The 57,671-nt window shown below is 71.7% G+C and carries 50 protein-coding genes and 2 riboswitches (2 of these 52 cut by a window edge); of the genes, 20 read left to right on the top strand and 30 right to left on the bottom strand.

Translation table 11 applies throughout. The annotated features are described in order from the left end of the window. Positions 1-282 carry the start of a tyrosine-type recombinase/integrase gene (locus ACFFRH_RS09475; protein ID WP_386155679.1) on the bottom strand. It extends 672 nt beyond the left edge of the window, so only the first 282 of its 954 coding nucleotides appear in the window; its start codon is at positions 280-282; its stop codon lies beyond the left edge, outside the window. Between the two features lie 124 nt (positions 283-406). Next, positions 407-538 carry a hypothetical protein gene (locus ACFFRH_RS09470; RefSeq protein ID WP_386155677.1) on the bottom strand — a complete coding sequence of 44 codons (132 nt, stop codon included), beginning with the start codon at positions 536-538 and terminating at the stop codon, positions 407-409. A 348-nt stretch (positions 539-886) separates the two neighbouring features. Between ACFFRH_RS09470 and ACFFRH_RS09465 the strand changes: the two genes are divergently transcribed. The 4 genes from ACFFRH_RS09465 (at position 887) to ACFFRH_RS09450 (ending at position 4,869) form a co-directional block, all read left to right on the top strand. Then, on the top strand, positions 887-1,273 hold the full coding sequence (locus ACFFRH_RS09465; protein WP_386155675.1) for a VOC family protein: 387 nt from the start codon (positions 887-889) through the stop codon (positions 1,271-1,273). Positions 1,274-1,371: 98 nt separating this feature from the next. Continuing rightward, the gene (locus ACFFRH_RS09460; RefSeq protein ID WP_386155673.1) at positions 1,372-2,922 is read left to right on the top strand and encodes an FAD-dependent monooxygenase; all 1,551 of its coding nucleotides are present in this window, start codon (positions 1,372-1,374) and stop codon (positions 2,920-2,922) included. Then, positions 2,922-3,575: a CatB-related O-acetyltransferase gene (locus tag ACFFRH_RS09455; RefSeq protein ID WP_386155671.1), complete on the top strand. Its 654-nt coding sequence runs from the start codon at positions 2,922-2,924 to the stop codon at positions 3,573-3,575. The genes ACFFRH_RS09460 and ACFFRH_RS09455 overlap by 1 nt, the downstream gene beginning before the upstream one ends. Before the next feature lie 28 nt (positions 3,576-3,603). Continuing rightward, positions 3,604-4,869 (top strand): erythromycin esterase family protein, encoded by a 1,266-nt coding sequence (locus ACFFRH_RS09450; protein ID WP_386155669.1) that lies wholly within the window; start codon positions 3,604-3,606, stop codon positions 4,867-4,869. Positions 4,870-5,111: 242 nt separating this feature from the next. On the opposite strand, the gene ACFFRH_RS09445 is transcribed toward ACFFRH_RS09450, so the two are convergent. Genes ACFFRH_RS09445 through ACFFRH_RS09435 form a run of 3 tightly spaced genes read right to left on the bottom strand, consistent with a single transcriptional unit; the run spans position 5,112 to position 9,167 of the window. Continuing rightward, the gene (locus ACFFRH_RS09445) at positions 5,112-5,519 is read right to left on the bottom strand and encodes a DUF4158 domain-containing protein (RefSeq protein WP_386155667.1); all 408 of its coding nucleotides are present in this window, start codon (positions 5,517-5,519) and stop codon (positions 5,112-5,114) included. A 29-nt stretch (positions 5,520-5,548) separates the two neighbouring features. Next, on the bottom strand, positions 5,549-6,145 hold the full coding sequence (locus ACFFRH_RS09440) for a DUF742 domain-containing protein (RefSeq protein ID WP_386155665.1): 597 nt from the start codon (positions 6,143-6,145) through the stop codon (positions 5,549-5,551). Position 6,146: 1 nt separating this feature from the next. Further along, positions 6,147-9,167, bottom strand: coding sequence for a sensor histidine kinase (locus ACFFRH_RS09435; protein WP_386155663.1), 3,021 nt, complete (start codon positions 9,165-9,167; stop codon positions 6,147-6,149). A gap of 389 nt (positions 9,168-9,556) precedes the next feature. Between ACFFRH_RS09435 and ACFFRH_RS09430 the strand changes: the two genes are divergently transcribed. Continuing rightward, complete coding sequence (locus tag ACFFRH_RS09430) at positions 9,557-10,675, top strand: ABC transporter substrate-binding protein (protein WP_386155661.1); 1,119 nt, start codon at positions 9,557-9,559, stop codon at positions 10,673-10,675. A 90-nt stretch (positions 10,676-10,765) separates the two neighbouring features. Here the strand turns inward: ACFFRH_RS09430 and ACFFRH_RS09425 are convergent, their stop codons facing one another. The 7 genes from ACFFRH_RS09425 to ACFFRH_RS09395 all read right to left on the bottom strand — a co-directional run bounded on the left by ACFFRH_RS09425 (position 10,766) and on the right by ACFFRH_RS09395 (position 19,182). Beyond that, entirely contained in the window at positions 10,766-11,353 is a 588-nt protein-coding gene (locus tag ACFFRH_RS09425; RefSeq protein ID WP_386155659.1) for a GTP-binding protein, read from the bottom strand. Beyond that, on the bottom strand, positions 11,334-11,696 hold the full coding sequence (locus ACFFRH_RS09420) for a DUF742 domain-containing protein (RefSeq protein ID WP_386155657.1): 363 nt from the start codon (positions 11,694-11,696) through the stop codon (positions 11,334-11,336). The genes ACFFRH_RS09425 and ACFFRH_RS09420 overlap by 20 nt, the downstream gene beginning before the upstream one ends. 39 nt (positions 11,697-11,735) lie before the next feature. After that, positions 11,736-12,158: a roadblock/LC7 domain-containing protein gene (locus ACFFRH_RS09415; protein ID WP_386155655.1), complete on the bottom strand. Its 423-nt coding sequence runs from the start codon at positions 12,156-12,158 to the stop codon at positions 11,736-11,738. Further along, positions 12,155-15,049 (bottom strand): sensor histidine kinase, encoded by a 2,895-nt coding sequence (locus tag ACFFRH_RS09410; protein WP_386155653.1) that lies wholly within the window; start codon positions 15,047-15,049, stop codon positions 12,155-12,157. Before ACFFRH_RS09410 ends, ACFFRH_RS09415 begins: the two co-directional genes overlap by 4 nt. Before the next feature lie 204 nt (positions 15,050-15,253). Continuing rightward, positions 15,254-17,530 carry a [protein-PII] uridylyltransferase gene (locus ACFFRH_RS09405; RefSeq protein WP_386155651.1) on the bottom strand — a complete coding sequence of 759 codons (2,277 nt, stop codon included), beginning with the start codon at positions 17,528-17,530 and terminating at the stop codon, positions 15,254-15,256. Positions 17,531-17,533: 3 nt separating this feature from the next. Continuing rightward, entirely contained in the window at positions 17,534-17,872 is a 339-nt protein-coding gene (locus ACFFRH_RS09400; RefSeq protein WP_329091194.1) for a P-II family nitrogen regulator, read from the bottom strand. Then, a complete protein-coding gene (locus ACFFRH_RS09395) occupies positions 17,869-19,182 on the bottom strand; it encodes an ammonium transporter (RefSeq protein ID WP_386155648.1) in 1,314 nt (437 codons plus the stop codon). The genes ACFFRH_RS09400 and ACFFRH_RS09395 overlap by 4 nt, the downstream gene beginning before the upstream one ends. A gap of 1,100 nt (positions 19,183-20,282) precedes the next feature. Here ACFFRH_RS09395 and ACFFRH_RS09390 point away from each other — a divergent pair. After that, positions 20,283-21,026, top strand: coding sequence for an MBL fold metallo-hydrolase (locus ACFFRH_RS09390; RefSeq protein ID WP_386155646.1), 744 nt, complete (start codon positions 20,283-20,285; stop codon positions 21,024-21,026). A gap of 718 nt (positions 21,027-21,744) precedes the next feature. On the opposite strand, the gene ACFFRH_RS09385 is transcribed toward ACFFRH_RS09390, so the two are convergent. The 6 genes from ACFFRH_RS09385 to ACFFRH_RS09360 form a co-directional block, all read right to left on the bottom strand. Then, positions 21,745-22,692, bottom strand: coding sequence for a sigma-70 family RNA polymerase sigma factor (locus tag ACFFRH_RS09385; protein WP_386155644.1), 948 nt, complete (start codon positions 22,690-22,692; stop codon positions 21,745-21,747). Positions 22,693-22,902: 210 nt separating this feature from the next. Beyond that, entirely contained in the window at positions 22,903-24,075 is a 1,173-nt protein-coding gene (gene hutI, locus ACFFRH_RS09380; protein ID WP_386155642.1) for an imidazolonepropionase, read from the bottom strand. Beyond that, positions 24,072-25,433 carry a formimidoylglutamate deiminase gene (locus ACFFRH_RS09375; RefSeq protein ID WP_386155640.1) on the bottom strand — a complete coding sequence of 454 codons (1,362 nt, stop codon included), beginning with the start codon at positions 25,431-25,433 and terminating at the stop codon, positions 24,072-24,074. The genes hutI and ACFFRH_RS09375 overlap by 4 nt, the downstream gene beginning before the upstream one ends. Next, positions 25,421-26,626, bottom strand: coding sequence for an allantoate amidohydrolase (locus tag ACFFRH_RS09370; protein WP_386155721.1), 1,206 nt, complete (start codon positions 26,624-26,626; stop codon positions 25,421-25,423). Before ACFFRH_RS09370 ends, ACFFRH_RS09375 begins: the two co-directional genes overlap by 13 nt. Before the next feature lie 99 nt (positions 26,627-26,725). Further along, positions 26,726-27,421: an SDR family oxidoreductase gene (locus tag ACFFRH_RS09365; protein ID WP_386155638.1), complete on the bottom strand. Its 696-nt coding sequence runs from the start codon at positions 27,419-27,421 to the stop codon at positions 26,726-26,728. Positions 27,422-27,451: 30 nt separating this feature from the next. Beyond that, positions 27,452-27,781 (bottom strand): hypothetical protein, encoded by a 330-nt coding sequence (locus ACFFRH_RS09360; RefSeq protein WP_386155636.1) that lies wholly within the window; start codon positions 27,779-27,781, stop codon positions 27,452-27,454. Positions 27,782-27,819: 38 nt separating this feature from the next. On the opposite strand from ACFFRH_RS09360, the gene ACFFRH_RS09355 reads away from it, so the two are divergent. From ACFFRH_RS09355 to ACFFRH_RS09345, 3 genes are all read left to right on the top strand, one after another. Then, positions 27,820-28,350: a PadR family transcriptional regulator gene (locus ACFFRH_RS09355; RefSeq protein ID WP_386155634.1), complete on the top strand. Its 531-nt coding sequence runs from the start codon at positions 27,820-27,822 to the stop codon at positions 28,348-28,350. Between the two features lie 248 nt (positions 28,351-28,598). Next, complete coding sequence (locus ACFFRH_RS09350) at positions 28,599-29,558, top strand: ATP-binding cassette domain-containing protein (RefSeq protein ID WP_386155632.1); 960 nt, start codon at positions 28,599-28,601, stop codon at positions 29,556-29,558. A 16-nt stretch (positions 29,559-29,574) separates the two neighbouring features. Further along, positions 29,575-30,324 (top strand): ABC transporter permease, encoded by a 750-nt coding sequence (locus tag ACFFRH_RS09345; RefSeq protein ID WP_386155630.1) that lies wholly within the window; start codon positions 29,575-29,577, stop codon positions 30,322-30,324. A gap of 94 nt (positions 30,325-30,418) precedes the next feature. Here the strand turns inward: ACFFRH_RS09345 and ACFFRH_RS09340 are convergent, their stop codons facing one another. The 3 genes from ACFFRH_RS09340 to ACFFRH_RS09330 form a co-directional block, all read right to left on the bottom strand. Beyond that, positions 30,419-31,243 carry a MurR/RpiR family transcriptional regulator gene (locus ACFFRH_RS09340; protein WP_386155628.1) on the bottom strand — a complete coding sequence of 275 codons (825 nt, stop codon included), beginning with the start codon at positions 31,241-31,243 and terminating at the stop codon, positions 30,419-30,421. 272 nt (positions 31,244-31,515) lie between these two features. Beyond that, on the bottom strand, positions 31,516-33,171 hold the full coding sequence (gene hutU / locus ACFFRH_RS09335) for a urocanate hydratase (RefSeq protein ID WP_386155626.1): 1,656 nt from the start codon (positions 33,169-33,171) through the stop codon (positions 31,516-31,518). A gap of 460 nt (positions 33,172-33,631) precedes the next feature. Continuing rightward, positions 33,632-35,347, bottom strand: a complete 1,716-nt coding sequence (locus ACFFRH_RS09330) for an ABC transporter ATP-binding protein (protein ID WP_386155624.1) — start codon at positions 35,345-35,347, stop codon at positions 33,632-33,634. 528 nt (positions 35,348-35,875) lie between these two features. On the opposite strand from ACFFRH_RS09330, the gene ACFFRH_RS09325 reads away from it, so the two are divergent. From ACFFRH_RS09325 to ACFFRH_RS09315, 3 genes are all read left to right on the top strand, one after another. Further along, positions 35,876-37,267, top strand: coding sequence for a DUF4331 domain-containing protein (locus ACFFRH_RS09325; RefSeq protein WP_386155622.1), 1,392 nt, complete (start codon positions 35,876-35,878; stop codon positions 37,265-37,267). 222 nt (positions 37,268-37,489) lie between these two features. Continuing rightward, entirely contained in the window at positions 37,490-38,797 is a 1,308-nt protein-coding gene (locus tag ACFFRH_RS09320) for a tetratricopeptide repeat protein (RefSeq protein WP_386155620.1), read from the top strand. Beyond that, complete coding sequence (locus ACFFRH_RS09315; RefSeq protein ID WP_386155618.1) at positions 38,794-40,704, top strand: nickel/cobalt transporter; 1,911 nt, start codon at positions 38,794-38,796, stop codon at positions 40,702-40,704. The genes ACFFRH_RS09320 and ACFFRH_RS09315 overlap by 4 nt, the downstream gene beginning before the upstream one ends. A gap of 122 nt (positions 40,705-40,826) precedes the next feature. Here the strand turns inward: ACFFRH_RS09315 and ACFFRH_RS09310 are convergent, their stop codons facing one another. From ACFFRH_RS09310 to ACFFRH_RS09285, 6 genes are all read right to left on the bottom strand, one after another. Then, complete coding sequence (locus ACFFRH_RS09310; protein WP_386155616.1) at positions 40,827-41,015, bottom strand: hypothetical protein; 189 nt, start codon at positions 41,013-41,015, stop codon at positions 40,827-40,829. An 11-nt stretch (positions 41,016-41,026) separates the two neighbouring features. Continuing rightward, positions 41,027-41,509, bottom strand: coding sequence for a hypothetical protein (locus ACFFRH_RS09305; RefSeq protein WP_386155614.1), 483 nt, complete (start codon positions 41,507-41,509; stop codon positions 41,027-41,029). Between the two features lie 47 nt (positions 41,510-41,556). Beyond that, positions 41,557-42,243, bottom strand: a complete 687-nt coding sequence (locus ACFFRH_RS09300; RefSeq protein ID WP_386155612.1) for a nucleotidyl transferase AbiEii/AbiGii toxin family protein — start codon at positions 42,241-42,243, stop codon at positions 41,557-41,559. Further along, on the bottom strand, positions 42,240-42,680 hold the full coding sequence (locus ACFFRH_RS09295) for a hypothetical protein (RefSeq protein ID WP_344746192.1): 441 nt from the start codon (positions 42,678-42,680) through the stop codon (positions 42,240-42,242). The genes ACFFRH_RS09300 and ACFFRH_RS09295 overlap by 4 nt, the downstream gene beginning before the upstream one ends. Before the next feature lie 49 nt (positions 42,681-42,729). Continuing rightward, positions 42,730-43,482 carry a hypothetical protein gene (locus ACFFRH_RS09290; RefSeq protein WP_344746193.1) on the bottom strand — a complete coding sequence of 251 codons (753 nt, stop codon included), beginning with the start codon at positions 43,480-43,482 and terminating at the stop codon, positions 42,730-42,732. A gap of 302 nt (positions 43,483-43,784) precedes the next feature. Continuing rightward, on the bottom strand, positions 43,785-44,504 hold the full coding sequence (locus tag ACFFRH_RS09285) for a FadR/GntR family transcriptional regulator (protein WP_386155610.1): 720 nt from the start codon (positions 44,502-44,504) through the stop codon (positions 43,785-43,787). A gap of 87 nt (positions 44,505-44,591) precedes the next feature. Between ACFFRH_RS09285 and ACFFRH_RS09280 the strand changes: the two genes are divergently transcribed. Genes ACFFRH_RS09280 through ACFFRH_RS09270 form a run of 3 tightly spaced genes read left to right on the top strand, consistent with a single transcriptional unit; the run spans position 44,592 to position 48,054 of the window. Further along, a complete protein-coding gene (locus tag ACFFRH_RS09280) occupies positions 44,592-45,935 on the top strand; it encodes a glutamine synthetase family protein (RefSeq protein WP_386155608.1) in 1,344 nt (447 codons plus the stop codon). Positions 45,936-45,937: 2 nt separating this feature from the next. After that, a complete protein-coding gene (locus ACFFRH_RS09275; protein WP_344746195.1) occupies positions 45,938-47,284 on the top strand; it encodes an aldehyde dehydrogenase family protein in 1,347 nt (448 codons plus the stop codon). Positions 47,285-47,289: 5 nt separating this feature from the next. Continuing rightward, on the top strand, positions 47,290-48,054 hold the full coding sequence (locus tag ACFFRH_RS09270) for a 3-oxoacyl-ACP reductase (RefSeq protein ID WP_344746197.1): 765 nt from the start codon (positions 47,290-47,292) through the stop codon (positions 48,052-48,054). A gap of 198 nt (positions 48,055-48,252) precedes the next feature. Here the strand turns inward: ACFFRH_RS09270 and ACFFRH_RS09265 are convergent, their stop codons facing one another. Further along, on the bottom strand, positions 48,253-49,272 hold the full coding sequence (locus tag ACFFRH_RS09265; protein WP_344746199.1) for a LacI family DNA-binding transcriptional regulator: 1,020 nt from the start codon (positions 49,270-49,272) through the stop codon (positions 48,253-48,255). Between the two features lie 388 nt (positions 49,273-49,660). Between ACFFRH_RS09265 and ACFFRH_RS09260 the strand changes: the two genes are divergently transcribed. After that, positions 49,661-50,356, top strand: a complete 696-nt coding sequence (locus ACFFRH_RS09260) for a gamma-glutamyl-gamma-aminobutyrate hydrolase family protein (RefSeq protein ID WP_386155605.1) — start codon at positions 49,661-49,663, stop codon at positions 50,354-50,356. Between the two features lie 40 nt (positions 50,357-50,396). On the opposite strand, the gene ACFFRH_RS09255 is transcribed toward ACFFRH_RS09260, so the two are convergent. Next, positions 50,397-53,165, bottom strand: coding sequence for an FtsX-like permease family protein (locus ACFFRH_RS09255; RefSeq protein ID WP_386155603.1), 2,769 nt, complete (start codon positions 53,163-53,165; stop codon positions 50,397-50,399). A gap of 8 nt (positions 53,166-53,173) precedes the next feature. Continuing rightward, positions 53,174-53,884, bottom strand: a complete 711-nt coding sequence (locus ACFFRH_RS09250; protein WP_344746202.1) for an ABC transporter ATP-binding protein — start codon at positions 53,882-53,884, stop codon at positions 53,174-53,176. Between the two features lie 65 nt (positions 53,885-53,949). Here ACFFRH_RS09250 and ACFFRH_RS09245 point away from each other — a divergent pair, with 65 nt between their 5' ends. The 4 genes from ACFFRH_RS09245 to ACFFRH_RS09230 form a co-directional block, all read left to right on the top strand. Further along, positions 53,950-54,549 carry a helix-turn-helix transcriptional regulator gene (locus ACFFRH_RS09245; RefSeq protein ID WP_344746203.1) on the top strand — a complete coding sequence of 200 codons (600 nt, stop codon included), beginning with the start codon at positions 53,950-53,952 and terminating at the stop codon, positions 54,547-54,549. A gap of 130 nt (positions 54,550-54,679) precedes the next feature. Further along, a riboswitch (glycine riboswitch) is annotated at positions 54,680-54,778 on the top strand. After that, positions 54,779-54,873: riboswitch (glycine riboswitch) on the top strand. Positions 54,874-54,906: 33 nt separating this feature from the next. Beyond that, positions 54,907-55,998, top strand: a complete 1,092-nt coding sequence (gene gcvT, locus ACFFRH_RS09240) for a glycine cleavage system aminomethyltransferase GcvT (protein ID WP_344746204.1) — start codon at positions 54,907-54,909, stop codon at positions 55,996-55,998. Continuing rightward, the gene (gene gcvH, locus ACFFRH_RS09235) at positions 55,995-56,384 is read left to right on the top strand and encodes a glycine cleavage system protein GcvH (RefSeq protein WP_344746205.1); all 390 of its coding nucleotides are present in this window, start codon (positions 55,995-55,997) and stop codon (positions 56,382-56,384) included. The genes gcvT and gcvH overlap by 4 nt, the downstream gene beginning before the upstream one ends. 73 nt (positions 56,385-56,457) lie before the next feature. Then, on the top strand, positions 56,458-57,671 hold the 5' portion of the coding sequence (locus ACFFRH_RS09230) for an L-serine ammonia-lyase (protein WP_344746206.1). It continues 163 nt past the right edge of the window; the window shows 1,214 of its 1,377 coding nt (coding positions 1-1,214); the start codon lies at positions 56,458-56,460; the stop codon falls past the right edge of the window.

The raw sequence follows: 57,671 nt of genomic DNA, 5'->3' as shown, positions 1-57,671 counted from the left end.
GCGCTGGGCCCAGGCGGTGAAGGAACACAGGGCGGACAGGTGCCGGTTCCAGGTGGCGGCGGCCGCGGTCTTCCAGCGGTCCATCACGGCGGCGTACTGCTCGGGGCTCAGCGCGGCGACCGGATGGTGTGGGCCGGTGACGGCGCTCAGGCGGGCGAGGGTCTCGGCGTAGCCGACGCGGGTGGTGGCCGCGTTAATGGAGTCGAGAAAGCGCTCGACCGCGGCCGCGGTCGTCGCGCCGGTGGCCGGGTCGGGTTGGCCGGGGAAGGTCACGACGGACATGGGGCCGTCCTCCTGGAAGGCGATGTGACACCTAATGTTGCCGAGTCGTCCTCGCGGCGGCGGATGTCGAGCTGGCGGACACGATCCGACGAGCGCCAGTGTGACAGATAATCTAAGTTCTGTGTCACACCCCTGGCCGGGTGACGCTGGGTCCGACCTCGCGGGCGGTGTGCGCGAAGGTGCGGATCAGGTCGGTTTCGGTGGCGGTACGCCACAGCAGTGCCCACTGCGCCGGAGGGGCGTCGTGGATGGGCACGTAGGTGATGTCGGGTCGGCGCGGTAGCGGATGGCGTGATACGACACCGTTTCGCGCTGGGCCAGCCGGTGGCCGACTCCGAGTGCGAGGACGACGGGCTCGATGCGGACGACCGGCCCGACGGTGAGGTCGGCCTCCCTGATCGGCAGCCAAGGTCAGGAAGATCTCGATGTCCCGAAGCTCCACCCGTCCTCTTTCATCGTTTAGCGAGAGGTTAAGGCACGTTATCGAACCTGGCGTTGTCGCCGGTGGCCGCCTAGGGCCAGGCTGAGGGGCGTCCAGAACGGCCACCAGTCCGCCAGTGGTGCCCACCGGGATCTGGAGGCTGCGTTCAAGGGGAAAGGTGCCATGCACATCATCAGCTCGGCCATGTCGCCGAACGTCGACGACGTGGTGGCATCCAGCAACTTCTTCACCACCCACCTGGGCTTTCACGAATCGGTGGCGGCCAGGGGGTTCGTCACTCTCACCCGTCCCGACTGTGCCGACATCGTGCCGGTGTCGCGCGGCAGCCGGGTGCTTCCCAGCAGCATCCGTGAGCGGTTGCCAACGGGGGTGATGGTGTCCCTTACCGTCACCGACGTCGCTGCCGAACATGAACGGCTGTGCCGCGAAGGCGTCCCCGTCACGGTGCCGCTGCGGGATGAGCCGTGGGGCGAGCGGCTCTTCCAGCTCACCGACCCCAACGGCATCGTGGTGCAGTTCGTCGAATGGGTCCCGCCCGCGGGGGCGTAGCCGTCCAGGAGATCGTCAGCCGAGGCCGGAACCTGCGCAACGGTGAGTAAGGACGTGGGTGTGCTGTTGACAACGACAAACAATGAGGAGAGTGGACAGTGATAAATACCGACGTGGTCATCGTGGGTGCCGGTCCGACCGGTCTGATGCTGGCCGCTGAGCTGCGGCTGGCCGGGGTGCGGCCGTTGGTGCTGGAGCGTCACCCGCACCGCCGGGCGACCCCGAAGGCCGGCGGCCTCGGCGGGCAGATCCTGCAGCTGCTGGACTACCGGGGCTTGCTGGAGCGGTTCGAGGCGGCCTGCACCGACCCTGTTCCGGCTCCCCGGTTCCCGTTCGGTGGTGTGCATCTGGACTTCACCCAGCTGGCCGATCCGCCGCTGCACGCCCTGCCGCTACCGCAACCACTGCTGGAGCGGCTGCTCGACGACCGCGCCGGCGAACTCGACGTCGAGGTCCGCCGCGGTCACGAGGTGGTCGGGGTGAGCCAAGACGACGCTGCGGTGAGGGTGGAGGTGCGGGGTCCGGACGGGCCGTATGAGGTGATCGCCCGCTACCTGGTGGGTTGCGACGGCGCGCGCAGCCGGGTCCGTGACCGGGCCGGCATCGGCTTCCCCGGCACCGTCTACCCGGAGGTCAACCGGCTGGCCCAGGTCAGCTTGCCCGACACGGTGAGCGTGCTCGGCAACGGCGACCTCGACGTCACCGGCTCCGGCACGATCGGCTCGGGTTTCACCCGGACCGACCACGGTCTGTTCGGCCTCGGCTCCTCGCCTGACTCCCGCATCGTCTCGCTCTACACGATCGAGGACGAAGCCACCGAATACGACGATGACGCTCCGATGAGCGTCGCCGAACTCCAGGACAGCATCCGCCGCGTGCTCGGTGTGGATCTGCCCGTGGGAGAGGCGATGCGGCTGTCGCGGTTCACCTTCAAGGCCCGCCAGGCCGAGCGCTACCGTGACGGTCGGATCCTGCTGGCCGGTGACGCGGCGCACCTGTTCCCGGCCACCGGGGTGGCGATCAACGCCGGCATGCTGGACGCGGTCAATCTGGCCTGGAAGCTGGCCGCCGACCTGCACGGCTGGGCACCGGCCGGGCTGCTGGACACCTACCACGACGAACGCCACCTGGCCGGCGCCCGCACCATGCTGCACGCCCGGGCCCAGGTGGCGTTGCGGCGCGGGCACGACGTGGCCGCCGAGGCGCTGCGAGAGGTCTTCCAGGAACTACTCGCCGATGAACAACCGCTGCGCCGGATGGGCGCGCTGGTCGCCGGCACCGACATCCGCTACCCGATGCCCGGCACCGGCCACCACCCACTGACCGGCACCTTCGCCCCCGACCTCACCCTGCACACCGACCACGGCATCACCAGCCTCGCGGACCTCATGCACCCCGCGCGGCCCATCCTCCTGGACCTCGCCGACCGCGAGGATCTCCGCGAGAGCGCGCGCGACTGGAACCATCGCGTCGACCTCCACATCGCCAAAACCGATGACCGGCCGGCCGACGTCCTGCTGATCCGCCCGGACGCGCACATCGCCTGGGCCGCGACCATCGACGAGGCCGCCGACAGCGCCGCGCCCGCACTGCGCGAAGCGCTCGCCGCCTGGTTCGGAACCTCGACTACCAAAGGAAGCACGTCGTGATGCCGCCTGTTCCCGCCGACCCGACCGTGGTGCACCCCATGCCCGGCCAGCCACGGGTGGTGCTGCTGAAGCCGCTGATCACCTCGCCGCTGATCGAGGTCGGGGACTTCTCCTACTACGACGATCCGGACGATCCGACCGCTTTCGCGACTCGTAATGTGCTGTATCACTACGGGCCGGAGAAGCTGGTCATCGGGAAGTTCTGCGCGCTGGGCGAAGGCGTGCGGTTCATCATGAACGGCGCCAACCACCGCATGGACGGCCCCTCGACGTTCCCTTTCCCGATCATGGGCGCCTCCTGGGCCGAGCACTTCGACCTCATCACCGACCTGCCAGGACGGGGTGACACCGTGGTGGGCAACGACGTCTGGTTCGGTTACCGGGCCATGGTGATGCCCGGTGTCCGCATCGGCCACGGGGCGATCATCGCCTCCGGCTCCGTCGTCGTCGACGACGTCCCCGACTACGGCATCGTCGGCGGCAACCCGGCCAAGCTCATCCGCCGCCGCCACAGCGACGCCGACATCGACCGCCTGCTGGCCTTGGCCTGGTGGGACTGGCCGCTGCAGCACATCACCGAACACCTGCGCACGATCATGTCCGGCAGCATCGACGACCTGGAGAACGCGGCCCCCGCGCTCCCGCGACGATAATCCAGTACTTCGGAATCGAGCCATCAGCATGTCTGTTTCATCCCACGACACCTCTTTCGCCGACTGGCTTCGCGGCCATGCCGTCCCGCTCACCCACCTCGACCCCGGCGCGCCGCTCGATGACCTGGAGCCGCTGCGCGAGCTCATCGGCGGCGCGCGCGTCGTCGCGATCGGTGAGAACTCCCACTTCATCACCGAGTTCGCCCACCTGCGCGAGCGCATCCTGCGCTTCCTGGCCGAACGCTGCGGCTTCACCGTCCTGGCCTTCGAGTACGGCCTCAGCGAAGGCTTCGGCCTGGACGCCTGGGCCCAGGGAGAAGGCACCGACGATGACCTGACCGGCCATCTCGCCGACTCCATCCCGGTCGGCGTCGAGGAGCCGCTGCGCTGGATGCGCCGGCACAACGCCACCGCCGCCACGCCGCTCCGCTTCGCCGGGATCGACATCCCGGCAGCCGGTGGATCCCTGCTGCCCGCCCTGGCCCCGGTCGCCGACTACCTGCGCCAGGTCGACCCCGAGGTCCTGCCGGCGATCCAGGAGGCGATGCGGATCGCCGAATCGTTCGCCGGCGCCTCCGCCGCCTCCGCCGCCCCCGCCTGGACCCGCCTGGCCACCGCCGAACAGGACGCCCTCAGCGCCACCCTGTCACGCCTGCTCATCCGCTTCCGCGCCGTCGCGCCGCTGTACCTCTCCCGCTCCGACCAGCACAGCTACGACATCGCCCGGCGCCGCCTCCAAGCCGCCTGCCACGCCGACTACGGCTTCCGCGCCATGGCCGGCCTGTACGCCGGCAACGGCCTGACCGCCGACACCTCCGCCCGCGACCTCTACATGGCCGAATCGATCCAGTGGCACCTGCAACGCTCCCACCCCGGCACCCGCATCGTGCTGGCCGCCCACAACGCCCACATCCAGAAAACGCCGGTCTCCTTCAGCGGCCGGCTCACCGGACTGCCCATGGGACAGCACCTGCACAACGCCCTGGGCGGCGACTACCTCGCCCTCGCCCTGACCAGCATCGCCGGACACACCGCCGACATGCGCCCCGACGAGAACGCCCGCTTCGGCTTCACCATCCACAACACCCCACTCCAGCCGCCCGAGCCGGGCAGCATCGAAGCCGCCTTCGCCGACGCCGGCCTCGGGCTCAGCATCGCCGACCTCCGCCAAGCCCGCCACGAGAGCCCCGACCGCATCCGCATCCAGAGCGCCTACCTGCACACCCCCATCCTCGACGCCTTCGACGCCATCCTCAGCATCCCGGCCTCCACCGTCGCCGACCTCGAAGATTGAGCAGCCGGTTCCTCCACGCCGTCAGGCCGCCGACGTGCCCAACACGTGCTCACCTCAGAGGCACGTCCGCGACCACCGGACGCACAGGCCGCCGGCAGCGGCCTTGCCCGGCGAACGGTTCGTTGTCCTCGGCGGTCGGCGTGGACACCGTCTTCACCTACGCCACCGTGGGACGGGGAAACGCTGGCCGTCGATCGCGATGAGCACGGCCAAGATGTTGCGCTTGGTCTCGGCCGTCTTGGTCAGCTTGCGCCCGCCGGCGTGGGTGAAGCAGGAAGTGCGTGCGCGTCCAGTTCGATCAGCAGCGAGGCGATCGGCGCGAACGGCAGCATCCCGGCCAGCTCGTCCTTCAGCGCCTTGGCCTCGGCCGGCACGTCCTCGGCAGACAGCGGCGGCACCACCAGATGCTCGTCCTCATCCAGCCGGACCATACCGGTGTCATCCGGCAGCGCCTGGGCCGGCAGGAACTGCTCCAGCTCCTTCATGGCCCGGCTGCCCGCCGGGGCGGTCTGCCACTCGAGATACTTGGCGATCAGGCCCAGATGGTCCGAGCGGGTCTGATCGCGCTTACCGTACAGCCGCAGCGACGCCGACGACACGCCCAGCCGCTCCGCGACCCGGGCCACCGCCGCCGGCCCGGGGTGGATCACCGCCGTGTCCCCCGCCCCGGGGAGGGAACCTAGCCCCTGAGGTGGTTGAGGACGCGTTCGAGCAGGTCGGGCCCCGGACCCGCCGCGGTGACCCGGGGGTGGTGGATCCGCACCAGGCCCTCGGACTCCATGTCGGAGACCAGGACGCGGGTGACGCCGAGGGGGACGCTCAGGAGAGCGGATATCTCGGCGATCGAGCGGATACTGCGGCACAGATCGCTGATGAAGCGATACTCCCGGACGTAGGACAGGCCGAGCGGGGTGGTGGTCGTGGTCGAGACCAGCGCCTCCATGGCGAGCCTCGAACTCGGCACGACCCGCCCCCCGGTCACGGCGTACATCCGGACCAGCGCGCTCTCCTCCTCGGCCGGCTCGTCGTGCTCGGACTCGTGGTGCCCGTCCCGACGGGTCCCGAACCCGGAAGACCCCTCCGGGGGGCCGAATCCAGGCGGCTCGGCCCCGCCACCGCGCACGGGCAGCACGACCGGGGGCGGCGCCGCGGGCCATCGGTGTCCCGCGGGCTCGGCCCGGAGGCCGTACCGGGGCGTGTCGTCCCACTCCTCCTCCCCGGGGAAGGCGTGACCGTCGCGAAGCTCGCGCCCGTGGTCCCGGTTGCCGGCCCGCACGTCATCCCTCCCGCTTCGGAAGCTCGTTGCGCGCCTTGCGCACGCCCTCCTGGAAGCTCGCCATGCGGCTGCGCACCCGCTCGGGCGAGAGCGCGGGCCTGACGGGCGCCGGGGAGGGGGACGGCTCGGATGTCTCGGATGTCTCGAACGGGACGGATGGCGTGACCGAGCCCGGGACCAGGTTGGCCCGGGGGGTGCGCCTGGGCAGGCCGGCCTCGGTCGTACCGCCGAGCACGGGGGCGCTCACCGCCTGTGCGGCCTGCCAGCCGAGGTCACCGGGCGAGGTCCACGGTTCGGGCTCGGCCCGGGACTCCTCGGGAGCGGGGCCCTCGGAAGCGGGGCCTGCGGAGTCGGCATCGGCATCGGAGCCGGAGTCATCGGGAACGGGACCGGAAGCGGCGTCCGCCTCGGGGCGGGCCGTCCGCGCACCGGGGTCGCGGGAGAGAGCGGCGGTCCGGAACCAGGCGGACTCGACCGCGGCGAAGATCGGCAGGTAGTCGTCCTCCGGCTCCGCCGGGGTCCCCTCACCGGTCTCGTCCACCGGGGGAAGGCCGTCGAGGGGACCGGGCGAGCCGTCGAGCGGGCCCGGAGCGCGGCCGGGGGAGCCCGGCGAGCCGTCGAGCGCCCCGGGAAGGCGGTCGAACGGGCCGGGCGGGAACTCTCCCCGCCCCCCCGGTGGGCGGAGCCGCTCCGCGGGCGGGCTCCACACGCTCCGCGCGGTCGCGTCCGTCCTGACCCGCGAGGGCAGCGGTGCCTGCGCGGCCGTGGGCGCGGCGAGCAGGGGGACCCGCGACGGCCGGCCCGCGTCCCCGGGGACCTCCGGGAACGGAACGGCCGGGCCGTCCTCGTCCTCGTCCCCGTCCTCATCCTCGGAAACCTCCGCGGTGTGCGGGAACGGCGGAACGGGCGAACCGCCCGCGTCCCCGGGGAGCGGGGAGCCGTCCGCCCCCACGGAGAAGCCGACCACGCCCGTGGGAAGGCTCGTCACGCCCGCGGGAAGACCGGCCACGCTCGCCGGCGTACCCGGGAAGGCGCTCGCGGACCGCGGGTAGCCTGCCGGGCGGCCCACGAGGGGCGGCAGGACGAGGAGCGACTCGGGAATCATGATCATCGCGGTCAGGCCGGAGTCCTGGGGGCGGAGCCGGACGCGGATGCCGTGCTTGAGCGCGAGACGGCTGACGACGAACAGGCCCATGTTGCGGGCGATCGAGGCGTCGGCGGCCTGCGGGTTGGCCAGCCGCCAGTTGACCTGGGAGAGCTCGTCGAGCGTCATGCCGATGCCCTTGTCGGTCACCGAGACCATCACGCCGCCGTCGTCGACCCGGCTGCTGGACACCGTGACCCTGGTGTCCGGCTGCGAGAACGAGACCGCGTTCTCGACCAGTTCGGCGAGCAGGTGGACCACGTCGCTCACCGCGGGGCCCGCGACGGCGACCTCCGACTGGACCCGGTTCGTCACCCGCTCGTAGTTCTCCACCTCCGACAGCGCGGCCCTGACCACGTCCACCAGCTCGACCGGCTGCCTCCAGCGCCGCGCCACCTCCTGCCCGGCGAGGACGAGCAGGTTCTCGCTGTTGCGGCGCATGCGGGTGGCGAGGTGGTCGAGCTTGAACAGGTCCGCCAGCCGTTGGTCGTCGCGCTCGCCGCGCTCCAGCCGTTCGACCAGGGTGAGCTGGCGTTCCACCAGGCTCTGGCTCCGCCGCGAGAGGTTGACGAACATCGCGTTCACCGTGGCGCGCAGCCTGGCCTCCTCGCCGGCCAGCCGCACGGCCTCCCGGTGGACCTCGTCGAACGCCCTGGCGACCTCGCCGATCTCGTCGCGCGACAGCACCCCGATCGGCGGCACGTCGGCGGCGATCTCCCCCTCGTGCGAGTCGCGGACCCGCTGGACGTACGCGGGCAGCCGATCCCCCGCGACCTCCAGAGCCTCCCTGCGCAGCTGTCTCAGCGGCCTGACCAGCGAGCGCGCCACCATGACGGTGATCGCCAGCACGAACGCCAGCAGGGCGGAGACGGCGACCGCGACCGTCAGGGCGTGGCTGTACTCGACGTCGCCGAGCCGCTGGCTGCGCGCGACGATGTCCTGGGCGTGCCGCTCCTCGACCTCGCGCATGTGGCCGATGACGACGGTGGCCGCGTCGTACCACTCCTTGGCGTCGTCCTTCCGCGCCAGGTCCAGGCCCTTCAGCGGGACGCCGGAGGCCGCGCGGTGCAGGACCAGCTCGCGGAGGAGTTCGGCGCGTTCGGCGGCACGGCCGTTGACGATCTCGTCGAAGAGGCGGCGCTCCCGGCTTCCGGCCTCGGCGGCGAAGGTCCTGCGCTCGTTGCGCTCGGTGGAGAGCGCGCCGAGGAACCGCTCCATCTGCCCCTGCTCGAACCGTCCCGCCACGAGCACCACCGTCAGCAGCGCCCGCTGGAAGGAGACGGCCTCCTTGGCGCGGGCGAGCGCGTCTAGGGTGATCGCCTGGCCGAACAGGACGTCGTCGGCGCTGCCCTTGCCGAGCTCGTCGTACAGGGAGATCAGGTCGGCGATGACCAGGGAGTAGGCGGCGATGGCCGCGTCGGGCAGCAGCGCCGACCTCAGGGCCTGCTCGCGCAGCGGGGGGAGGTCCTCCAGCCGGGTGATCGCGGTCTCGACCTCGTCCCGGGTGCGGCCGCTCACCTCCGCGCCGAGCAGGGAGCCGCTCTCGCGGACGCGCGCCGCGGAGCTGTCGACCAGGTCCATCTGGGCGCGCACGTCCTTCACGCCGTTCTCCGGCCGGCCGAGGGCGATGAACCAGGCGGTGTGGTCGCGTTCCTCGGCCAGCTCGTGGGTGAGCGTGCCGATGCGGGCGGAGAGCCGGGCGAGGTCGTTGACGCGCTGGTAGTCTCCGGCGGCGCGCACCGAGGCGAACACCTGGACACCACCGAGCAGCACCGCGGCGATCGTGGGCACCAGGACGAGCGCGACAAGGCGCCGGCGTACTCGCCAGTTCCGCGGACGCAGGCCGCTGCCCGCGTCGTGGATCTCGTGTGGACTCACCGAACGCTGCCCTCTCGGTGGATGAACCTCTGGTCGAATTTCCCGTGGTTCCTGGCAATTCGAGCACATATCGACCTATGGGGCCAAGCGAACGCAGCTCGGTAAATGTGTATTCCTGGCGAGGCAGGGACTCGATCCGGGGCTCCAGCTATGGCTGGAACCCGGGTTCCGGTCCGCTGAATACCCTTATTAGGGACTTTGTGACCCATATGACCGTTTGTATCGTTCCATTCTGCGGCCACGAGGGCCCGTGACGGAAGCGAGCCGCCCCCCGGGGAATCACAAAATTGTGATTCGCGATACGTACGCCATATCTTGACCCCCTAGATCCGTAGCCCGCACCGCGTCCCCGGCCCGCCGAATCCGGGCGACGAGCCCTGGAGGAGACCGTGGCCACACCCGGCGACGCCGCGAGCCACGTTCGCGGCTCCCGCCCGCCCGTCCGCGCCCTCCCCCTCCGCCTGCCCCTCCCCCGGTTCCCCCTTCCTCCCCGTCTCCCGGCGCCCGGCGCGACCAACGCGTCGCCCCTTCGGCCACGTCGCCCCCCGAGAGGCCCCCGGCGTCTCCTGGCGCTCGGCGCGTTCGCCGCACTGCTCCTCCCCCTCGCCTCGTGCACCGGCCAGGACGCGCGGGAGCCGGCCGCACCGGCTCCCGCGGCCTCCGGCGGGACGGTGCGGATCGCCCTCGACGAACGGGTGGGCCACGAGGCCGGCGCCGCCGTCATCGGCCGCCTGCTGACCCAGGAGCTCGGCTACCGGGTGCAGACGGTGAGACTCACCCCGGCCGAGTCCTGGGAGGGCCTCCAGAAGGGCACCGTGGACGTGATCGTGGAGAACTGGGGACAGGAGGCGCTGAAGCGCACCTACATCGAGGAGAAGAAGGTCGCGGTCTCCGCGGGAAGGAGCGGCGTCAGGGGGGTCATCGGCTGGTACGTCCCGCAGTGGATGGCGGACAGGTATCCCGGGATCACCGACTGGCGGCGGCTCAACACCTACGCCCACCTCTTCAAGACGGACAAGTCCGGCAATTTAGGTCAGCTTCTCGATGCGGATCCCTCGTACGTCACCAACGACGAGGCCCTGGTCCGCAATCTCGGCCTCGACTACCGGGTCGTCCACGCGGGCAGCGAGAAGGCGCTGGTCGACGCCGCGAAACGGGCGACCCGCGACCGGACCCCGCTGCTGATGTACTTCTACGAACCGCAGTGGCTCCTCACCCGGATCAAGCTGGCGAAGGTGAACCTCCCGCCGTACGCGATCGGCTGCGACGCCGACCCCGCCACGGTGCGGTGCGACTACCCGCCCTACCTGCTCGACAAGATCGTGAGCAGGCGGTTCGCCGACACCGGCGGCCGGGCCTACGAGCTGGTACGCAACTTCTCCTGGACGAACGAGCAGCAGAACGTGGTGGCGAACGACATGGTCGACCACGACCTCGACGCCGCCGGGGCGGCCCAGAGGTGGATCGACGCGAACAGGATCACCTGGAAGGAGTGGATACCGGACTGAACGCGAACCCCGCCGAGACGGCCCGGAACGCCGTCCGAGGCCGGGCCCGCGGAGCACGGACCCGGCCCCGGCCTCGCGGGGAAGGCCTGACTACACCGACGTGCCGTAGGCCGTGCGGGCCCGCAGCACGTGCTCGACCAGGGTGATCAGCGTGCTCTTCACCGAGTCGCGGGAGCGGGCGTCGGTCCGCACCACGGGGATGTGCGGGGCGAGCGTCAGCGCCTCGCGCACCTCCTCCTCGTGGTGCGGGAACTCGCCGTTCCAGCCGTTGACACCGACCACGAAGGGGAGCTTGGCCTCCTCGAAGTAGTCGATCGCCGGGAAGCCGTCGGCGAGCCGGCGGGTGTCGATCAGGACCACCGCGCCGATCGCGCCGCGGACCAGGTCGTCCCACATGAACCAGAAGCGGTGCTGACCCGGCGTACCGAACAGGTACAGGATCAGGTCGCGGTCCAGCGAGAGGCGGCCGAAGTCCATCGCGACCGTGGTGGTGGTCTTGAGGGGGGTGAGCCCCAGGTCGTCGATCCCGGCGCTGGCGTCGGTCATCACCGCCTCCGTGGTGAGCGGCACGATCTCCGACACCGCCCCCACGAACGTGGTCTTGCCGACGCCGAACCCGCCCGCGACAACGATCTTCGTTGACGTCAGGCCACCCTGGCTAGAGCCTGCGAAGTCCACTGAGAACCCTTTCGAGCATGTTGAGGTCCGGTTGTCCCTCGTTGAGATGCGGCTGATGGATGCGGACGAAGCCCTCGTCGACCATATCCGCCACCAGCACGCGGGCCACGCCGAGCGGCACCCTCAGCAGAGCCGAGATCTCGGCGACCGACCGGTACGAACGGCAGAGCCTGATGATCGCATCCTGCTCGGGGGTGAGCAGAGCCAGGTCCTCCTCCATGATGAAGGAGGAGGAGACCAGCGCCTCCATCGCCATGTGGAAACGGGGCTCCGACCTGCCGCCGGTGACGGCGTACGGACGGAACAGGGGCTCGTCGTCCCCGGTTCCGTCAATCCCGAGCACGAGCCTCTCCCGTGCGGGGACCGGGCGCGAACGCGGTCATCACCGGCCCCGGGAGGACTGCAGCTCGGCGCGGAGCGCCGGGGTGAGCACCTGTCCGGCTCTGTCGACGAGCATGGTCATCTGGTACGCCACCAGGCCCATGTCGCAGTCGGGAGAGGCCAGCACGGCGAGCACGGAGCCGTCGCTGATCGCCATGACCAGCAGCAGGCCGCGCTCCATCTCGACCACCGTCTGGGTGACGGCGCCTCCCTCGAACACACGGGAGGCGCCCACCGTCAGGCTGAGCAGGCCCGCCGCGACGGCGGCGAGCTGGTCGGCCCGGTCGGCGGGAAAACCCTCGGAACTGGCGATCCTCAGCCCGTCGGCCGAGACGCACACCGCGTGCGCGACACCTGGCGTGCCGCGGACGAACTCGGTGATCAACCAGTCGAACCTGCGTGCCTCATGACTCAGCGTCGTCACGAGCCCTCCTCCTCGTCCACCAGGTTCCTGGTGGTGGTTTCGACTACTTCGGCGCGGCCCCGCCGCACACCTTGCTGGAAGCTCGACAGACGGCTGCGCACCCTGTCCGGGGACATGGGCGGTACGGGGCTGGACGGCACGGCGGCGGCCGTACCGGGTACGAGGTTCGCCTTGGGGGTGCGCTTGGGCAGGCCTGCGGCGGTCACCCCGCCGAGTGCGGGCTCACTCGCCGCCTGGGCGGCCCGCCACCCGGCGTCGGCGGGGGTGTTCCAGCTGTCCGGCTCGGCCACCGCCCTCACCTGCTCTCTCGTCGGCGGTGTCTCGCGAGCCGTCTCACGGGCCGGCATGCCGGTCGGGGGCGTCGGCTCCTCCGCCCACGCCGCGTCGTGGGACTCGCCCTGCGGTCCGGCGGACGCCGCCCCTCCCGGGAGCCCGCCCGTGGCCGGTCGCTCGCCCGTGACCGGGGGATCGCCCGCCTCCGTCCGGCGGAACCAGGCCGACTCGATCGAGGCGAAGATGGGCAGGTACTCCTCCTCCTCGGCTTCGAGCGGGGAGATCCCCACCGCGGGCATCGCCCCCGCCGTCGTGTCCTCGTACGAGGACTGGCTCCAGGCGGAGAACTCGGAGGCGGGGGCAGCGCCGTTGCCGTTGCCGTTGACCTGCCGCTTGGGCAGCGGCGGGCCGCTCCCGGCCGGGCCGGGGGCGCCCCCCGGAACCGGCGGGGCACCGAACGGCGGAGCGGAGCCGAACGAGGGCACGTCCACGGACGTCTGCCCGAACGCCTCCTGCCCGAACGAGCTCTGCCCGTACGACGTCTGCCCGAAGGGGTTCGACCCGAACGGGGACTGCCCCTGCTCGAACGAGGGGTGGGTGTGCCCGAACCCGGGCTGGGGCTGCCCGTACGAGGGCTGCTGGACGGGCGGGCGACCCGCGGCCGTCTGGGCGAAGAGGTCCTGCGAGGGCACCTGCTCGGTTCCCCAGGAGGGCGTCTGCACCGGCTGGACCGCCTGGACGACGAGCTCCGGCGGGAACAGGACCATGGCGACGAGACCGCCACCCTCCTGCGGGCGCAGCTGGACGCGGATGCCGTGGCGCAGCGCCAGGCGGCCGACCACGAACAGGCCCATGCGCCGCGACACCGAGACGTCGACGACGGGCGGGTCCGCCAGCTTGCGGTTCGTCTCGACGAGTTCCTCGTGGGTCATGCCGATGCCCGGGTCGCTCACCGCGAGCAACGCGCCGCCGCCCTCGATCACGCTGCTGGAGACCACGACCTGGCTGGCCCGGGGCGAGAACTGGAGGGCGTTCTCCACCAGCTCGGCGACGAGGTGCACGATGTCGTTGGCGGCGCTGCCCGCGACCGAGATGGTGCGGTGCACCTTGACCTGGACCCGCTCGTAGTCCTCGACCTCCGACAGGGAGGCGCGGACGACGTCGACGAGCTTGGCCGGCTGGCTCCGCCTGCGGGTCGGCTCGTGACCGGCGAGGACCAGGAGGTTCTCGGAGTTGCGGCGCATGCGGGTGGCCAGGTGGTCGAGCCTGAACAGGTCGGCCAGGCGGCCGCCGTCCTCCTCGCCCTTCTCCAGTCCGTCGATCAGCGAGATCTGCCGCTCGACCAGGGTCTGCGTGCGCCGCGACAGGTTGACGAACATCGCGCTGATGTTGGAGCGGAGCTCGGACTCCTCGGAGGCGAGGCGCACGGCCTGCCGGTGGACCTCGTCGAAGGCCTTGGCGACCTCCCCGATCTCGTCACTGGTGTCGACCGAGATGGGATCGACCTCGGGTGCGCGGCTGTCGCCGGAGACCCGGAGGCGTCGCACGCTCTCGGGCAGCCGGAAGCTCGCGACCTCCAGCGCCTCGGCGCGCAGGCGGCGCAGCGGCGTCACCATCGAGCGGGCGATGACGACCGTGAGGCCGAGCACCAGCAGGAGCAGGAGCAGGATCAGCCCGGCGGTGACGATCGCGTTGCGCTGCTCGGTGTCCTCCAGGTCCCTGGCCCGGGTGACCACGTCCCCGGCGACCTGGGTCTCGACCTTCCGCATCCGGTCGAGGACCGCGGTGTTGTCCGAGAACCACTGCTTGACCTCGTTGAAGTCGGACAGCAGCCGCCCGGTGCGAGCGGGGTTGCTCGCGAGCACGATCACCCTGGCCTTGGTCAGCTCGGCCCGGTGGACCCGCTCGTCGATCAGGGCGGTGACGAGGAGCTGGGCGTTGTCCGGGGTCGCCTCGACGCCGAAGTCCGCCTCGTACTCGTCCATGCGGGAGCGGGAGGCGATGAACTTCTCGATCTCCTGCGGGTTGATCAGCGAGGGCGCGTAGTAACCGGCCAGCAGCCGGGCGCGCTGCTTGGAGACCTCCTCCTTGGCGTACGCCAGGGCGCTGAGCGCGCGGGTGTTGCCGATGATCTCCGGGTCGTCGCTGACCAGCGTGAGCTCCTCGTGGAGCGTGAGCAGCGGGGCGATCATGGAACTGTACCGTTCCACACGGGCGATGCCCGGCAGGCGGCGCAGCTCGGGAAGGCCCTCCAGCTGGTAGGACACGTTCCTCGCCGCCTCGACGACCCGGGCGCCGTAGGAGTCGTCGATCGCCTGGACCTCCAGCCGCACCTTCCTGGCCAGCGCGTCCACGGTCTTGCGCTGCGCGTCGGAGCTCTCCTTCAGACCTTTGTTCGAAGGCTGGAACGACGACCACGCGCCTCGGTCACGTTCCAAGCCGAGTGCCTGGGCGAGGTCGCGGAGACCGCCCGAGTACTCCGCCGCGGCGGCGGTCCGCTGGTATCCGGCCACGCTGTCCACGGAGGCCACCACGCGCGTGCCGGCGAGCACGACACCCACCGCCGTCGGCACCAGGATCAGGGCCGTCAGGCGCGAACGGACACGCCAGTTTTTCAAGCCGAACCGGGCGGCAGGCCGCTTGCCACGGTCGTGTGCCGAAGCACCTCCGCTCTCGGATGTCGCCGTAGTCACCGCTCTCGCTACCCCTCAATCACGACACAAGTGGACAACATCAGACCACAAGGTCACGGGAAAGAATCGGCAAAACCGACATAGCGACTTTAATCGTTACGAAGGCGACGAGGGACCGACTTTGGACGGTTACCGCAGGGCAGCCAGCACCTGATCGCGCACCTGTGCCCGCTGGACCTCGTCGGTCAGCGGGCGACCGGCTCTGTCGACCACGTAGAAGACGTCCACCGCCTCTGCGCCGAGAGTCTCCACACGAGCGGCCCGTACGTCAAGGCCACATTCACCAAATGCTCTACCAATCCGCCACAAAAGCCCCGGACGATCATGGGCGCGCACCTCGATGACGGTCGCGGTGTTGGACGCGTCGTCCACCAGGTTCACCCTCGGCGGCGCCACCGGCACCCGGGCCGGGCGCATCGACCTGGTCCTCCTGGCCAGGCGTTGCTCGATGTCGAGGCGGCCGGCCAGGACCAGGCGCAGGTCGGCCTCCAGCGTCGCGGGGTCGGGCGGCGAGCCGTACTCGGGCACGACCGAGAACTCGATCACGGCGGTCGCCCCCGCCGAGGCGGCCGACGCCGCGCGGACCACCATCCGGTGCGCGGCCAGCACCCCGGCCGCGCGCCAGAGCAGCCCGGCGCGGTCGGGCGCGACCACGGTGACCGCTCCCCCGTTGACGCGCACGGCGCCGCCGCCGTGACGGGCCAGGGACGCCTGCTCCACCGAGAGCGAGGGCGCGGGACGCAGCGGGGTCCCCGAGAGCGCCGAACGGACCCGGCGTACCAGGTCGGCGACGAGCGAGGCCTTCCACGAGTTCCAGGCGGCGGGCCCGGTGGCGTGGCCGTCGGCCACGGCGAGGGCCGCCAGCAGTTCGAGGACCTCGCGCGAGCCGACGGCCTCGGCCACCCGGGAGATCGTCACCGGGTCGTCCAGGTCGCGGCGGGTGGCCGTCTCGGGCAGCAGCAGGTGGTGGCGGACCACGGTCTCCAGGATGTCGACGTCGGCCGGGGGCAGGCCCATCCGGGTCCCGATGTCGCGGGCGACGACGGCTCCGGTGGTGGAGTGGTCGCCGGGGTATCCCTTGCCGATGTCGTGCAGGAGCGCCGAGATGAGCAGCAGGTCCGGTCGCGAGACCTCGCGGGTGAACGAGGCGGCCCCGGCGGCGGCCTCGATCAGGTGCCGGTCGACGGTGTAGCGGTGCACCGGGTTGCGCTGCGGGCGGTGCCGCACCCGCTCCCAGTCGGGCAGCAGGCGGACCAGCACCCCCGCCTGGTCGAGCTCCTCCCAGACCGGAACGGCCGCGCGACCGGCGCCCAGCAGGGCGACCAGCGCGTCACGCGCCTCGTCCGGCCAGGGCACGGGCAGCGGCGGCGACTGGGAGGCCAGCGCGGTGACCGTCGCGGGCGCCAGCGGCAGCCCCGCCTCGGCCGCCGCCGCGGCGGCGCGCAGCACCAGGACCGGGTCCTTGCGCGGGTTGACCCCGCGGGCGAGCACGACCTCCCCGCCGTGCTCGACGACGCCGTCGGCGAGCGGGCGGCGGCCACGCGGGGTGGGGCCGGTCAGCAACCGGTCGACGGTGCGCCAGGTGGCGTCGAAGGCGTGCCCGATCGTCCTGGCGGCCTCGGCGAGCCTGCGCATCAGCGCCTCGGCGTCGAGCAGGCCGAGCATCCCGGCGACCGCGTCCTGCTCCTGGAGCACCAGCCTGTCGGCGCCGCGGGCGGTCACCAGGTGCAGGCCGTGCCGGATGTCGAGCAGCAGCTCGTAGGCCTCGCGGACCCGGGGGCCCGGAGCCGAGGCGACCCAGGCCGCCGCGACGGCCTGCATCGCCTGCACGTCGCGGATGCCGCCGCGTGAGTCCTTGAGGTCGGGTTCGAGCAGGAACGCCAGCTCGCCGCTCGCCTCCGCCCGCTTGTCGGCGGCGTCGCGCAACTCGCCCAGGCGGCGCCGGGAGTCGGCGCGCCACTCGGCGAGCACGATCTCGCGCGCCGAGCGGGTCAGCTCCGGGTCGCCCGCCACGTGCCGTGCCTGGATCAGGCCGAGGACCGCCTTGAGGTCCTCCCTGGCGACCTTGGCCGCCTCGTCCACCGTCCGCACCGAGTGGTCGAGACCGACCCCGGAGTCCCAGATCGGGTACCAGATGCGGTCGGCGACGCGCGCCACGTCCTCCCGCCCGTCGTGCAGCAGGACCAGGTCGAGGTCACTGCCCGGCGCGAGCTCGGAGCGTCCAAGGCTCCCGACCGCGACGAGCGCGACTCCGGTGAGGGCGCCGCGCTCGTCGTTTCTCGTCGTTCCCCCGTTGGTCCCGTACGGCGTACCGACAGCGGTGCGGACCAGGTCCGTCAGCCAGCGGTCGATGTCCGCGGCCCGTTCCTTACGGGCCGCGGCGTACGAGCGCGTGTCGCCTCTCACCGGTTAGAGCGCCTCAGGTCCGCGTTCTCCGGTGCGGACGCGGACGACCGTGTCCACCGGAACGGACCAGACCTTGCCGTCACCGATCTTGCCGGTCTGCGAGGCCTTGACGATGACGTCGATGACGTCCTCGGCGTCCTCCTCCTCGGCGAGCACTTCGAGGCGGACCTTGGGCACCAGGTCGACCTGGTACTCGGCACCGCGGTAGACCTCGGTGTGACCGCGCTGGCGGCCGTAGCCGCTGGCCTCGCTGACCGTCATTCCCTTGACCCCGAACTGCTCCAGGGCCGCCTTCACGTCATCGAGCTTGAAAGGCTTGATGATCGCTGTGATGAGTCTCATGCGTCCACCTTCTTAGACGCCGGGGTGGGGGCCGGGCCGTTGACGGCGGCCACACCCGAGGAGTGGATGGTGCCGAGGTCGTAACCGGTCTCGGCGTGGGAGGTGATGTCGACGCCGGTGACCTCTTCCTCGGCGCCGATCCGGAAGCCGACCGTCTTGTCGATGATCTTAGCGATGATCCAGGTGATGATGAAGGAGTAGGCGCCGACCGCGACCGGGCCGAGAACCTGCAGACCCAGCTGCTTGACGCCGCCGCCGTAGAGGAGGCCGGCGCTCTGCTGCTCCAGGAACGGGTAGGCGGCGATGAAGCCCAGGGAGACCGCGCCGATCACACCGCCGACCAGGTGCACGCCGACCACGTCGAGGGAGTCGTCGTAGTTGAGCTTGTACTTCAGGCCCACCGCGTAGGCGCAGACCGCACCGGCGACGAGGCCGAGGAGGAGGGCCGCCCAGGGGTCCACGAAACCACAGGCCGGGGTGATGGCGACCAGACCGGCGACGGCGCCGGAGGCGACGCCGAGGCTGGTGGCGTGACCGTCGCGCATCTTCTCGACCACGAGCCAGGCGCCCGCCGCGGCGGCGGTGGCGATCTGGGTGTTCATGAACGCCAGACCGGCGGTGCCGTCCACCGCGAGCTCGGAGCCCGCGTTGAAGCCGAACCAGCCGAACCACAGGAGACCGGCGCCGAGCAGGACCAGCGTCAGGTTGTGCGGCCGCATCGGCTCCTTGCGCCAGCCGGCGCGCTTACCGAGCACGATCGCCAGTGCCAGCGCCGCGGCTCCCGCGTTGATGTGGACCACGGTGCCGCCGGCGAAGTCCTCGATGCCGAGGTTGAACAGCCAGCCGTTACCCCAGACCCAGTGGGCCACGGGGAAGTAGACGATGGTCGCCCAGACGATGGTGAACAGCACCCAGGCGCCGAACTTGGCGCGGTCGGCGATGGCACCGCTGATCAGCGCGACGGTGATGATCGCGAAAGTGAGCTGGAACGCCGAGAACACCAGGCTCGGCATGCCCGTGCCATCGTCCTTGGTGGCGGTGTCGACCAGGCTCTGCAGTCCAAGGGCGTCGAAGCCGCCGATGAACTTGTTGACGAGCTCGCTGCCGTTGTCGGTGAAGGTCAGCGAGTGCCCGTAGAGCACCCATGCGATGGTGACGGTGATGATGCTGACGAACGACATCATCATCATGTTCAGGACACTCTTGGCCCTTGTCATTCCTCCGTAGAAGAACGCGAGGCCAGGAGTCATCAACAGCACCAACGCGGTGGCTGTGAGCATCCAGGCAGTGGTGCCGCTATCGATCTTCATTCGACGCGACCCTCCCTTACAAATGGCGTGTGGCCGGTTTCACAGTCGCAGTGATCGCTTCCTGGGCTCCATCGACCGGCCGCGCACTGACGTTGCGCCACAGCGTGTTCTTCCACCGTTTCAAGGTGCGACCTTGCGTGTTTCACATCTGTGAATCTCGGCTGCATGGTGTTTCAGACGTGTTTCGGACGAGGCGTGCCATGACTTGGAGATGACCGTAAAACGGCCCAGGTGAACCGTGCTTGACCGTTCCCGGAGAGTTGGATGCCCCTGCCCATGGCGGTCGCCACGCCCACCATGTCCCCTCAATCCAGACATATAGGTAGAGCCGTAACCCCCGGCCAGGGCCTCACCCGGCCTTGATCGGCTTCGGCGCCGCTCACGCTGCGGTGGGCGGGCATTCCGGACGGCCGTCTCAGTGACGCCCTGGCGATCCAGGCCTCCGGCCTGCGCGGGCGCGGTGGTTGCGGGCTCTTTTCAAGCCGTCCGGAACACCCGCCCACCTCCGCTGCACCCGCTCCCACCGCACGGCGTACGACCGTAGTGGCTCGCTCTCCGGCCGCCCTGTGAACGCTGTGCGGCTGAAGCAATCCGCACGAGACCGCCCAAAGCGGGCCGCCGTAACTGAAGCGTTACTTTCGAAAGGAGCGCACGGCGAGCGCCGTAAAAACCGCGTCGGCCCTTCTCGGCGCACAATGCGGCCGTACGTCATGAAATCTTCAAAGACATAACCAACCGGCTTGGTTCATCCCATTACGGATGGCCAGCACATGAAGTTCCGAACTCGTCGGCAACGCGCTGCGCCACACCACTGGCAGGAAGGCCGACGGCTCCTTCATCGTCGAGGTCATCCGCAGGACCACGAACGTCCGCGACTGTGGCTGAGGCGGAACGCCCAGAACCCGGCGACGGCGATGTCCGGCCGGGGACGAGGAGAACAGCCGGGGCCGGCCGGCGCGGGCATGGTCGCGATGCGGGGATGGAGGCGGTGAGACCTCTTCCACCAAGGGCTCCACGTCTGTTTCCGGTCAACGGCGCAGTGCCCGCGGATCCGCCGTCGTATCCATGACGGTCGGCGGGCCGGCCGTTAGGGTCCTTGGATGCTGCTGACAATCCTTGGCGGATGCGGTGCGTGGCCGGGAGCGGGCCAGGCCTGCAGTGGTTATCTCGTGGAGCACGACGGGTTCAGGCTACTCGTCGACCCCGGATATGCGACGGTGCCGCGGCTGCTGGAACGGGTCACCGCTGATCAGGTCGACGCGGTGTTCGTCAGTCACGGGCATCCCGATCACTGCGCCGATCTGAACCCGCTGTTGCGGGCACGTGCGTTCCGTGACGATCCGCCGGCCCCCCTGCCGGTGTACTCACTGCCCGGCGCCCTGGATGCGGTGCTCGCGCTGGACCGCCCGGGAATGCTGGCCGATGCCCATGCCCTGCGCGAGTTCACCGCCGGCGACCGGATCGACATCGGCCCGTTCCGTGCGCAGACCCGTCTGCTGCCGCACTCGGTGCCCAATGCCGGCGTACGGCTGACGGCGGGCGAGCGGGTGCTCGCGTACACCGGCGACACCGGCCCGAGCACCGAGGTGGTGGAGCTGGCGCGCGGCGCCGACCTGTTCCTGGCCGAGGCCACCTACGCGAACCGGGTCCCGGAGGGTTCGCGGCGCAACCTGTCGAGCGCCCGCCAGGCAGGCCGGCAGGCCGAGGAAGCCGAGGTCCGCCACCTGTTGCTGACCCACCTGCAGCCAGGCACGGACGCCACAGCCGCGCGAGCCGCCGCCGCGGCCGAATACGACGGCGAGATCGGCATCGCCACCTCCGGTCTCGCCATCGATCTTTCCTGAACTCCCTGAGGCGACCATCCCGAGAGGTTCGCCGCGGTCGGTGGTCACACTCCCCGACTTCGACGAAGCCCGCGACCCGGCGGGAGTGAACAGCGGGTTGCGGCCATCGGCCACAGGGCCTGGGCGCGGTTCGACCTCACATCACCGTGCACGGTACGGCGCCCCGCCCTGCGCTCCTTTCCGAGGCGGAGCTTCAGCTACGGCGACCTGCTCCAACGGTCCCGTACGGATCGCTTCAGCCGCGCAGCGTTCACAGGGCGGCCGGCGAGAAAGCCACTACGGTCGCACGCCGTACGACGAGAACGTGCGCAGCGGAGGTGGGCGGGTGTTCCGGACGGCTTCAAAAGAGCCCGCAACCACCGCGCCCGCGCAGGCCGGAGGCCTGAATCACCGGACGGCGACTGAGACGGCCGTCCGGAGCACCCGCCCACCGCAGCGTGAACGGCGAAGAAACCCACCACGACGAAACCGGCGACGCCCCACAGCCTCAACAGCCATGGACCGACCAAGCATTGGCGGTATAGAGCTCCCAGCCCGAACAACGCGGAACCGGCCAAGCGATGGAGTCCACCACAGCCCGAACAACGCGGACCCACCATGCGTGAACGGCATGGAACTCACCACAGCCCGAACAACGCGGAACCGCCGCAGCGACAGACCTCACCGCGAAACCGCGATCCGGCACGGTCCAACCAAAACCGTGCCGGATCGTAAAAGGCTAAGCGGCCGTGGCCATCTTCCGCAGCCGGGCCAGAGCGTCACGCTCGATCCGGCGGGCGCGGTCGCGGCCGATGCCGTAGCGCTCGCCGACCTCGGTCAGCGTGTGCTCGCGGCCGTCCATCAGGCCGTAACGCCAGCGGAGCATCTCGCGGGTCTGCCCCTCCAGCCCGGTCAGCCACACCTCCAGGCGCTCGCGCTCCAGGATGTCCATCGCCTGCTGCTCGGGATCGGCCCACGTGTCGTCGGCGATCATGTCGCCGAGCTCGGTCTCGTCCTCGTCGCCCACGCCCAGCTGCAGGGAGACGGGGTCGGAGGCCCAGCGGCGGAGCTCGCGGACCCGCTCGATGGGAAGTTCGAGCACCGTCGCCAGGTCGGCGTCGGTCGGCTCCTGGTCGAACTCGGCCAGCATGTCGCGGCGGACCCGCATCAGCCTGGTCATCTGCTCGCCCGCGTGGGTGGGCAGGCGCACCGGCCGGGCCTGCTCGTGGATGGCGCGTCCCACCGACTGCCTGATCCACCACGTGGCGTATGTCGAGAACTTGTAACCGCGTTGGTAGTCGAACTTCTCGACCGCGCGGACCAACCCCAGGTTCCCCTCCTGGACCAGATCGATCAACGGCATTCCGCGCCCCGAATATTTGCGCGCGACGGCCACCACAAGACGTAGATTGGCCTGGATGAATTCATCCTTGGCCCTCCGCCCGGAAACGGCCAGTCGTTCGAGCTCCTCATCGGCCGCGTCCCCGATCCGCGGCTCCGTCAGTCCACCCAACCCACCGTCCAGCAACTGCTCGGCGAAGAGACCCGCCTCGATCCGCTTGGCGAGTTCGACCTCTTCCTCCGCGGTGAGCAGGGGCACCCGTCCGATCTCTGCCAGGTAGGTCCCGAGCAGGTCTCGATCAGAGACGTGCTGATCCTGCGTCCGATTCCCCGTCGGCCTTGCCATCCGATGGCACCTCGCTCCGCCTGCTTATGACGTGTCCACCCGCTCGCTTGACGCCCCGTGCGCGCAAACACATCGCTTGTCTTTTCAACGGACGTGCCAGGGCAAAGATTCCCTCAAAAAGTACGCCTGGAGAATGGTTTGGATTTCCTCCTCAAGGAGGAGGTTTCCCAGCGTGCCGCCAAGGCCCGCACCTAACCCCCGTAAAGAGGCTCAAACCAGTCGGCGGCCCCGCTTCCACACCTGCGTCACCAGCGGCACCCCCGGCCGGTAGGCGAGATGGACGTACGTGGGTGTGTCCAGGATCACCAGATCACCGCTGCTCCCCACCCGCAGCGTGCCGACGTCCCCGCGGCGCAGCGCCCTGGCCCCGCCGTACGTGGCGGCCCTGATCGCCTCCAGCGGCGTCATCCGCATCTCGCGGACCGCCAGCGCCACGCAGAACGGCATGGAGGAGGTGAAGGAGGAGCCCGGGTTGCAGTCGGTGGCCAGCGCGACCGTCACCCCGGCGTCCAGCAGGCGGCGGGCGTCCGGATAGGGCGAGCGGGTGGAGAACTCCGCGCCGGGCAGCAGGGTGGCCACCACGCCCGCCGACGCCAGCGCCGAGACGTCGTCGTCGCTCAGGTGGGTGCAGTGGTCGGCGGAGGCCGCGCCCACCTCGGCGGCGATCCGCGCCCCGGGCCCCTCGCCCAGCTGGTTGGCGTGGATCCGCGGCAGCAGCCCCGCCTTCACCCCGGCGAGGAGGATCTCCCTGCTCTGGTCGGCGTCGAAGGCCCCGCGCTCGCAGAACACGTCGACCCACCGGGCGTGCGGCGCGCAGGCCTCCAGCATCTCCCCGGTGACGGTGCGGACGTACTCGTCGGCCGAGGAGGCGTCGGGGGGAACGACGTGCGCGCCCAGGTAGGTGGTCTCCTCGGTGAACCCCCGCGCGATCTCCAGTGACCGGCGCTCGTCGTCGACGGTGAGACCGTAACCGCTCTTGATCTCGACCGTGGTCGTCCCCTGGGAGAGCATCTCGGCGACCAGGGTGGCGGTGCGCGTCACGAGCTCGGCGTCGGAGGCGGCGCGGGTGGCCGACACCGTCGTACGGATGCCCCCCGCCGTGTACGGGCGGCCCGTCATGCGGGCGACGAACTCGGCCGTGCGGTCGCCCGCGAAGACGAGGTGGGCGTGGCTGTCGACGAAGCCCGGGATCACGCAGCGCCCGCTCACGTCCACCCGCTCGTCGGCGTCCGGGGCCGCGCCGGCGGGCCCCACCCACACCACCTCGCCGTCCTCGACGACGAGCGCCGCGTCCTCGATCTCCTCCCGCGCGCGGTCGCCCGTGTAGAGCAGGCCGATGCGGTCGAAAAGGGTGCTCGTCACCGGCCGGTCCTCGCTCGTCATACGGACTTCTCCTCTCGCGCCTCGGCGACCGCCTCGGCGAGCATGGTGCCCACGTCGCCGAGGGCGTGCCTGCCGTCGACGACCACGTGGCGCCCGCCGGACACGACGGAGTGCACGTCGGCGGCCGTGGCGGCGAAGACCACGGTCTCGGCCAGGTGCGCCGGGTCGGCCCCGGCCGTGCGGACCGAGTCGAGGCGCACCGACACCAGGTCCGCCCACGCGCCGGGGACGAGCATGCCCGCTCCGGCGAAGCCGAGCGAGTCGTGCCCCGCGGCCGTGGCGGCGTTCAGGAGCTCGGCGGCCGACCAGTGGCCGCGCCGCTCGGTGGCGAGCCGCTCGTCCAGCTCGACCGCGCGGGCCTCCTCGAACAGGTCGACGACCGCGTGGCTGTCCGAGCCGAGCGTGATGGGCGCGCCCGCCTCGAACAGCCTCCTGGCCGGTCCGATGCCGTCGGCGAGGTCGCGTTCGGTCGTCGGGCACATGCACACGCGCGTGCCGGAGCTCCCGAGCAGCGCGACGTCCACGTCCGACAGGTGCGTGGCGTGCACGGCGGTCGAGCGGGGACCGAGCGCGCCGTGCGTCTCCAGCAGCTGGACCGGGGTCGCGGCGTAGGCCTCCACGCACGCGGCGTTCTCCGCGCGCTGCTCGGAGACGTGGGCGTGCAGCGGGACGCCGTGCCGCCGGGAGAACTCGGCGACCACGGGGATCTGCTCGGCCCTGACCGCGCGGACCGAGTGCACGGCCACGCCGATCTCCACGTCCCGCTCGCCCCGGTATCCGTCCGCGAGCCTCTCCGCCCGCGCGGCCCACCCGTCGACGTCCCTGTCGCCGAACCGCCGTTGCACCCCGCTCAGCGGGGTGCCGACGCCGCCGGTCAGATAGCAGGCGTCCAGCAGCGCGATGCGCAGCCCCGCCTCCCGGGCGGCCTGGACGAGCGCGTGCCCCATGGCGTTCGGGTCGTCGTACGGCCTGCCGTCCGGCCTGTGGTGCAGGTAGTGGAACTCTCCCACGCAGGTGATCCCGGCCAGCGCCATCTCGGCGAACGTGGCCCTGGCGAGCCTGAGGTAGGAGTCGGGGTCGAGGACGCCCGCCACGCCGTACATCCGCTCGCGCCAGGTCCAGAAGCTGCCCTTCTCGCGCTGCGTCGTCCCGCGCAGGGCGCGGTGGAAGGCGTGGGAGTGCGCGTTGGCCAGGCCGGGGAGGGTGAGCCCGGCCAGCCGGACGGCTCCGCCGGGCGGGGCCGTCACGCCGGTGGCGATCTCGGTGATCAGAGTGCCGTCGACCGTGACGAGCACCCCCGCGGCGACCTCGCCCGGTGGCAGCCAGGCCAGCTCGCACCAGTAGTTCAGCTCCCGCACAGGTCCTCCACAACGGCGGCGAGGGCGGTGACCCCGGCGTGGCAGTCGGCCCTGTCCGCGTGTTCCTCCGGAGAATGAGAGATGCCCGTCGGATTGCGGACGAACACCATCGCGCTGGGTACACCCGCGGACGCCAGGATGCCCGCGTCGTGTCCGGCGCCGGTCGGCAGGACGGGCGCGCCCCCGGCCGCACCACCGGCCCCGGCACCGGCACCGGCCGCTGCACCAGCCGCGGCCGCGACCCGCTCCCGCAGGACCGCGTCGAAGTCGACGACCGGGGTCCACGACTCGACGGTCACCTCGGCGCCGGAGAAGTCGGTCAGCTCGTCGACCAGCGCCCTGACCGCGTCCTCGTCGCCGCCCCTGGCGTCCAGCCAGGCCGTGACCAGGCCGGGGACGGCGTTGGCGTTGTTGGGAGACACGCGAGTCTTGCCGAAGGTGGCGACCACGCCGCCGCGCTCGGCGGCCTGGCGGGCGTGCAGGACGGTACGGGCGAAGGGCAGCATCGGGTCGTCGCGGTCGGCCAGGCGGGTGGTGCCCGCGTGGTTGGCCTGGCCGTGGAAGTCGAACCGCCAGCGGCCGTGCGGCCAGATGGCCGAGGCGACGCCGACCCGGGCGTCCCGGTGGACCAGGTCCTGGCCCTGCTCGACGTGGAGCTCGACGAAGACGCCGATGTGCCGCAGGGTCTCCTCGTCCCGGCCCAGCCCGCCGGGGTCGCGCCCGGCCCCGCGCAGCACCTCGGCCAGCGAGTCGCCCTCGTCGTCCTTCAGGGCGAGCGCCCTGTCCGGGTCGAGGATCCCGGTCATCAGACGCGAGCCGACGCACGGTACGCCGAACCTGGCGCCCTCCTCGTCGGTGAAGCAGGCGATCCCCAGGGGGCGTGCGGGCCGAAAATCCCTGGCCCGCAGCAGGTCGAGGGCGGCGAAGGCCGACACGACGCCGAGGGGGCCGTCGAAGGCGCCGCCCTGCCGCACCGAGTCGAGGTGGCTGCCGGTGACCACGCCGGGCCGGGACGACGGGTCGCCCCACCAGGCCCACAGGTTGCCGTTGCGGTCCTCCCTCAGGTCGAGGCCGCGCCTGGCGGCCTCCTGCCCGAACCACCGCCGGAGTTCCAGATCCGCGGGCGACCACGCGTCGCGCAGGTAACCGCGGGTCCGGCCGTCACGTCCGAGGTGCTCTATGGCACCCCACATCTCGTCGAACACCCTCCCATTATGTGAATGACTCCATTCATTAGCGAGCCCGCCGCACCCTTGATCCTCCCCATTCCCCCGGGATCCGCCGTGCCGCCCTCAGTTCGGGGGGCCTGCGGCGGGGCGGACGGTGATCTCGGTGATGTGGGCGTCGGGGGAGGCGGTCAGGGCCGTCAGCACCAGCCGGGCCACCGAGTCCGGGTCGAGGTAGTTCTCCGGCTGGTAGGGGCCGCCCTCGCGGGCGCGGACCTCGCGCTGCATGTCGGTGGCGACCCGCCCCGGGTAGATCGTGGTGACCCGGAGCTCGGGCTCCTCCAGGCGGAGCCCGTCGGCGAAGGCGCGCAGCGCGTGCTTGCTGGCCGCGTAGGAGACCCAGTTCGGGTTGGCCCGCTGCCCCGACCCGGAGTTGATCAGCACCACGTGGCCGCGCGCCGCGCGGAGCGCGGGCAGCAGCAGCCGGGTCAGCTCTGCCACCGCGATCACGTTGATCTCCATCGTGCGCCGCCACACCTCGGCCGGGGTCTCCTCGACCCGTCCCAGGGTCACCACGCCCGCGCTGTGCACCAGCACGTCGAGCCGGTCGATGCCGGAGACGTCGGCCTCCGTGACGGCGGTGAGCTCCACCGGCCAGGGCCGCGCCGCCGAGGCGCCGGGCAGGCCGGAGGCCGTCTCGGCCAGGGCCTCGGCGTCGCGGCCGCCGAGCAGCAGGTCGTGCGTGGGAGCCAGGGCCCGGGCGATCGCGGCGCCGACCCCTCTGGAGGCGCCGGTGATCAGCGCGTTGGGGCGTACGGACATGGCGATCACCTTACTCCGGGCGGAAATCCCTCACTCGGGGCGGAACGTCTCCGGCCCGGGACGCTCCAGCGTCACCGCTAGGACGTTCTCGCGCGGGTAGCCGAAGTCGTTCGGCCGGACCCTGACCGCGTCGATCGCGGCCTCCACGATCACGCATCGGTACCACTCCCCGCCCTCCAGGAACAGCCAGGGCCGCGTCAGCACCTCCAGCCCGGACCGGTGGACCACCTCCAGCGCCTCCTCCTCCGGAGCCGTCTCCCCCAGGGGGTAGCCGAACACGGTCAGGGGCTCCCAGCCCTCGCCCGCCGGGCGGATGAAGCCCAGGAGGGCACCGTCGTCGTCACGTCTGATCTCTCGCATGCTTGACACCATACTCAAATTTGAATACAAACTTGAGCATGTCTTCCACTCGGACCCTGCTGCTCGGCGTGCTGCTCGACGGCCCGCTGCACGGCTACGAGGTACGGCGCCGCCTCGAACTGTGGGGCGCCGACAGCTGGGCCAACGTGGCCTACGGCTCGATCTACCACGGCCTGGCCAAGATGGCCGAGGAGGGGCTGCTGGAGATCGTCGAGCAGGGCAGGGGCGGCAAGACGGTCTACGGCATCACCGAGATGGGACGCGCCGACTTCGGGCAGCAGCTGATGAACAGCTGGTGGTTCGTGAAGCCGATCGTCGACCCCTTCCAGGTCGCGCTCACCTTCATGGACCGTCTCCCCCCGGCCGACCTGGTCAACGCCATGGAGGCGAGGGCCGAGCAGCTGCGGGCGTCCATCTCGATGATGCGGCGCGCGCTGGGCGGCAAGCAGGGCTACGGAGCCCCCCGGCACATCGACGAGTGCCTCCAGCTCAACATCCGCCAGTTCCAGGCCCAGCTCGACTGGATCGAGGCGTCCGTCGCCGACGTCAGGGCCGGAAAGCTGCCCTGAGCCCCGTTCCGAGCCCTGCCCTGAGCCCTCCCCGAGCCCTCCCCGAGCCCTGCCTTGGCCCCCGCCCCGGACCGCGCCCGGCAGGCCGCCGACGGGCGTGACCTCGCCCGTTCGCGGAAAAGCGCCGGGCCGCGCACCGGGACACCGGCCGCCCCCTGAAGTCTCCGGACGATCGCCGGGCCCGAAATCCGGTTGAGCCTCCGCCGCCGTTCCCCGAACCTTTCCGTACCCCCCTACGACGGAGAATCATGATCATCGAAGCGCACGACCTGCGCAAGACCTTCACCACCAGGCGCGGCAGGGACAGCCCGCGGGAGGTCGAGGCCGTCAAAGGCGTCGACCTGTCCGTCGCCGAGGGCGAGATCTTCGCCTTCCTCGGCCCGAACGGCGCGGGGAAGACCACCACGATCCGGATGCTCGCCACCCTCGTCGCCCCGACCTCCGGCACCGCCCGGGTGGCGGGCCACGACGTGGTCACCGAGGCGGCCAGGGTGCGGGAGAAGATCGGCTACGTCGGCCAGGGCGGCGGCGTGGACGAGAACTCCCCCGGCCGCGAGGGGCTCGTCCTCGCCGCCAGGATCGGCGGCATGTCCCGCGCACGGGCGAAGGCCCGCAGCGAGGAGATCCTGGCCGCGTTCGACCTGGCCGGGCTGGCCGACCGTCCCGTACGGACGCTGTCCGGCGGGCAGAAGCGCAGGTTCGCCCTCGCCGTCGGCCTGGTCAACCGTCCGCCGCTGTTCTTCCTCGACGAGCCCACCACCGGCCTCGACCCGCAGAACCGCGCCAACCTGTGGGACGAGGTGCGCTCCCTGCGCGAGCGGGGCACCAGCGTGCTGCTGACCACCCACTACCTGGAGGAGGCCGACGCGCTCTGCGACCGGCTGGTCATCATCGACCACGGCCGCGTCGTCGCGGAGGGCACCCCCGCCGAGCTCAAGAAGGAGGTCGCGGGCGACGTCGTCACGCTCCGCCTCGACCGGGCCGCCGAGGCGCGGGCGCTCCTCGACGCCGAGCCGTACGTGAGAGAGGTCCGCGAGGAGGAGGACGTCCTGCGCGCCTACCTCGACGACGGGGAGCACAACCTGCCCGCCCTGCTCCGCGCCCTGGAGGCCGGGGGGCTGCCGATCCGGTCGATCTCCCTGGACCGGGCCACGCTCGACGACGTGTTCCTGCGCCACACCGGCCGTTCCCTGCGCGACGCGAACTGAACGACAAGGACCTCCCGTGCTCCGACACACGACGCTGTTTTTGGGCTACGAGCTCAGGGCCACCCTGCGCAACCCCGTCTGGCCGCTGTTCGGCCTGATGCAGCCCGTCCTGTACCTGCTCCTCTTCGCGCCGCTGGTGGCCAACACCACGGCGGGCGGCACCATGGGCGACACGCTGCGGATGTTCACGCCCGGCGTGATGATGATGATCGCCCTGTTCGGCTCGCTCTTCGTGGGCTTCAGCATGATCAACGAGATCCGCAACGGCTACCTGGAACGGCTCGCGGTCAGCGCCGTCTGGCGGCCCGCGATCGTGCTGGGCCGCACCCTGCGCGACATGATCGTGCTGGTCGTCCAGGCCCTGCTGGTGATCGCGCTGGCCACGCTGATGGGCATGCGGGCCAGCCTGCCGGGGCTGGCGCTCATGCTGGTGCTGATGGCCGCCACCGGGCTGCTCGCCTCCGGCCTGTCGTACGGCATGGCGCTGGCGCTGCGCGACGAGAACGGCATGTCGCAGATCATGCAGTTCTTCGCGATGCCGCTGATCCTGCTCACCGGCATCATGCTGCCCATGTCGCTGGCCCCCGACTGGATGCGGGCGGTCGCGCAATTCAACCCGCTCTACCACGCGGTCGAGGCCGGCCGGGCGCTGTTCGACGGCGACTTCTCCGACGGCTCGATCCCGCTGGCCTTCGGCCTCATCCTGGCCCTGGCCGCGATCAGCCTGCGCTGGTCGGTCTCCTCGATGAGGCGGCTCGCCGGATAGGCCCGGCGAGCCTCGGGCGACCCGATGACGCCTCGATCCCGCGACGGCGCCTCTCACGACGTCTCTCACGGCGCCCGGCGAGACTCCCGCGCCGTCAGTCGAGCTGCTCGGTGAAGACCCCGGCCCGGTCGGTCATCCGCTCGTACTCCTCAAGCCGGGCCTGGGTGCGCAGCGGCGCCGCGTCGGCCATCGCCTCCACCAGCACCATGGCCAGGGCGAGCGGCGCCGCGTGCGAGTCGAAGACCAGCCGCTCGCCGACGGGGGCGGCCAGCACCACGTCGGCCTCGAAGGGCACGTCCCGCCGGTCGGTGATCACCGCCGTACGCAGGCCGAGGTCGCGGGCGCCGCGCAGGGCCTGCACGGCCTCCGCCGGGTAGCGGGGCAGGACCACCGCGACCAGCCAGCCCGCCCCCGCCCGGCGCGCGGCGTGCAGGCCGTCGGCGAGCTCCGAGCCGCCGTGGGTGAGCAGGCGGACGTCGGGGTGGATGCGTCGCGCGAAGTAGGCGAACGTGGTGGCCAGCCCGCTCGAGACCCGCAGGCCCAGCACCGGCAGTGGCTCGCACCCCGCCAGGTTGGCGCCCAGCTCCGAGAGGTCGGAGGGATCGCTCAGCGTGTCGCGCACGCTCCGCAGGTTGTCGATCTCCACGTCGATCGCGGTCTGCAGGTCGTTGGCCCGCGACGGTTTCCTGCCGCCCACGACGAGGGGCCGCAGCGCCTGCCTGAGCTCGGGATATCCCGCGAAACCGAGCACCACCGCGAACCGCGTCACCGACGGCTGGCTCACCCCGGCCCGGTCGGCCAGCTCCACGCTGGACAGGAAGACGGCCTCGGACAGGTGGTCGCCCAGGTAGCGCGCGATCCGCCGCTGCACGGGCGACAGCCGTCGCCCCTCCAGAAGCCGGTCCAGTCCGTCGCCCACTCCCCCTCCAACCGCTCGAAGCCCCACGAGCATTCCTCTCCCCCGTCCCGCCCCGTTGTCGTTCCTACACCCCGGCGGGAGGGAGCGAGCGGCGCCCGGAGGATTCGACCCCGGAATCGGGACGCGGATCCGCGAACCGACACCCGTTCGAACCGGCGGAAAGCCGGGTGTTCCCGGTCAGAACGGGCACCGCGACCGGGAACACCCGGCTTTCCACCCGTCACCGGGGGGCCGGTCAGGACTCGCACGCCCCGGTCGCGGCACTCACCCCGTCAGGACTCGCGCATCGGGATGCGCACGCCTCGCTCCTCGGCCACGGTGACGGCCTCGTCGTACCCGGCGTCGACGTGGCGGATGACACCCGTGCCCGGGTCGTTGGTGAGGACCCGGTTGAGCTTCTCGGCACCGAGCCTGGTGCCGTCGGCCACGGTGACCTGCCCGGCGTGGATGGAACGGCCGATGCCGACGCCGCCGCCGTGGTGGATGGAGACCCACGCGGCGCCGGAGGCGACGTTGAGCATCGCGTTCAGCAGCGGCCAGTCGGCGATCGCGTCGGAGCCGTCGGCCATGCCCTCGGTCTCCCGGTACGGGCTCGCGACGCTGCCGCAGTCGAGGTGGTCGCGGCCGATCACCAGCGGGGCCTCGATCTCCCCCGAGGCCACCATGTCGTTGAACCGCTCCCCGGCCAGGTGGCGCTCGCCGTACCCCAGCCAGCAGATGCGGGCGGGCAGCCCCTGGAAGTGGACCTTCTCCCCGGCCAGCCGGATCCACCGGGCGAGCGGCTCGTTGTCGGGGAACAGGTCCAGGATCGCGCGGTCGGTCTTGGCGATGTCGGAGGCGGCGCCGGAGAGCGCGGCCCAGCGGAACGGGCCCTTGCCCTCGGAGAACAGCGGCCGGATGTAGGCGGGCACGAAGCCGGGGAAGTCGAACGCGCGGGTGTAGCCGGCGAGCTGCGCCTCGCCCCGGATCGAGTTGCCGTAGTCGAACACCTCGGCCCCGGCGTCCTGGAACCCGACCATCGCCTCCACGTGGGCGGCCATCGCCTCGCGGGCCCTGCGGGTGAAGCCCGCCGGGTCCTTCTCCCGCTCGTCGGCCATGTCCTCGAAGGCCACGCCGATCGGCAGGTACATCAGCGGGTCGTGGGCGGACGTCTGGTCGGTGACGACGTCGATCTCGGCGCCCCTGCGCAGCAGCTCGGGCACGACCTCGGCCGCGTTGCCCTCGACCCCGATGCTCAGCGGCCTGCGCTGGTCGCGGGCCTCGTACGCCAGGCGCAGCGCCTCGTCGAGGTCGGCGGCGCGGACGTCCAGATAGCGGTGCTCGATCCGCCGGTCGATCGACCTGGGGTCGCAGTCGACGCAGATCACCACGCCACCGTTCATGGTCACGGCGAGCGGCTGGGCGCCGCCCATGCCGCCGAGCCCGGCGGTCAGCGTGATCGTCCCGGCGAGGCTCCCGCCGAACCTCTTGGCGGCCACGGCCCCGAAGGTCTCGTAGGTGCCCTGCAGGATGCCCTGGGTGCCGATGTAGATCCAGGAACCGGCCGTCATCTGCCCGTACATGGTCAGCCCGGCGGCCTCCAGGCGCCGGAACTCCTCCCAGTTGGCCCAGTCGGGCACCAGGTTGGAGTTGGCGATGAGCACCCGGGGAGCCCACTCGTGGGTGCGGAACACCCCGACGGGGCGGCCCGACTGCACCAGCAGCGTCTCGTCGCCCTCCAGGGTGGTGAGGGTGCGGGTGATCGCGTCGAAGGAGCGCCAGTCCCGGGCGGCCTTGCCCGAGCCGCCGTAGACGACGAGCTGTTCCGGGTGCTCGGCGACCTCGGGATCGAGATTGTTCTGGATCATGCGGAGTGCCGCCTCCTGCGGCCACCCCTTGGCGGTGAGCGTGGTGCCGCGCGGCGCGCGCACGATCCGGCTGCCGGACATGCCCGACCTCCCCCTCAGGAATGAATGAACGTATTCATATTTGGTCACTCGGAGGCTACAGGTCAACCCGGAAAAGGGGGTGTCGCGGGCAGCGCCCGCGACACCCCCTGGTGGTGGCCGTAACGATCGTCACGCCCCGATCCTCGTCCCGCACGGACGGGGCCGGGTGATCGAATGCGGCGAGCGCCCGAGTGGCGCTCCGATGCGAAGGAGAGGCTTCGCACAGGCGGGGATGCCCGATTCACCGGACGGCGAATCAGCCCCTCGGCCCGGTGTCCAAATTATTCCTTTATGGACGATATGAATTTACACAAACGAGCCGGTGACCGCAGGGCCCGCTGGGCAAACCGCTGGGCAAAGGGAACCGGGACGTGGCTCCAAGCGGGCAGCGGGCAGTAGACGGCAGGCGGCAGGAACCGGGTCGCGGCTCCGGGCGGACGACGGAAACCGGGAGACGGTTCTAGGTGGGCAACAGGAACTGGGTGGTGGCCAGCTCGCGGTAGAGGGCGTCGTCGGCGAGCAGCTCGCCGTGGGTGCCCACGGCCCGCACCCGGCCCGCCTCCATCACCACGATCCGGTCGGCCCCCGCCACGGTGGAGAGGCGGTGGGCGATCACCAGTACGGTCGTCTCCGCCGCCACCTCCGCGATCACCTCGCGGAGCCGCAGCTCGTTGACCGCGTCGAGCTGGGAGGTGGCCTCGTCGAGCAGCAGGAGCCGGGGGCTGCGCAGCAGGGCGCGGGCGATGGCGACCCGCTGGCGCTCGCCGCCGGAGAGCATGATCCCCCGATGGCCGACCCGGGTCTCCAGCCCCTCGGGGAGCCGCGAGACCAGGTCCTCCAGGCGGGTGCGGGCGAGCACCCGCCTGATGGCGGCCTCGTCCACGTCCGGCGCGGCGAAGACGAGGTTCTCCCTGAGCGTGCCGTCCAGCACCGGCGCGTCCTGCTCGACGTAGCCGAGGCAGGCGCGCAGCTCGGCGAGCGGCCAGTCCGCGATGTCGCGGCCGTCGATCGCGATCCTGCCCGCCCGCTGCTCGTAGAACCGCTCCAGCAGGGCGAAGACCGTGGACTTTCCCGCCCCCGAGGGCCCCACCAGGGCGGTCAGCCCGCCCGCGGGCACCTCGAAGGAGACGTCGTCGTGGACGACCGGCCTGTCGTCGCCGTACCGGAAGGCGACGCCCTCGAAGACGACCCCGGCCGGGACCCTGCCGACCTGGTACACCGCGCCGTCCGCCTCCTCGGCGGGCAGCTCCTCGATCTCGCGGATCCGCTGCACCGCGGCCAGGCCGTTCTGCACCTGGGTGAAGCCCTGGACCAGCTGGCCGATGGGGGCGACCAGGTAGAACAGGTACAGCAGGAAGGCGATCAGCGAGGAGACCTCCAGCGAGCCCGAGGAGACCCGCGCGCCGCCCACGCCGAGCACGGCCACGAAGGCCAGCTGCGCCGACACCCACGCCGAGACACCGGCGATCGAGGTCAGCCACGCGACGGCGATCCCGCGGTCGCGCGCCTCGCGGGCCGCCTCGCCCACCGCGGCGATCTCCCGCTCCTCGGCACCGCTGGCCTTCACCGTGCGGAACGCCTGGAGCACCCGGTCGAGGACCGCGCCCATCTCGCCGACCGCGACCTGCGCCTGCATCGAGGCGCGCCGGATGCGGGGCATGATCAGGCCGACGAACCCGCCGACCACGACCAGCACTCCCAGCGTGATGAGCAGCAGCAACCCGTCGATGACCGCCATCATCACCACGGCGCCGACGAGCATGAACAGCGAGCTGACCGTCTCGACCACGCCGCTGGTGAACACCGCCCGCAGCAGCGTGGTGTCGGAGGTCACCCGGGACATCAGGTCGCCCGGCTTGAGCCGGTCGACCTCGGACACCCGCAACCGCAGCATCCGGTCGACCAGGGTACGGCGGGCGGAGAAGACGATGCCCTCGCCCATCCGCTCCAGCACGTAACTGCCCAGCGCGCCGATGGCCGCGCCCAGCAGCACGGCGACGGTCAGGCCGAGCACCGGGCCGAGCAGGGAGCGCTGCTCACCGAAGGCGTCGACGACCGTCTTGGCCAGCAGCGGCATCGCCAGCCCCGCCAGCGAGCCGAGGAGGCTGAGCACCCCGCCCAGCAGCAGCGCTCCACGGTGCGGCCTTATGTACGCGGCCAGCAACCGCCAGGACACACTCTTGGGCGCCGCGTCCCCCCGCCCCGATTCCCGCGGTCCTCTCTCCTCCGGTCTCGTTTTGTCCGGTCCCGTGTCGTCCGGCCTCCCCGGCACCGTGTCGTCCGGCAATGTGACCCCCGGCAATGTGTCCCCCTCAGAAACGACGTGGCCGGCCTCCGGCCGCTTTTCCTGTCTACCGCGCATGAGTCCTTCTCGGGCGTCTCGCCCTGTTCCGCAATGGAATATCGACAATGTCAACATAAGTTGACGCCATTGGTTCCGTCAACCACAGTTGACGCAAAGGGCCGCGCCGGACGTACGGAAGGCGACGGGAGGGCCGCGGAGAAGACGGCGGGAAGGCCGCGGGAAGGCCGCGGGAAGGCTGCGGGAAGGCCGCGGGAAGGCTGCGGGAAATCACCCCGTCCGGCGCCAATCCGAGGAGGGCCCGGCGGCGAATGGTGAGCGAGGAACCCGGCCGGATCCTTCCCGCATCCCCGTACCCACGGCCGGTCACCCCGTGACCGGCGGCCGAAAGGACCAACTGACATGGAGCTCCGGATCAACCGGCGCGCCCTGATCGGCATGGGCGTCGCAGGGGCGCTGGCCGCTTCCTCGCTCTCCTCGTTCGCCCTGCTGAGAGCCGAGACCGGTAACGCCTCCTCGCACCGCGAGGCACCGATGATCGCGGGTGACCCCCGCAACGACAACACCGACGTGTACGCGTTCGTCAGCCCCGACAAGCCCGACACCGTCACGTTGCTGGCCAACTTCATCCCGTTCGAGGAGCCGAACGGCGGCCCGAACTTCTACCGGTTCGACACCGACTCCCGCTACAACATCAAGATCGACAGTGACGGCGACGCCAGGCCCGACGTCGTCTACCAGTGGACGTTCCGCAACGAGGACCGGCGCGGCAACGGCACCTTCCTGTACGACAACGGCCCCGTCACCTCGCTGAACGACAAGAATCTGCTGTTCAGGCAGCGCTACAGGCTCACCAGGAGCACCGCCCACGGCACCAGGACCCTGGTCGCGAACGGCGTGGTGGCGCCGAGCAACACCGGCCCGGCCTCCGTCCCCGACTACGGCAGGCTGCGCGCCCAGGCCGTCAGGAAGCTGCCCGGCGGGGGCAGCGTCTTCGCCGGGCAGTCGGACGAGGCGTTCTTCGCCGACCTGCGGGTCTTCGACCTGCTGTACGGCGGCGACCTGTCCGAGGTCGGCCAGGACACGCTCAAGGGCTACAACGTGCACAGCCTCGCCCTCCAGCTGCCCAAGGACGAGATCGCGCTGCGCGGCGACCCGAAGCGCAACCCCGTCGTCGGCGTCTGGTCCACCGTCGACAAGTGGAGCCCGAAGGGCTACGTCCAGGTCTCCCGCCTGGGCCAGCCGCTGGTCAACGAGGTCGTGGTCCCGGCCGGGCTGAAGGACGCCTTCAACGCCCTGCCCCCGGACCAGGACGCCGGGATCCCCGCCGTCGTCAAGCGCGTCACCGAGCCCGAGGTGCCCAAGCTGCTCGAGGCCATCTACGGCCTCAAGGCGCCGAAGACGCCCCGCGACGACCTGGTCGAGATCTTCCTCACCGGCATCGCCAAGAAGAACGGCCCCATCAAGGCCGACCTCAACTCGCAGAGCCTCAACAAGGACGCCGGGAAGCTGCGCCCGTCGGAGATGCTGCGGCTGAACATGGCGATCCCGCCCGCCGCGACCCCGAACAGGCTCGGCGTGCTCGCCGGCGACCCGCAGGGCTTCCCGAACGGCCGCCGCCTCGGCGACGACGTGGTCGACATCGCCCTGCAGGCGATGGCGGGTGCCGCGCGGACCGGCAGGCTCGTCGACGCGCTGGCCGCGGGCGACAAGGTCGACGCCAACGACAAGTCGTTCGGCACCGTGTTCCCGTACATCCCGCTGCCGGGCAACACGTCGGTGAACGCGAGCTGACCGCGGGGGCGCGGCGCCCGGTTCTCCCGGGCTCCGCGCCCTCGCCTCCTCACGCTCCCACGCTCCCGCGTTCCCGCCTCCTCACGCTCCCGCGTTCCCGTCTCCTCAGGCACCCACGCTCCCGCGTCGCCGCGCCCCCGCGTTCCCGCGCCCCGCGTCCCCGCGTCCCCGTGCCTCCCGTGCCTCCCGCGCGCTCCCGCGCCGACCAGAGGGATGATCACCGTGAAGACTTCCGCGAAAGCCCGTACCGCCGCGGCCGTGCTGGGCCTGGCCGCGGCGCTGACCCTCGGGGCGGCGCTGATCCCCGGCGACCGGCCCGCTCCCGCGCCCGCCACCGCCGCCGTCGCCCCGGCCCGGGTGGAGCTCGCCGGGACGCCCGCCTCCGCCGTCTCCCTCGACGGCGCGATCAGAGCGCTGACCGAGCGGCTCCGGCGGCTGCCCGCCGACCACCTCGCCTGGGCGCGTCTCGGCGCGGCCTACGTCCAGCAGGCGCGCGTCACCGCCGACCCGTCCTCCTACCCGCGTGCCGAGGAGGCGCTGGCCAGGGCCTCCGCGCTGAGTCCCGGCGACCCGGAGGTGCTCGGCGGCCTGGCCGCGCTCGCCGCCGGGCGCCACGACTTCGCCGAGGCAGTACGGCTGGCCCGCTCCTCGGTCGCCGCCAACCCCTACGGCCTGGACGCCCACGCGGTGCTGGCCGACGCCTACACCCAGCTCGGCCGGTACGGGGAGGCCAGGCGGGCCGTCGACAGGATGATGGAGCTGCGTCCCGGTGTCGCGGCCTTCACCCGGGCCTCCTACGACGCCGAGCTCAGGGGTGACCGCGCGACGGCCCGCCGGATGCTGGAACACGCGCTCTCCGACGCCTTCTCCCCCGCCGACGTCGCCTACTGCCGTCACTACCTGGGCGAACTGGCCCTGCACTCCGGTGACCCGCGCGGCGCCGCGGAGCAGTACCGGCTCGCGCTGGAGGCCGACCCCGGTTTCGTCCCCGCCCTCGCGGGAGGAGCCAGGGCCGCCGCGCTCGACGGGCGCACCGCCGAGGCGATCGACCGCTACGCCGCCGTGGTCGCGCGGCTGCCCCTCGCCCAGTACGTGGTCGAGTACGCCGAGGTGCTCGCCGCCGCGGGCAGGGACCCCTCCGAGCAGTGGACCCTGCTGCGGGCGCAGCGGGACCTGATGCGGGAGGCCGGGGTGCGGGACGACCTGACCTGGGCCGAGTACGAGGCCGACCACGGCTCCCCCGCGCTGGCCGTCACGCACGCGCGGGCCGAGTACGCCCGCAACCCGAACGTGGTCGCCTCCGACGCCCTGGCCTGGGCCCTGCACCGCGACGGCCGCAGCCGCGAGGCCCTGCCGTACGCGAGGAAGGCCACCGCCACCGGCTGGCGCAACGCCCTGCTGCTGCACCACCGCGCGGAGATCGAACGCGCCCTGGGCATGACCGCGGAGGCGGGGCGCTCCACCGCCCGCGCCCGCGCGGCCAACCCCTCCTTCTCTCCCGGCCTGCCCGCCCTCGCGAGGTTGTCATGAAGCTCACAGTGGTCCACGAACCGACGACGGCGCGCGAGCCGGTGAAGCCGCCGAAGTCGCTGGAGTTGCCGAGATCGGTGAAGCCGTCGAGGTCGGTGAAGCCGTCGAAGCCCGCGCGGGTGCCGTGTGCGGTGCTCGGCGCGGCCCTCCAGGTCGCGGTGCTGGTGGCGGCGGTCGCGGTGGGCACGGTCGGCGCGGTGGGCACGCTCACCGTCCTCGCGACCCCGGCCGCCGCCGCCACCACCGCGACCGGCCCCGCCACCACGACCGCCGCATCCACCGCATCCACGACCCGCACGGCGACCACGACCGGTACGGCCACCGCGACCACGACCCGCACGGCGACCGCGACCGGCGCGCGGGTCGCGCACCCGCTGGGCAACTTCACCGTCAACCACTACAACGGCCTGCGGATCGGCCGGGACCTGGTGGAGAACCTCGCCGTGGTGGACAGCGCCGAGCTGCCCACCCTCCAGGCTCGCCCCTCGGTGGACACCGACCACTCGGGCACGGTCTCGGACTCCGAACGGTCGGCGTACGGCACCGTCCGCTGCGCCGAGCTCGCCTCCGCGCAGCGGCTGACGGTGAACGGGACCGCGACCCCCTGGCGCGTCGCCGAGAGCGCCTTCACCTACGAGCCCGGCCAGGGCGGGTTGGAGACCACCCGCCTGACCTGCCGCCTCTCCGCCGTCGCCGCCCCTCTTCAGGGGGCTGGAACGATCGGGACCGGGACGATCTCGTTCGGCGACGGGTATCTCGCCGACCGGATCGGCTGGCGGGAGATCACGGCCGTGGCGTCGGCAGGGATGCGGCTGGCGCGGTCGTCCGTGCCCGGGACGAGCGCCAGCCGGGAACTGCGGGCCTACCCGGACGGCCTGCTGGCCAGCCCGCTCGACCAGCGCACCGCCGAGCTGGGCGTGGCCCCGGGGACCGGATCGGTGGCGGTCACGCTCCCGCTCGTACCCGACGGGCCGATCGCCGACGCGCTGGCCGCGCTGGACCGTACCTTCGTCGGCCTGATCGGCACCGACTCGCCGACCCTGCCGCTGGGGCTGCTCGCCGTCCTGCTCGCCACGGTCCTGGGCGCCGGGCACGCCCTCATCCCCGGTCACGGCAAGACCGTCATGGCCGCCTACCTCGCGGGCAGGAGGGGCCGCCCCCGTGACGCGCTGGTCGTCGGCGCCACCGTGACCGCCACCCACACCCTGGGCGTCATCGTGGTCGGCCTCCTGCTGAGCGCCTTCTCCGCGCTCACCGGAGAGGGGGTCCTCGCCTGGCTCGGCCTGGCCGGCGGCCTGCTGATCTCCGTCGTGGGCGTCCGCCTGCTGCTGTCCGCCTGGCGCGCCTACCGCACCGGCGAGGCCCCGTCCCACGGGCACTTCGGTCACGGGCACGGGCACGGGCACTTCGGTCATGGCCACGGTCATGGGCACGGTCATGGGCACGGCCACGGGCACGACCGGCTCACCGCGGAGGGTCGTACCGTGGCGCTGCTGGAGCGGGAGGGAACCGCTCCCGGCGAGGATGCCGTACGGTCACGGGACGACGGAGCCGCTCCCACCGGCGGCGAGAAGGCGGCCCCCTCGAAGGGCGGGCTCGTGGGCATGGGGGTGGCCGGAGGGCTCGTGCCCAGCCCGTCGGCGCTGGTCGTCCTGCTCGGGGCGATCGCGCTCGGCCGCACCTGGTTCGGGATCGCGCTGGTCCTGGCCTACGGCGTGGGGATGGCGGGCACGCTCACCGCCACCGGGCTGCTCCTGGTCAGGCTCACCGGACGGCTCGACCGCCTGGCCACGGCGGGCGGCGGCCTCGCGGCCCGCGTCTCGGCCCTCGCCCCGGTCGGCACCGCCGCCCTCGTCGTCCTGCTCGGCCTGGGACTGGCCCTGCGGGGCCTCACGGGCTCCCTCTGAACGACCCCCGGGCCACGTGCCCCCGGGTGACCACCGGACCACCATCGGTGTCCCGTCGATCCGGAGTCGGCTCCGAGGGGAGCCCATCGGCGGGACACCGGGGCCGGTGTGGCGGTGGGGAGTCAGCGGCGGCGGGCGCCGTACTCCTTGCGCATCTCCGCGACGGTGTCCAGGATCTCGTCCTGGGTCTTCAGAAGCTTCGCCTCGGCCTCCTCGGTCCTGGCCTCGGCCACCTTCCGGCGGTTGCCCGTCCGGCTGGCCAGCCGCAGCTTCGCCTTGGCCTTCATTTCGCGCAGGTTGAGCTTCTCCATGAGACCCATGATCAGCACCCTTCAGCAGAGAGGACCGTCGACTGCCCGGCGGGCGGCCGAGTATGCGTCCCAGGAGTTTTCCCGTCTCCCTCGGGTCCCCGGCCCCACCACCGGCCCTGTCCCGGCGACCTCGTGGATACGGAAGGTCGAAGGGGAACCCACCCCAGCGGAGAAGCCCGCCTGAGCTTCGCGGCTTCGATCAGCTCGGGCACGTGTGAGGCGTCGCCGGACGTCACCTTCGCCGGGCCGCTTCCGGTGGCGGCGGTCGCGACCACGAGGGCGTCGACCACGCATTCGTGTCCGTCCAGGCCCGTGTCCTCAAGCAGCAGGGCAGCGAGGTCGGCGACCGTCTCGGCGGCGGGAATCACCGTCAGGCGCGGCCGCTGCCAGGCCGGGCGCCTGCCCACCTGGCCGGTACGGAGCACCTCCGCCAGGGTCACGGTGCTGATCGCGGGAACGAACCCCTCCTGCCGGGCGACCGCGATACGTGCCACGATCCCGGGGTCGTCCCCGGCGAGAGAGGTCGGGGCCGGGGACGTCCTCAGTCGGGGTCGGGGACGTCGTCGTAGTCGACGTCGCCCTCCTCGGCGCGGCGCAGGCCGATGTCCTCCACCCAGGCGCAGGCGAACCGGCGGATCTCCATGATCTGCTCGCCGTCCACGCCGTACGCCTCGAAGTCCTCGTCGGCGATCAGGTCGACGAACTCCAGCCGCATCACCAGCTCGGCGAGCGAGAACTCCTCGTTGTGCAGGCGGGCGAGGTGTTCGAGCTCGCGGAAGCCGTACAGGTGGGAGACCGAGGCGATGTCGATGACGTCGCGGGCGAGGCTGCGCTCGTGCAGGGCCCGCATCTTCAGGCCGACCGCGTCGTCCAGGGAGACGACGGAGACGTCGCCGACGATCACGGGCTGCTGCTGGAACGCCTCCCTGAGCAGGTCGAACTCGCAGCTCTGCTCGGTCACCGGGTCGCTGACCACGAGGCGGCCCATCCGGGGCGTCACCTCCGTCAGGGTGACCTCCAGCCCGGCCTCCCTGAACGCCTCGGCCATCCCCTCGGCGACCTCGGGCAGCGGCGTCTCGGCGGCGGTGGCGAAGTCGAGGTCGTTGCTCGGGCGTTCGGTGAAGCCGTGGGCGTTCATCGCGTAACCGCCCGCGAGGACCAGCCCGAACCGGGAGCAGGCGGGCAGCGCGGCCTCCAGCATCCGCTGCTGGAAGGGCGGCAGGATCATCGCTCCCACCCCGGCGTCACGGCGCCCACCCCGACGTCGGTCCCCGGCGCGGCGTCACGCCCGCCTCCCGGTCCCGCCTCGGCGCCTTGCCCGCCTCCGGGGCCCGGCCCGGCGTCGGACCGCCACCCCAGGGTGGTGATCTTGGTTTCCCAGGCCCTCCGGTAGCTCGGCCCGATGCCCCGGCGCAGGGTCGGCCAGTCGGCCACGAGGAGCTCGGCGTTCAGGTAGGACTCGGCGTCGGACCGGCCGCCGCCGGTGATGACCGTGCGGTAGAGGCTCATCCGCAGCAGCGGGTTCACCAGGTCGTACTCGGTGAGCCCGGACCAGCCGAGGTGCACGGGCAGGGCGACCGTCCCCGTCGCCGGGCCGCGCAGGTCGGCCAGCGATTCGGGGACGCGCTGCTCCACGCCGTCCCAGCGGGACGGAAGCGTACTCACGTCTCCCAGTATGCCCGTGATTCGCCCGGGGTCCACGGGGCGCGCGGGCTCAGCGGCGGGAACGGCGGCGGGTGGAGGGGAGATCGTGGCGGCCGGAGAGGAACTCCTGGAAGGCGATCTTGCCGCGGATCACCGGGCGGCGCCAGCGCTCCTCGCGGCCCTCGGCCCTCGCCATCTTGCGGGGCTGCGGGCGCCGTGAGTCGGGCGCGAAGAACCAGTGCGCCCACGGCGATCCCGGGCGGGCCAGCCGGATCGCGCCGGGCACCAGGAGGATCGGGACGAAGAGTCCGGCGAGACCCGTCCAGATCTTGCCCTTGAGCAGCGTGATCACGGCGAGCACGAGGTTGGTCACGATGAGGCCGACCGTGAGCCAGGTGCCGCGGGGTTCGCTGTCGTAGTCCTCCCAGCCGAGGGGGCGCAGGCCGAGCAGGAGCAGGCCGGTGACCGCGACGGCGACGAACACGGCGTCGACCGACGCCCGGCCCTCCTCCTCCCAGTAGACGTCGTGCAGGTGCAGGATCAGCGCGAACTCGTCCAGGATCAGGGCGGCCCCGGCGCCGAAGACGGCCGCCGTCACCGCGTACCAGCCGTCGGAGACCCCCGAGACGATGAGGCCGGACACCCCGCCGAGCAGGGTGAGCACCACGCCGAACACCACGTGGTGGATGTGCATCTCGCCGACGTTGACGTCGCCGAACCAGCCGATCTTGGCGCGGATGAGCCGGACGTTGATCCTGGTGAGCAGGAAGACGACGATCAGCGCGACGAAGAAACAGAACAGCGGCAGCCGTCCTGTGTCCATGATCCGCTCTCGGAACAAATCCCCCACCATCCCTCAGGCTATGCGAGGAAGACCCCCCGGCAGGCGCGGGAGCCCCGGCGGCACGGCGGTTCCCCCGGCACCCACGGGAGTTTCCCGGATGGCGGCACGAGGCCCGGATGTCCGCACGAGGCCCGGGCGCTCGCCCAGCGCCCGGACGCCCGTACGAGGCACCCCCGCGCCCCTACGAAGCACGCCGCACCCGTACGAGGCATGCCGCCCCTGTAACGAGACACGCCGTCCCCGTAACGAGCCCCCCGCACCCGTACGGGACACGGCGCGCGTCAGGTGAGGAAGCCGCGCAGCAGCGCCGCGGTCCCCTCCAGGTGCTCGGCCACGGCGCGGCGCGCGGCCTCCGGGTCCCCGGCGAGGATCGCCGTCACGATCGCCTGGTGCTGGACCGCGGCGTGCTCGATGTTGCGCTGGAGCACCGGGATGGCGTTGAGCAGGTCGGTGACCCGGAGCCTGGCGTCGGCGCAGGCCCCGGCGAGCAGGGGGGAGCCGGTCAGCTCGGCGATGGCGAGGTGGAAGGCCGTGTCGAGACGGCGGTAGTCGTCGGGCCCGGCCGCGTTGACCTCGCGCAGCCTCTCCCGCAGGGTCTCGCGCCGCTCCTCGGTGAGCGGGGTGGTGGCGAGCACCTGGGCCGCACCGCACTCGACCGCCATCCTGAAGGTGAGCGCGTCGGACAGGTCGTCGGTGCCCATGTCGACCACGGCCCTGCGCAGGTCGTCCCGGTGCGGGCGGGGCGGGGTGTAGGTGAGGAAGGCGCCGCCGTACCGGCCGCGGCGCACCTCCAGGTATCCGGCGTCCTGCAGCTCGCGGATGGCCTCGCGCAGGGTGACCCTGCTGATGCCGAGCTGGGCGGCGAGCTCCCGCTCGGGCGGCAGCTTCTCGGCCACCAGCCCCAGTTTGATGACCTGGAGCAGGCGCTCCACGGTCTCCTCGAACGCGTTGCCCGCGCGCACCGGCCGCAGCACGGCGGTCAATCGCGACACCTCATCCAATTATCCCCTCCGGCCCTTGACAAGGCTCCCCCCGCTACACGTCAATGGTCTGACACTAGCCCAATAGGACCCCGACGAGGAGGGCATGTGGACGTCACCGAACTCCACGACGAGGTGCGGGCAGGGCGGATCGACACCGTGCTGCTGGCGGTCGTCGACATGCAGGGCCGCCTCCAGGGGAAACGCCTGTCGGGACGCTACTTCCTGGAGGAGGTGCTGCGGCACGCCTCCGAGGGTTGCAACTACCTGCTCGCGGTCGACGTCGACATGAACACGGTCGACGGGTACGCCATGTCGTCGTGGGAGCGCGGATACGGCGACTTCGTCATGAAACCCGACCTGTCCACCCTGCGCCGCGTGCCGTGGCAGGAGGGGACGGCCCTGGTCATGGCCGACCTGGTCTGGGAGGACGGCTCCGACGTGACCGCCTCGCCGCGCCAGATCCTGCGCCGGCAGCTCGCCCGGCTGGACGAGCGCGGCTGGGGCGCCTTCGTCGGGACCGAGCTGGAGTTCGTCGTCTTCGACGACACCTACGAGGACGCCTGGCGCCGCGGCTACCGCGACCTGACCCCTTCCAACCTCTACAACGTCGACTACTCCCTCCTCGGCACCGCCAGGGTCGAGCCGCTGCTGCGCAGGATCAGGCTCGGCATGGAGGGCGCGGGCATGTACGTCGAGTCGGCCAAGGGCGAGTGCAACCTCGGCCAGCACGAGATCGCCTTCCGCTTCGGCGAGGCCCTGTCCAGCTGCGACAACCACTCGATCTACAAGAACGGCGCCAAGGAGATCGCCTCCCAGGAGGGCATGGCGATCACCTTCATGGCCAAGCCGAACCAGCGCGAGGGCAACTCCTGCCACATCCACATCTCGCTCAGGGACACCGACGGGGAGCCGGTGATGGCCGGTTCCGGGCCGCACGGCCTGTCGGCGATCGGAGAGCACTTCATCGCCGGGCAGATCGCGCTGATGCGCGAGCTGACCCTGCTGTACGCGCCGAACATCAACTCCTACAAGCGGTACGTGCCGGGCAGCTTCGCCCCCACCGCGGTCAAGTGGGGGGTGGACAACAGGACGTGCGCGCTGCGCCTGGTCGGCCACGGCCCCTCGCTGCGGATCGAGAACCGGGTGCCCGGTGGCGACGTCAACCCCTACCTCGCGGTCTCGGCGCTCGTCGCGGCCGGGCTGCACGGCATCGAGAACGAGCTGCCGCTTGAGGACGCCTTCACGGGGAACGCCTACTCGTCGGGCGCCGAGACCGTGCCGAGCACGCTGCGCGACGCGCTGGAGCTCTGGGAGGGCTCCGCGTTCGCGACGGCCGCCTTCGGTGCGGACGTCGTGGCGCACTACGCGAACAACGCCCGGGTCGAGCTGGCCGCCTTCGACGCGGCGGTGACCGACTGGGAGCTTTTCCGGGGATTCGAACGGATGTGAATGTGAAGATCATCAATCCGGCGACGGAAGAGGTCGTCGCCGAGGTCGAGATGGCGGACGCCGCCGAGACCGACCGGGCCGTGGAGCGTGCCAGGCGGGCCTTCGCGACCTGGCGGGACGTCGGCCCGGGAGACCGGGCCCGGCTGCTGCGCCGTTTCGCCTCGCTGGTGCGCGAGCACGCCGAGGAGCTGGCCCTGCTGGAGGTCGCCAACTCCGGGCACACGATCGGCAACGCCCGCTGGGAGGCGGGCAACGTCGCCGACGTGCTCGACTTCTACGCGGGGGCGCCCGAGCGCAACCACGGCCTGCAGATCCCGGTGCCCGGCGGGCTGGACGTCACCTTCAGGGAGCCGCTCGGCGTCGTCGGCGTGATCGTGCCGTGGAACTTCCCGATGGTCATCATGACCTGGGGGATGGCCCCGGCGCTGGCCGCGGGCAACACCGTGATCGTCAAGCCCGCCGAGTGGACGCCGCTCACCGCCCTGCGGGTGGCCGAGCTCGCCCTGGCCGCCGGTCTGCCCGAAGGGGTGTTCCAGGTGCTGCCCGGCGCCGGAGAGGTGGCGGGCGCCCGGCTGGTCGAGCACCCCGGCGTGGCGAAGATCGTGTTCACCGGCTCCACCGAGGTCGGCAAGGAGATCGCCGCCACCTGCGCCGGGCAGGTCAAGCGCCTCACCCTGGAGCTGGGCGGCAAGAGCGCCAACGTGGTCTTCGCCGACGCCGACCTGGAGAGGGCCGCGGCGACCGCGCCGTACGCGGTGTTCGACAACGCGGGCCAGGACTGCTGCGCGCGCTCCCGGATCCTGGTCGAGCGCTCGGTCCACGACGAGTTCCTCGCGCGGTTCGGGGAGGCGGTGCTGGGCGTCAGGGTCGGCGACCCCCGCGACGAGGCCACCGAGATGGGCCCGCTGATCAGCGCCGAGCACCGGGAGCGGGTCGCCTCCTTCGTCACCGAGCCGCCCCACCTGCGGGGCACGTGCCCGTCGGGGCCGGGGTTCTGGTTCCCGCCGACGGTCCTGACGCCCGGGTCGGCGGACGACCGGGCGTTCACCGAGGAGATCTTCGGCCCCGTGGTCTCGGTCGTGCCGTTCGACGACGAGGCGGACGCCGTGCGCGTCGCCAACGACACCCCGTACGGCCTGAGCGGGTCCATCTGGACCCGCGACGTCGGCCGGGCGCTCCGGGTGGCGAGGGCGGTCGAGGCGGGCAACCTCAGCGTCAACTCGCATTCGAGCGTCCGCTACTGGACCCCGTTCGGCGGTTTCAAGCAGTCGGGACTCGGCCGCGAGCTGGGCCCCGACGCCCTGTCAGCGTTCACCGAGATCAAGAACGTCTTCATTTCCGAGGAGTAGTAGCGATGCTGCGTTTGCAGGACCGGGTCGCCGTCATCACCGGCGCCGGAAGCGGGATCGGCCTGGCCACCGCGCGCCGGTTCGCCGAGGAGGGCGCCCGCGTCGTGTGCGTGGACCTGGACGAGACGACCGGTTCGACGGCCGCGGAAGAGGTCGGCGGGCTGTTCGTGCGGGCCGACGTGACCAGCGAGGACGACGTCGCCCGCGCGTTCCGGACCGCGTTCGACACCTACGGCAGCGTGGACATCGCGTTCAACAACGCGGGCATCTCGCCGCCGGACGACGACTCGATCCTGGAGACCGGCATCGACGCCTGGCGCCGGGTCCAGGAGGTGAACCTCACCTCCGTCTACCTGTGCTGCAAGCACGCCATCCCGTACATGCGGCGGCAGGGCAAGGGGTCGATCATCAACACCGCGTCGTTCGTGGCCGTGATGGGGTCGGCGACCAGCCAGATCTCCTACACCGCGTCCAAGGGCGGGGTGCTGGCCATGTCCCGCGAGCTGGGCGTGCAGTTCGCCCGCGAGGGCATCCGGGTGAACGCCCTGTGCCCGGGGCCGGTGAACACGCCGCTGCTGCAGGAACTGTTCGCCAAGGACCCCGAGCGGGCGCAGCGCCGCCTGGTGCACATCCCGGTGGGCCGCTTCGCCGAGGCGTCCGAGATCGCCGCCGCGGTGGCGTTCCTCGCCTCGGACGACGCCAGCTTCATCACCGGCTCGGAGTTCCTGGTGGACGGCGGCATCTCCGGCGCGTACGTCACCCCGTTCTGAGCGTCCGCCGCCGGCGTCCCGGCACGCGGGTGCCGTACGCCACCCATGACGACGTCCGTCACCGGCGTCCGGCGTGTCCGCGCCGTACGCCACCCGCTCTGACGCGCGTCACCGGCGTCCCGGCGCGCATCCCCCATGACGGCGCCCGTCACCGGCGTCCCGGCACGCATGTGCCGCACGCCCCCGTGACGGCGTCCGTCACCGGTGTCCGGGGACGCCGGTGCTGCCTCGCGGGGTGAGCCTCGCCGTCTCGGTCTGGACGCCGGTGACGTGCTCGCCGGCGATCAGCGCCAGCAGGCTCCGCGCGGCCTGCGCCCCGTCGTGGGGGATGTCCCGGCCGAGGGCGGTCAGGGCCGGTCGCACCACCTGGGAGAGGGGCGAGTCGTCCCAGGCCACGAGGGACAGGTCCGCGGGCACCTCCAGCCGCATCTCCTGCGCGACCGAGAGCCCGGCGACGGCCATGATGTCGTTGTCGTAGACGATCGCCGTCGGCCGGTTCGCGGCGCTGACCAGCCGCCGGGTGGCCCGCGCGCCCTCCTCGCCGGTGTAGTCCGTGTGCACGATGGAGTGGCCGGTGAGGCCGAGCCCGTCGCACGCGGCGGTGAAGGCCCGGTCGCGCAGGACGGTGTGCACCAGCGCGGGCAGCCCGGCGACCCTGGCGATCCGGCGGTGGCCGAGCGCGGCGAGGTACTCCACCGTCTCCCGCATCGCCGCGCCGTCGTCGGACCAGACGGGGGCGAGCGAGCCGGTCTCCGACGGGTGGCCGATCACCACGGCCGGCAGGCCCAGGTTCTCGATCTCGGGGACGCGCGGGTCGTCGAAGTGCAGGTCGACCAGGATGACGCCGTCGACGCGGCCCTCCCCCCACCACCTGCGGTAGACCTCCGTCTCCTGCGCGTGCCCGGTCACCACCTGAAGGAGCAGGGCGTAGGAGCGGGCCGACAGCTCGCTCTCGATGCCGCTGATCAGCTCCATGAAGAACGGTTCCATCCCCAGGACCCGCGCCGGGCGGCACACGGTCAGGCCGACGGCGCGGGCCCGTGCCCCGTTGAGCGCGCGCGCGGCGCTGTTGGGCTGCCAGCCGATCTCTCTCGCGATGGCCTTGATGGTGTTCCTTCTCGCCTCCGACACGCCCGGACGGTCGTTCAGCGCGTAGGAGACCGCGACCTTGGACACCCCCGCGCGACGAGCGATGTCGGCGATCGTCGGTCGCTTCACGAGACCTCCACCTGAACCGGTTATCCGACGCTTCCCCGCTGCGCACTTTACTATGTTCGGTCCGCCCCCCGGCGGTCTCCATGACGGCCGGCCGACCGCCGTGAGCAGCGGTCACGGCCGGACATACGCGCCCGCGACGAGACCTGGCGCGGCGACTCCGGGAGGGGTGACTCCGCAGGTGGCGCCTTCGCCGCCTCCTCGGCGGCCGGTTCACTTAACCACTTAACTCTCGCCACGTGCCGCGCCGCCACCCGCGCCCCGGCGGCCCCCGGCGGCACGCCGGTCCGCCCCGGCCGGTAACGTGCGGGAGAGCACCGGGACGGGCACGACGAGCACGATGGGCACACGGCGCCAGGACCTCGGTGGAAGCACGGCGAAACAGGAGATCATGTCCCGTCCCGTCATCGGCATCACCTGTTACGTCGAGCCCGCGCGCTTCACCGTCTGGGAGGCCACGACCGCGCTCCTGCCCTACGACTACGTCGACCACGTGGCCCGCGCGGGCGGGCAGCCGGTGATCCTGCCCCCGGCGGGCGACCCCGCGTCGCTGGCGGGGCGCCTGGACGGGCTCATCCTGGCCGGTGGCGGGGACGTCGGCCCGGAGCGGTACGGGCAGGAGCCGCACGAGCGGACCGGCTACGTCCGGCCGTTCCGCGACGACGCGGAGCTGGGGCTGGTCCGGGCGGCGCTGGAGCGTGGCCTGCCCTTCCTGGGCGTCTGCCGGGGCATGCAGGTCCTGAACGTCTCGCTGGGCGGCACCCTGCACCAGCACCTGCCCGACGTGGTCGGCCACCCGGGGCACGCCCCGGCCCCCGGCCACTACGGCAGGATGCCGGTGTGGCTCGCCCCCGGCAGCCGGACCGCGAAGATCTTCGGGGCCGAGACCGTGGACGTGGCCCACTACCACCACCAGGCCCTCGACCGGCCGGCCGCGGGCCTGACCGTGACCGCCCACGCCGAGGACGGCACGATCGAGGCCGTGGAGGTGGACGACCACCCCTTCGCCGTCGCCGTCCAGTGGCACCCCGAGACCGACGACGAGTCGGCCCTGTTCGAGGCGCTGGTCCGGCACGCCACCCCCTGACCGGCGACCCGCACGGCGGACGAGACCGTATGCCCGCCGCTCACTCCCGGGAGAGGATCAGCGCCAGCGGGAGCCGCTGCACCAGCAGGGCGGGAACGGTCGAGGCCAGCGCCGCGAGTGTGACGGCCACCGCCGCCGCGACCACCGCTCCCCCTGTCACCGCGCCCGGCAGGCCGCCCGCCAGCGCGAACGCGGCCGTCACCCCGGCCAGGGCCCCGGCGAGGGCGCCGAGCAGGCCGATACCGATCCCCTCCAGGACGATCAGCCAGGCGAGCGAGCCCCCCGACCAGCCCGAGGCCCGCAGCGCGGCCAGCTCGGTGTCGCGCTCTCGCGCCCCCAGGTAGAGCACGTCGGCCACGGCCAGCGCGGCCAGGGCGAACATCACCGCGATGGCGGCGTAGTCGGCCGGGCGGGCCTGGACCACGATGGCGTCACCGAGCAGCGAGCCCACGACCCTGCCACGGAAGCCGTAGGTGACGCCGAGCAGCACCGTCAGCCCGAAGACCGCGACCGCGACCGTCGTCGCGCCCAGCAGGGTCCGGCCCGGAGACCGGGTGAGCCCGCTCACCGCGAGTCCGGCCACCCCGCGCGGTGAACGGGCCCTGCGCGGCAGTCGCACGACGGGCCGTACCGCCTCGGCGGGCGGCACCCGCGAAGCCCGCCAGGCCGGGAGCAGGCCCGCCAGCAGCGCCAGCGTCACCGCCGCCGGGACCGCCAGCCACACCCGCTGGCCCGGCGGCGGCGCCCCCGACCAGGAGGCGACCGGCCAGGAGAGCGCGACCGACAGGAGACCCGCGAGCAGGCCGATGGCACCCACCTCGCAGAGCACGGTCCCGAACAACCTCGGCCGTGACCAGCCCAGGCAGGCCAGCACGCCGAGTTCGACTCTCCTGGCCCGTACGGCCGCCGCCGCGCCGTTGACCACGAACAGCCCGCAGACGGCCAGGACCAGAACGAACAGCACGAGTGACTTGCGGTCGACGGCGTTGAGGATCCGGTAGGCGACGTTCTTGTTCACCCAGTCCTCCTCGATGGTCAGCGCGGGGCGCCCGTAGGCTCCTGCGGGCAGGCCCACCGTCACCGGCGACGGTGACGAGCCGACCGTGATGTCCACCTCCAGGCCGGTGACCGCCACGATGTCCCTGGCCACCTGGCTGATCCGCTCCCGGCTGACCGGGTCGGGCCCGGTGACGCCGGCGACCCGCACCCGGACGACGCTCAGCGGCGCCGGCGCCGTGGGCTGCCCGTCGGTCCTGTCCGCGATCTTTTTGAGCCAGGGCAGGCTGGTGAGCAGCAGGGGCGGTGTCTGGAGATATCCGGCGACGTTGTCGTTGGGCAGCAGGGACCGGCCGCCGAGGAGCGCCGCGGTCCGGCCGTCACCGGGCCGGGCGACCGGCGGGTTGTAGGTCTCCATCGGGAGCCGGGTCAGCTCACCGAGGCCGGGCAGCCTCGCCGGGTCGAACCTGCCGACGACCCGGGTCTTGAGGTCACCGGTGTGGCGCCTGGAGATCGCCCTGCGCTCCAGCCTGCGGAACTGGGTGTCGGACGCCCCGACCGTCGCGCCCGCGAAGTCCTCTGTCACGCTCGTCACCCCCGAGAACCACGGGTCCTTCCAGACGCCGGACCCGTTGCGCACGGGGAGCGCGTCGAGCCCGCGCTCCCCTCGCCGCCGGTACTCGACGGGCCCGGACGCCCAGTACCTCGTCAACGGCACGTAGTGCCCGTCCGACAGGTCCGACCAGCGGTCGAGCATCGTCTCGTAGGCCTGCCCGGCGTCGACGGCGAGCCGCCTGACCTCCTCGCCCCGGTGCGCGGCGAGATAGGGCAGGAGCCGCTCGGCCGGCACGCCCCGGACGACCTTCTCGGCCGCCTCGGCGGGCAGTCGCCGGATCACGATCTCGTCCCGCTGATCCTCGTAGGGGGTGGACGCCGCGATCAACGGGATCTCGTTGGGGTCGTCCTTGACCGTCTCCGCCCGCAGGTAGTGTCCCTCGACCAGCGCTCCTTCCAAGCCGGCCAGCCGCCCTTCGGCCTCCGGGTCGACGGCGGCGAGCAGGAACGGGAACTCCTGGTAGATCGGCACGCCCGCCTGACCGGGCTTCAGATCCCCCCAGAGGTATTCGTCATTCGCCCCCTGCGCGGTCCGGGTGGACCAGTAGCCGCGGTCGGGCAGCGTCCGCTCGGAGGGGAAGGGGCTGGTCTCCGCCGGGTCCTGCGTCCAGCCGAGCGAGGTCGCCAGCCGGACCCGCCGGCCGCCGGGGAGCTCCTCCTCGGCCCCTTCGACGAACTCGCCCCCGAGCTTGATCCCAGCGAAGTCGACCTTGACGGGGCGGCGGGTGACGTACTCGTACCGGGGTTGCAGGAACGGGATGCGGGTGAGGCCGCGGTCGGTGACGCGAGTGCGCTCCACGCGCAGCATCGTGCGGTCGCCCTCGTGCAGCAGGCCCGTCACGTCGATCCTGACGCTCACCGGTTGCACCACGTAGCCGATCATGCCGATCGGGGCGGCGACCTCGACGCCGTTGATCCGCTCGATCCGTTCGTACTGGTCGAAGGTGATGCCGCCGAAGATGCCCGACAGGTAGTTGGCGCGGACCAGCCCCCGCGACCGCTCGACGGCGGTGGCCGAGTTCTTCGGACGGACCAGGATGTCGTACTGCGCGCGGAAGTTCTCCCTGACCGTGCCGACGATCTCCAGTCGCTGGGTCTCCGCGGTGCCGGTCAGCACGGTGAAGCCCGTCGCCGCGATCACGATGCCGAGCAGCAGCACCAGCGCACGGCCGATTCGGTGCCGCAGCTGGGACAGCACGAGGCGGATCATCCAAGGCGCCCGATCCGGTCGAGCACGCCCTCGGCGGGCGTCACCCGGTCGTCGCCGACGATCCTGCCGTCCCGCATCCGCACCACCCGGTCGCAGGCCGCCGCCACCTCGGGATTGTGCGTGGCGACCAGCATGGTCATGCCGTACTCCTCCCGGACCGACAGCAGCAGATCGACGATCTCCTGGCCGGTGACGCTGTCGAGGTTGCCGGTCGGCTCGTCCGCGAGGAGCAGGGGCGGGTGGGCGATCAGCGCGCGGGCGATCGCCACCCGCTGCAACTGCCCGCCGGAGAGCTCGCCGGGCAGCGCCCGCTCCCGGCCGGCCAGCCCGACCGCGGCGAGCAGTTCCCTGGCGCGGGCTCGGCGGTCGAAGGCCACCCGGCGCGGAAGCACCGGGACGAGCACGTTGTCCAGCAGGCTCAGCGCCGGGAGCAGATGGAAGCGCTGGAAGACGAAGCCCACCGCGCGCCGGTGCCGGTCCAGCCCCCGGCGGCCGAGATCGTCGACGCGCCTCCCGCCGACGTGGATCTCACCCTGGTCGGGGAGATCCATCACGCCGACGAGATGGAGCAGCGTGGACTTTCCCGCCCCCGAGGGCCCCATGAACGCGACCGCCTGACCGGCCTTGATGTCCAGGTCGACCTCGTCGAGTGCCCGTGTGGGGCCGTGGACGCGGCTGACGCCCCGCACGCTGACTTCTACGCTCATGGCAGATACATTGTCACAATGTATGAAGATTCGGGAAGCACCTATCTTGTGACAATGTAGGAATCATGCCACTCAGCCATGCCGTGCTCACCCTGCTGGCCGACGGCCCCAGCCACGGCTACGAACTCAAGGCGCGTTTCGAATCGACGGTCGGTCCCCAGTGGGGCGGCCTCAACATCGGGCACCTGTACCAGATCCTGGACCGGCTGGTCAGGGACGGTCACGTCACCCGCAGCCACGTCACCCAGAACGACCGCCCGGACAAGACGCTCTACCGGCTGACCGAGACGGGCGCCGCCGAGCTCCGGGAGTGGGCGGCCGCCCCGTGGGTCCGCTCGTCGGGGTTCCGGGACGAGTTGTTCCTCAAGCTGCTCGCGGCCACCCGGCTGGGCACCGACGCCCTCGGCGCGTTCGTGTCCGCGCAGCGCCAGGCCTACCTGTCGGACCTGGCCGCGCTGACGCGGCTGCGCCGCGAGCAGGACGACCCCCTGGTGTCCCTGCTCGTCGACGCGGCCATCGCGCACACCAGGGCCGACCTGCAGATCGTCGACGGCGCCGAGGAGCGTCTGGCCGCGACGGCCTCGGGCGGCGCGGCCGTGGACACCGCGGGGATCGATGACCCCGGATGGGCCGAGGAGTCCGTACGGGCCGAGGACGCCGGGTGAACCGGGGACACCGTACGGACCGAGAAGGCTGTACGAACCGAGGACGCGCAGGCGGGGGACGGCATCGCCGATGAGAACAGGGGATTTCGCTCGGCCGGTGCGGGCGGTTAGGCTGGCCGCTGACACCGATGAATCCCGTGCGGGAGAGCGTCCTGACACCCAGGCCAGGACCCCTGAAGGAGCAAGCCCTCCCCGCGAACCTCTCAAGGCAAAGGACCGTGCGGGTAGGTGCCCTCTGGAAAGCAGGTCCCACGACCTCGCCGAAGGTGAAAATCCGGTAAAACCCGGATGAAACTCTCAGGCACCCACGACAGAGGGGGAGGATGCTCTCATCTGTCCCTTGTCTGAGGTGCGCACATGTCCCGACCTACGCCGCTGCGCGGCGTGCACGAGTCCCTCGGCGCGACGCTGACCGACTTCGCGGGCTGGCTGATGCCGCTCCGCTACGGCAGCGAGTCGGCCGAGCACAACGCGGTCCGCCAGGCGGCCGGCCTGTTCGACCTCTCCCACATGGGCGAGATCTTCGTGACCGGGCCGCAGGCCGCCGAGGCCCTCGACCACGCCCTGGTCGGCCACCTCTCCGCGCTGGAGCCCGGCCGCGCCCGCTACACGATGATCGTCGACGCCGAGGGCGGCGTGCTGGACGACCTCATCGTCTACCGGCTCGCCCCCGCCGAGTTCATGGTCGTCGCCAACGCCTCCAACTACCCGCGGGTGGCCGCCGAGCTCACCGGCCGCGCCAAGGGCTTCGACGCCGTGGTGGACGACCGCTCCGAGCAGTACGCGCTGGTCGCGATCCAGGGCCCGCGCTCCGCGGAGATCCTGGGCGCGCTCACCGACGCCGACCTCGACGGGCTCAGGTACTACGCCGGCCTGCCCGCCGTCGTCGCGGGCCGCGAGGCTCTCATCGCCCGTACGGGCTACACCGGCGAGGACGGCTTCGAGCTGTTCGTCTCCGCCGAGGACGCGGAGCCGGTCTGGGCCGCCCTCACCGAGGCGGGCGCGCCGCACGGCCTGATCCCCGCGGGCCTGTCCGCGCGCGACACCCTCCGGCTGGAGGCCGGGATGCCGCTGTACGGCAACGAGCTGTCGGCCGGGCTCACCCCGTTCGACGCCGGGCTGGGCCGTGTGGTGAGGTTTGACAAGCCGGGCGACTTCGTCGGCCGGGCCGCCCTCGAATCACGCAAGGACGTCCCGCCGTCGCGCCGCCTGGTCGGTCTGATCGCGACCGGCCGCAGGGTGCCCCGGCACGGGTATCCGGTGGTGGTCGCCGGTGACGGCACGGTCGTCGGCGAGGTCACCAGCGGGGCCCCCTCCCAGACACTGGGCAGGCCCATCGCGATGGCCTACGTGGACAACGGCCTGTCGTCAGGACTGGCCGTGGACATCAGGGGCAGCCACGAGCCGGTCGAGGTGGTCGCACTGCCTTTCTACAGGAGGAAAAAATGAGCAGCATTCCCGAGGACCTGCACTACACCAAGGAACACGAGTGGATCTCCGGCATCGATGACGGCCTCACCCTCACCGTCGGCATCACCGCCTACGCGGCCGAGGCGCTGGGCGACGTGGTCTACGTGCAGGTGCCCGAGGTCGGCTCGACCGTCGCCTCCGGTGACGCGGTCGGCGAGGTCGAGTCGACCAAGTCGGTGAGCGACATCTTCGCGCCGGTCTCCGGCGAGATCGTCGAGGTCAACCAGGCCGTCGTGGACGACCCCTCGCTGGTCAACAGCGACTCCTACGGCGACGGTTGGCTGTTCCGCGTACGTCTTGAGGGCTCCGCCGACGACCTGCTGTCGCCGGAGGAGTACGCCGCGCTCACCTCGGGTGAGTCCTAAGCCTCTCCCCCCTCGCGTCACGGCCACGCGCGTCCGGAGGACGCGCGTGGCCGTCCACGCTGGAAGGATTCAGATGACGATCAGTGTCTTCGATCTCTTCAAGATCGGAATCGGCCCGTCCAGCTCGCACACCGGCGGCCCGATGGCCGCCGCCCACAAGTTCGCCCGCGGCCTCCACCAGGACGGGCTCCTGGAGAAGACCGCCCGGGTGAGCGCCATCTTGTACGGCTCGCTGGGCCTGACCGGCAAGGGCCACGGCAGTGACAAGGCCGTGCTGCTCGGCCTGTCGGGTGAGAAGCCCGAGCTGGTCGACGTCGACACGGTCGACGAGCGGCTCGCCGCCATGCGCGAGTCCGGCACCCTCTCCCTGTACGGCTCCCGCGAGATCCCCTTCGTCATCGGCGAGGACCTCGTCTTCGAGCGCAAGGTCTCGCTCCCCGGCCACCCCAACGGCATGCGCTTCACCGCGCTGTCCGAGTCCGGCGAGACGATCCGCGAGAAGGTCTACTACTCGGTGGGCGGCGGCTTCGTCGTCGACGAGAACGCCACCGGCGCCGACCGGATCAAACCCGACGACACCGTCCTGCCGTACCCCTTCACCACGGCCGCCGAGCTGCTCGCCCAGTGCGCGGAGACCGGGCTGTCGATCTCCGGGCTGATGCTGGAGAACGAGCGGGCGTTCGGCCGCACCGAGGCCGAGATCCGCGACCAGTTGCTCGTCCTGTGGCGGGTCATGAGCGAGTGCGTGCAACGCGGCATCGGCAAGGAGGGCGTGCTGCCCGGCGGCCTGAAGGTCCGCCGCCGCGCCCACCAGCTCCACCGGCAGCTGCGGAGCGAGCCGGCGGAGAAGGACTCGCTGCAGACGATGGACTGGGTCTCGCTGTTCGCCCTCGCGGTCAACGAGGAGAACGCCGCCGGAGGCCGCATCGTCACCGCGCCCACCAACGGCGCCGCGGGCATCATCCCGGCCGTGCTCACCTACTACGACCGCTTCACGAAGGACCCCGACGACGAGGGCGTGATCCGCTTCCTGCTGACCGCGGGGGCGATCGGCGTGCTCTTCAAGGAGAACGCCTCCATCTCCGGCGCCGAGGTCGGCTGCCAGGGCGAGGTCGGCTCGGCCTGCTCGATGGCCGCCGCCGGGCTCACCGAGGTGATGGGCGGGACCCCCGAGCAGGTCGAGAACGCCGCCGAGATCGGCATCGAGCACAACCTGGGGCTGACCTGCGACCCGATCGGCGGCCTGGTGCAGATCCCGTGCATCGAGCGCAACGCGGTCGCCTCGAT

This window comes from Streptosporangium vulgare (assembly GCF_042428775.1).
In the GTDB taxonomy this organism is placed as follows: Bacteria; Actinomycetota; Actinomycetes; order Streptosporangiales; family Streptosporangiaceae; genus Streptosporangium; species Streptosporangium vulgare.
The sequence above is the reverse complement of the archived record's forward strand: the minus strand, read 5'-3'. Positions and strand labels throughout refer to the sequence as shown.

Bases quoted from the DNA above. Each gene is read 5' to 3' on its own strand.
- ACFFRH_RS09245 (WP_344746203.1), top strand. From the start codon at position 53,950: ATGCCACTCAGCCATGCCGTGCTCACCCTGCTGGCCGACGGCCCCAGC.
- gcvT (WP_344746204.1), top strand. From the start codon at position 54,907: ATGTCCCGACCTACGCCGCTGCGCGGCGTGCACGAGTCCCTCGGCGCG.
- ACFFRH_RS09310 (WP_386155616.1), bottom strand. From the start codon at position 41,015: ATGGAGAAGCTCAACCTGCGCGAAATGAAGGCCAAGGCGAAGCTGCGG.
- hutI (WP_386155642.1), bottom strand. From the start codon at position 24,075: ATGACGAGCGAGGACCGGCCGGTGACGAGCACCCTTTTCGACCGCATC.
- ACFFRH_RS09365 (WP_386155638.1), bottom strand. From the start codon at position 27,421: ATGTCCGTACGCCCCAACGCGCTGATCACCGGCGCCTCCAGAGGGGTC.
- ACFFRH_RS09360 (WP_386155636.1), bottom strand. From the start codon at position 27,781: ATGCGAGAGATCAGACGTGACGACGACGGTGCCCTCCTGGGCTTCATC.
- ACFFRH_RS09250 (WP_344746202.1), bottom strand. From the start codon at position 53,884: ATGAGCGTAGAAGTCAGCGTGCGGGGCGTCAGCCGCGTCCACGGCCCC.
- hutU (WP_386155626.1), bottom strand. From the start codon at position 33,171: ATGTCCGGCAGCCGGATCGTGCGCGCGCCGCGCGGCACCACGCTCACC.
- ACFFRH_RS09325 (WP_386155622.1), top strand. From the start codon at position 35,876: ATGGAGCTCCGGATCAACCGGCGCGCCCTGATCGGCATGGGCGTCGCA.
- ACFFRH_RS09370 (WP_386155721.1), bottom strand. From the start codon at position 26,626: ATGTGGGGTGCCATAGAGCACCTCGGACGTGACGGCCGGACCCGCGGT.
- ACFFRH_RS09300 (WP_386155612.1), bottom strand. From the start codon at position 42,243: ATGATCCTGCCGCCCTTCCAGCAGCGGATGCTGGAGGCCGCGCTGCCC.
- ACFFRH_RS09450 (WP_386155669.1), top strand. From the start codon at position 3,604: ATGTCTGTTTCATCCCACGACACCTCTTTCGCCGACTGGCTTCGCGGC.
- ACFFRH_RS09350 (WP_386155632.1), top strand. From the start codon at position 28,599: ATGATCATCGAAGCGCACGACCTGCGCAAGACCTTCACCACCAGGCGC.
- ACFFRH_RS09390 (WP_386155646.1), top strand. From the start codon at position 20,283: ATGCTGCTGACAATCCTTGGCGGATGCGGTGCGTGGCCGGGAGCGGGC.
- ACFFRH_RS09315 (WP_386155618.1), top strand. From the start codon at position 38,794: ATGAAGCTCACAGTGGTCCACGAACCGACGACGGCGCGCGAGCCGGTG.
- ACFFRH_RS09260 (WP_386155605.1), top strand. From the start codon at position 49,661: ATGTCCCGTCCCGTCATCGGCATCACCTGTTACGTCGAGCCCGCGCGC.
- ACFFRH_RS09290 (WP_344746193.1), bottom strand. From the start codon at position 43,482: ATGGACACAGGACGGCTGCCGCTGTTCTGTTTCTTCGTCGCGCTGATC.
- ACFFRH_RS09385 (WP_386155644.1), bottom strand. From the start codon at position 22,692: ATGGCAAGGCCGACGGGGAATCGGACGCAGGATCAGCACGTCTCTGAT.
- ACFFRH_RS09270 (WP_344746197.1), top strand. From the start codon at position 47,290: ATGCTGCGTTTGCAGGACCGGGTCGCCGTCATCACCGGCGCCGGAAGC.
- ACFFRH_RS09455 (WP_386155671.1), top strand. From the start codon at position 2,922: ATGCCGCCTGTTCCCGCCGACCCGACCGTGGTGCACCCCATGCCCGGC.
- ACFFRH_RS09395 (WP_386155648.1), bottom strand. From the start codon at position 19,182: ATGAAGATCGATAGCGGCACCACTGCCTGGATGCTCACAGCCACCGCG.
- ACFFRH_RS09355 (WP_386155634.1), top strand. From the start codon at position 27,820: ATGTCTTCCACTCGGACCCTGCTGCTCGGCGTGCTGCTCGACGGCCCG.
- ACFFRH_RS09400 (WP_329091194.1), bottom strand. From the start codon at position 17,872: ATGAGACTCATCACAGCGATCATCAAGCCTTTCAAGCTCGATGACGTG.
- gcvH (WP_344746205.1), top strand. From the start codon at position 55,995: ATGAGCAGCATTCCCGAGGACCTGCACTACACCAAGGAACACGAGTGG.
- ACFFRH_RS09465 (WP_386155675.1), top strand. From the start codon at position 887: ATGCACATCATCAGCTCGGCCATGTCGCCGAACGTCGACGACGTGGTG.